The 56075-nt window shown below is 70.5% G+C and carries 56 protein-coding genes and 2 pseudogenes (1 of these 58 running past the window's edge); 26 read left to right on the forward strand and 32 right to left on the reverse strand.

Annotation, left to right across the window (positions count from 1 at the left end; genetic code table 11):
* Positions 1 to 306, forward strand: a 306-nt coding sequence (locus AB0B61_RS07715; RefSeq protein ID WP_358429371.1) for a TCP-1/cpn60 chaperonin family protein, incomplete at its 5' end; no start/stop codon positions are given.
* Positions 307 to 408: 102 nt separating this feature from the next.
* Here AB0B61_RS07715 and AB0B61_RS07720 read toward each other — a convergent pair.
* The 3 genes from AB0B61_RS07720 to AB0B61_RS07730 form a co-directional block, all read right to left on the reverse strand.
* A complete protein-coding gene (locus AB0B61_RS07720) occupies positions 409 to 822 on the reverse strand; it encodes a GNAT family N-acetyltransferase (RefSeq protein ID WP_358429373.1) in 414 nt (137 codons plus the stop codon).
* A 20-nt stretch (positions 823 to 842) separates the two neighbouring features.
* Entirely contained in the window at positions 843 to 1373 is a 531-nt protein-coding gene (locus tag AB0B61_RS07725; protein ID WP_358429375.1) for a YbhB/YbcL family Raf kinase inhibitor-like protein, read from the reverse strand.
* A gap of 95 nt (positions 1374 to 1468) precedes the next feature.
* Positions 1469 to 3469 carry an AAA family ATPase gene (locus AB0B61_RS07730; RefSeq protein WP_358429377.1) on the reverse strand — a complete coding sequence of 667 codons (2001 nt, stop codon included), beginning with the start codon at positions 3467 to 3469 and terminating at the stop codon, positions 1469 to 1471.
* 154 nt (positions 3470 to 3623) lie between these two features.
* Here AB0B61_RS07730 and AB0B61_RS07735 point away from each other — a divergent pair, with 154 nt between their 5' ends.
* The gene (locus tag AB0B61_RS07735; protein ID WP_358429379.1) at positions 3624 to 3917 is read left to right on the forward strand and encodes a hypothetical protein; all 294 of its coding nucleotides are present in this window, start codon (positions 3624 to 3626) and stop codon (positions 3915 to 3917) included.
* Positions 3918 to 4127: 210 nt separating this feature from the next.
* Here AB0B61_RS07735 and AB0B61_RS07740 read toward each other — a convergent pair whose 3' ends face one another.
* Both AB0B61_RS07740 and AB0B61_RS07745 read right to left on the reverse strand, forming a co-directional pair.
* Positions 4128 to 5780, reverse strand: a complete 1653-nt coding sequence (locus AB0B61_RS07740) for a DNA repair helicase XPB (RefSeq protein ID WP_358429381.1) — start codon at positions 5778 to 5780, stop codon at positions 4128 to 4130.
* Between the two features lie 62 nt (positions 5781 to 5842).
* The gene (locus AB0B61_RS07745) at positions 5843 to 6211 is read right to left on the reverse strand and encodes a hypothetical protein (RefSeq protein ID WP_358429383.1); all 369 of its coding nucleotides are present in this window, start codon (positions 6209 to 6211) and stop codon (positions 5843 to 5845) included.
* A 126-nt stretch (positions 6212 to 6337) separates the two neighbouring features.
* Here AB0B61_RS07745 and AB0B61_RS07750 point away from each other — a divergent pair, with 126 nt between their 5' ends.
* On the forward strand, positions 6338 to 6838 hold the full coding sequence (locus AB0B61_RS07750; RefSeq protein WP_358429385.1) for a SigE family RNA polymerase sigma factor: 501 nt from the start codon (positions 6338 to 6340) through the stop codon (positions 6836 to 6838).
* 1 nt (position 6839) lies between these two features.
* On the forward strand, positions 6840 to 7778 hold the full coding sequence (locus AB0B61_RS07755) for a hypothetical protein (RefSeq protein WP_358429387.1): 939 nt from the start codon (positions 6840 to 6842) through the stop codon (positions 7776 to 7778).
* Here AB0B61_RS07755 and AB0B61_RS07760 read toward each other — a convergent pair.
* Both AB0B61_RS07760 and AB0B61_RS07765 read right to left on the reverse strand, forming a co-directional pair.
* On the reverse strand, positions 7775 to 9253 hold the full coding sequence (locus AB0B61_RS07760; protein ID WP_358429389.1) for an AMP-binding protein: 1479 nt from the start codon (positions 9251 to 9253) through the stop codon (positions 7775 to 7777). The genes AB0B61_RS07755 and AB0B61_RS07760 overlap by 4 nt on opposite strands.
* Before the next feature lie 31 nt (positions 9254 to 9284).
* Positions 9285 to 11702 carry a helicase-associated domain-containing protein gene (locus AB0B61_RS07765; RefSeq protein WP_358429391.1) on the reverse strand — a complete coding sequence of 806 codons (2418 nt, stop codon included), beginning with the start codon at positions 11700 to 11702 and terminating at the stop codon, positions 9285 to 9287.
* A 44-nt stretch (positions 11703 to 11746) separates the two neighbouring features.
* On the opposite strand from AB0B61_RS07765, the gene AB0B61_RS07770 reads away from it, so the two are divergent.
* The gene (locus tag AB0B61_RS07770; RefSeq protein WP_358429393.1) at positions 11747 to 12661 is read left to right on the forward strand and encodes a hypothetical protein; all 915 of its coding nucleotides are present in this window, start codon (positions 11747 to 11749) and stop codon (positions 12659 to 12661) included.
* Here AB0B61_RS07770 and AB0B61_RS07775 read toward each other — a convergent pair.
* From AB0B61_RS07775 to AB0B61_RS07790, 4 genes are all read right to left on the reverse strand, one after another.
* Positions 12654 to 13271, reverse strand: a complete 618-nt coding sequence (locus tag AB0B61_RS07775) for a helix-turn-helix domain-containing protein (RefSeq protein ID WP_358429395.1) — start codon at positions 13269 to 13271, stop codon at positions 12654 to 12656. The genes AB0B61_RS07770 and AB0B61_RS07775 overlap by 8 nt on opposite strands.
* 87 nt (positions 13272 to 13358) lie before the next feature.
* A complete protein-coding gene (gene iscB, locus AB0B61_RS07780) occupies positions 13359 to 14660 on the reverse strand; it encodes an RNA-guided endonuclease IscB (RefSeq protein WP_358429397.1) in 1302 nt (433 codons plus the stop codon).
* A gap of 332 nt (positions 14661 to 14992) precedes the next feature.
* Positions 14993 to 15307, reverse strand: a complete 315-nt coding sequence (locus AB0B61_RS07785; RefSeq protein WP_358429399.1) for a hypothetical protein — start codon at positions 15305 to 15307, stop codon at positions 14993 to 14995.
* Positions 15308 to 15920: 613 nt separating this feature from the next.
* Complete coding sequence (locus tag AB0B61_RS07790) at positions 15921 to 16388, reverse strand: ATP-binding protein (protein ID WP_358429401.1); 468 nt, start codon at positions 16386 to 16388, stop codon at positions 15921 to 15923.
* A 553-nt stretch (positions 16389 to 16941) separates the two neighbouring features.
* Here AB0B61_RS07790 and AB0B61_RS07795 point away from each other — a divergent pair.
* From AB0B61_RS07795 to AB0B61_RS07810, 4 genes are all read left to right on the forward strand, one after another.
* Positions 16942 to 17769 carry a helix-turn-helix transcriptional regulator gene (locus tag AB0B61_RS07795; RefSeq protein WP_358429403.1) on the forward strand — a complete coding sequence of 276 codons (828 nt, stop codon included), beginning with the start codon at positions 16942 to 16944 and terminating at the stop codon, positions 17767 to 17769.
* Positions 17769 to 17999: a DUF397 domain-containing protein gene (locus AB0B61_RS07800; RefSeq protein WP_358429405.1), complete on the forward strand. Its 231-nt coding sequence runs from the start codon at positions 17769 to 17771 to the stop codon at positions 17997 to 17999. Before AB0B61_RS07795 ends, AB0B61_RS07800 begins: the two co-directional genes overlap by 1 nt.
* Before the next feature lie 152 nt (positions 18000 to 18151).
* A complete protein-coding gene (locus tag AB0B61_RS07805) occupies positions 18152 to 18457 on the forward strand; it encodes a hypothetical protein (protein WP_358429407.1) in 306 nt (101 codons plus the stop codon).
* A gap of 326 nt (positions 18458 to 18783) precedes the next feature.
* A complete protein-coding gene (locus AB0B61_RS07810) occupies positions 18784 to 18996 on the forward strand; it encodes a hypothetical protein (RefSeq protein WP_358429409.1) in 213 nt (70 codons plus the stop codon).
* On the opposite strand, the gene AB0B61_RS07815 is transcribed toward AB0B61_RS07810, so the two are convergent.
* Positions 18989 to 19354 (reverse strand): hypothetical protein, encoded by a 366-nt coding sequence (locus tag AB0B61_RS07815; RefSeq protein WP_358429411.1) that lies wholly within the window; start codon positions 19352 to 19354, stop codon positions 18989 to 18991. The two genes, AB0B61_RS07810 and AB0B61_RS07815, sit on opposite strands and share 8 nt — an antisense overlap.
* Before the next feature lie 265 nt (positions 19355 to 19619).
* On the opposite strand from AB0B61_RS07815, the gene AB0B61_RS07820 reads away from it, so the two are divergent.
* A complete protein-coding gene (locus tag AB0B61_RS07820; protein WP_358429413.1) occupies positions 19620 to 19955 on the forward strand; it encodes a hypothetical protein in 336 nt (111 codons plus the stop codon).
* Here the strand turns inward: AB0B61_RS07820 and AB0B61_RS07825 are convergent.
* The 5 genes and pseudogenes from AB0B61_RS07825 to AB0B61_RS07845 form a co-directional block, all read right to left on the reverse strand.
* Positions 19912 to 20115, reverse strand: a pseudogene (locus AB0B61_RS07825) (response regulator transcription factor); the annotation flags it as partial. The gene AB0B61_RS07820 and the pseudogene AB0B61_RS07825 overlap by 44 nt on opposite strands.
* A 414-nt stretch (positions 20116 to 20529) precedes the next feature.
* A pseudogene (locus AB0B61_RS07830) lies at positions 20530 to 20865 on the reverse strand (response regulator transcription factor); the annotation flags it as partial.
* 220 nt (positions 20866 to 21085) lie between these two features.
* A complete protein-coding gene (locus AB0B61_RS07835) occupies positions 21086 to 22168 on the reverse strand; it encodes a sensor histidine kinase (RefSeq protein WP_358429415.1) in 1083 nt (360 codons plus the stop codon).
* Positions 22169 to 22461: 293 nt separating this feature from the next.
* A complete protein-coding gene (locus AB0B61_RS07840) occupies positions 22462 to 22950 on the reverse strand; it encodes a hypothetical protein (protein ID WP_358429417.1) in 489 nt (162 codons plus the stop codon).
* A 258-nt stretch (positions 22951 to 23208) separates the two neighbouring features.
* Positions 23209 to 24456 carry a glycoside hydrolase family 18 protein gene (locus AB0B61_RS07845; protein ID WP_358429419.1) on the reverse strand — a complete coding sequence of 416 codons (1248 nt, stop codon included), beginning with the start codon at positions 24454 to 24456 and terminating at the stop codon, positions 23209 to 23211.
* A gap of 93 nt (positions 24457 to 24549) precedes the next feature.
* On the opposite strand from AB0B61_RS07845, the gene hemW reads away from it, so the two are divergent.
* Complete coding sequence (gene hemW, locus AB0B61_RS07850; protein WP_358429421.1) at positions 24550 to 25770, forward strand: radical SAM family heme chaperone HemW; 1221 nt, start codon at positions 24550 to 24552, stop codon at positions 25768 to 25770.
* An 18-nt stretch (positions 25771 to 25788) separates the two neighbouring features.
* Here hemW and AB0B61_RS07855 read toward each other — a convergent pair whose 3' ends face one another.
* From AB0B61_RS07855 to AB0B61_RS07865, 3 genes are read right to left on the reverse strand one after another with little or no spacing between them, the layout of a single operon-like run.
* Complete coding sequence (locus AB0B61_RS07855; RefSeq protein ID WP_358429423.1) at positions 25789 to 26592, reverse strand: DUF4870 domain-containing protein; 804 nt, start codon at positions 26590 to 26592, stop codon at positions 25789 to 25791.
* A complete protein-coding gene (locus AB0B61_RS07860; RefSeq protein ID WP_358429425.1) occupies positions 26589 to 27398 on the reverse strand; it encodes a DUF3097 domain-containing protein in 810 nt (269 codons plus the stop codon). Before AB0B61_RS07860 ends, AB0B61_RS07855 begins: the two co-directional genes overlap by 4 nt.
* Before the next feature lie 17 nt (positions 27399 to 27415).
* Positions 27416 to 28180, reverse strand: coding sequence for a hypothetical protein (locus AB0B61_RS07865; RefSeq protein ID WP_358429427.1), 765 nt, complete (start codon positions 28178 to 28180; stop codon positions 27416 to 27418).
* Positions 28181 to 28324: 144 nt separating this feature from the next.
* On the opposite strand from AB0B61_RS07865, the gene hrcA reads away from it, so the two are divergent.
* A complete protein-coding gene (gene hrcA, locus AB0B61_RS07870) occupies positions 28325 to 29338 on the forward strand; it encodes a heat-inducible transcriptional repressor HrcA (RefSeq protein ID WP_357641865.1) in 1014 nt (337 codons plus the stop codon).
* Positions 29339 to 29349: 11 nt separating this feature from the next.
* Complete coding sequence (gene dnaJ / locus AB0B61_RS07875) at positions 29350 to 30489, forward strand: molecular chaperone DnaJ (protein WP_358429429.1); 1140 nt, start codon at positions 29350 to 29352, stop codon at positions 30487 to 30489.
* 11 nt (positions 30490 to 30500) lie between these two features.
* Here the strand turns inward: dnaJ and AB0B61_RS07880 are convergent, their stop codons facing one another.
* A complete protein-coding gene (locus tag AB0B61_RS07880) occupies positions 30501 to 31163 on the reverse strand; it encodes an ATP-binding protein (protein ID WP_358429431.1) in 663 nt (220 codons plus the stop codon).
* 108 nt (positions 31164 to 31271) lie between these two features.
* Here AB0B61_RS07880 and AB0B61_RS07885 point away from each other — a divergent pair, with 108 nt between their 5' ends.
* Positions 31272 to 32006, forward strand: a complete 735-nt coding sequence (locus AB0B61_RS07885) for a 16S rRNA (uracil(1498)-N(3))-methyltransferase (RefSeq protein ID WP_358429433.1) — start codon at positions 31272 to 31274, stop codon at positions 32004 to 32006.
* 12 nt (positions 32007 to 32018) lie between these two features.
* On the opposite strand, the gene AB0B61_RS07890 is transcribed toward AB0B61_RS07885, so the two are convergent.
* Both AB0B61_RS07890 and AB0B61_RS07895 read right to left on the reverse strand, forming a co-directional pair.
* Positions 32019 to 32666 (reverse strand): hypothetical protein, encoded by a 648-nt coding sequence (locus AB0B61_RS07890; RefSeq protein ID WP_358429435.1) that lies wholly within the window; start codon positions 32664 to 32666, stop codon positions 32019 to 32021.
* Complete coding sequence (locus AB0B61_RS07895; protein WP_214638568.1) at positions 32663 to 33142, reverse strand: SigE family RNA polymerase sigma factor; 480 nt, start codon at positions 33140 to 33142, stop codon at positions 32663 to 32665. The genes AB0B61_RS07890 and AB0B61_RS07895 overlap by 4 nt, the downstream gene beginning before the upstream one ends.
* A 294-nt stretch (positions 33143 to 33436) precedes the next feature.
* On the opposite strand from AB0B61_RS07895, the gene AB0B61_RS07900 reads away from it, so the two are divergent.
* The 10 genes from AB0B61_RS07900 (at position 33437) to era (ending at position 42919) form a co-directional block, all read left to right on the forward strand.
* Positions 33437 to 35566, forward strand: a complete 2130-nt coding sequence (locus tag AB0B61_RS07900) for a VWA domain-containing protein (RefSeq protein WP_358429437.1) — start codon at positions 33437 to 33439, stop codon at positions 35564 to 35566.
* Positions 35563 to 36867 (forward strand): extracellular solute-binding protein, encoded by a 1305-nt coding sequence (locus AB0B61_RS07905; RefSeq protein WP_358429439.1) that lies wholly within the window; start codon positions 35563 to 35565, stop codon positions 36865 to 36867. Before AB0B61_RS07900 ends, AB0B61_RS07905 begins: the two co-directional genes overlap by 4 nt.
* A 4-nt stretch (positions 36868 to 36871) precedes the next feature.
* Complete coding sequence (locus tag AB0B61_RS07910) at positions 36872 to 37222, forward strand: histidine triad nucleotide-binding protein (protein ID WP_358430413.1); 351 nt, start codon at positions 36872 to 36874, stop codon at positions 37220 to 37222.
* Positions 37223 to 37326: 104 nt separating this feature from the next.
* A complete protein-coding gene (locus tag AB0B61_RS07915; RefSeq protein ID WP_358429441.1) occupies positions 37327 to 38355 on the forward strand; it encodes a PhoH family protein in 1029 nt (342 codons plus the stop codon).
* Positions 38352 to 38828: an rRNA maturation RNase YbeY gene (gene ybeY / locus AB0B61_RS07920; protein ID WP_225290749.1), complete on the forward strand. Its 477-nt coding sequence runs from the start codon at positions 38352 to 38354 to the stop codon at positions 38826 to 38828. The genes AB0B61_RS07915 and ybeY overlap by 4 nt, the downstream gene beginning before the upstream one ends.
* Positions 38825 to 40126 (forward strand): hemolysin family protein, encoded by a 1302-nt coding sequence (locus AB0B61_RS07925; protein ID WP_358429442.1) that lies wholly within the window; start codon positions 38825 to 38827, stop codon positions 40124 to 40126. Before ybeY ends, AB0B61_RS07925 begins: the two co-directional genes overlap by 4 nt.
* A 328-nt stretch (positions 40127 to 40454) precedes the next feature.
* The gene (locus AB0B61_RS07930; protein ID WP_358429444.1) at positions 40455 to 41081 is read left to right on the forward strand and encodes a hypothetical protein; all 627 of its coding nucleotides are present in this window, start codon (positions 40455 to 40457) and stop codon (positions 41079 to 41081) included.
* Between the two features lie 52 nt (positions 41082 to 41133).
* Positions 41134 to 41514 (forward strand): cytidine deaminase, encoded by a 381-nt coding sequence (locus AB0B61_RS07935; protein WP_358429446.1) that lies wholly within the window; start codon positions 41134 to 41136, stop codon positions 41512 to 41514.
* 1 nt (position 41515) lies between these two features.
* A complete protein-coding gene (locus AB0B61_RS07940) occupies positions 41516 to 41992 on the forward strand; it encodes an NUDIX domain-containing protein (RefSeq protein ID WP_358429448.1) in 477 nt (158 codons plus the stop codon).
* A gap of 18 nt (positions 41993 to 42010) precedes the next feature.
* Complete coding sequence (gene era / locus AB0B61_RS07945) at positions 42011 to 42919, forward strand: GTPase Era (RefSeq protein WP_225290753.1); 909 nt, start codon at positions 42011 to 42013, stop codon at positions 42917 to 42919.
* Positions 42920 to 43004: 85 nt separating this feature from the next.
* Here the strand turns inward: era and AB0B61_RS07950 are convergent, their stop codons facing one another.
* The 8 genes from AB0B61_RS07950 to AB0B61_RS07985 all read right to left on the reverse strand — a co-directional run bounded on the left by AB0B61_RS07950 (position 43005) and on the right by AB0B61_RS07985 (position 50990).
* Complete coding sequence (locus AB0B61_RS07950; protein ID WP_358429450.1) at positions 43005 to 43475, reverse strand: hypothetical protein; 471 nt, start codon at positions 43473 to 43475, stop codon at positions 43005 to 43007.
* A gap of 9 nt (positions 43476 to 43484) precedes the next feature.
* Complete coding sequence (locus tag AB0B61_RS07955) at positions 43485 to 44402, reverse strand: urease accessory protein UreD (RefSeq protein ID WP_358429452.1); 918 nt, start codon at positions 44400 to 44402, stop codon at positions 43485 to 43487.
* A gap of 13 nt (positions 44403 to 44415) precedes the next feature.
* Entirely contained in the window at positions 44416 to 45087 is a 672-nt protein-coding gene (gene ureG / locus AB0B61_RS07960; RefSeq protein WP_357947292.1) for an urease accessory protein UreG, read from the reverse strand.
* Between the two features lie 12 nt (positions 45088 to 45099).
* Positions 45100 to 45960: an urease accessory UreF family protein gene (locus AB0B61_RS07965; RefSeq protein WP_358429454.1), complete on the reverse strand. Its 861-nt coding sequence runs from the start codon at positions 45958 to 45960 to the stop codon at positions 45100 to 45102.
* 5 nt (positions 45961 to 45965) lie between these two features.
* A complete protein-coding gene (locus AB0B61_RS07970) occupies positions 45966 to 47672 on the reverse strand; it encodes an urease subunit alpha (RefSeq protein WP_358429456.1) in 1707 nt (568 codons plus the stop codon).
* Positions 47665 to 47976, reverse strand: a complete 312-nt coding sequence (locus AB0B61_RS07975) for an urease subunit beta (RefSeq protein WP_358430415.1) — start codon at positions 47974 to 47976, stop codon at positions 47665 to 47667. Before AB0B61_RS07975 ends, AB0B61_RS07970 begins: the two co-directional genes overlap by 8 nt.
* A gap of 62 nt (positions 47977 to 48038) precedes the next feature.
* On the reverse strand, positions 48039 to 48341 hold the full coding sequence (locus AB0B61_RS07980) for an urease subunit gamma (RefSeq protein WP_225290759.1): 303 nt from the start codon (positions 48339 to 48341) through the stop codon (positions 48039 to 48041).
* 78 nt (positions 48342 to 48419) lie between these two features.
* On the reverse strand, positions 48420 to 50990 hold the full coding sequence (locus AB0B61_RS07985) for a BTAD domain-containing putative transcriptional regulator (RefSeq protein WP_358429458.1): 2571 nt from the start codon (positions 50988 to 50990) through the stop codon (positions 48420 to 48422).
* 45 nt (positions 50991 to 51035) lie between these two features.
* Here AB0B61_RS07985 and AB0B61_RS07990 point away from each other — a divergent pair, with 45 nt between their 5' ends.
* On the forward strand, positions 51036 to 54473 hold the full coding sequence (locus AB0B61_RS07990) for a WD40 repeat domain-containing serine/threonine-protein kinase (RefSeq protein WP_358430417.1): 3438 nt from the start codon (positions 51036 to 51038) through the stop codon (positions 54471 to 54473).
* Here the strand turns inward: AB0B61_RS07990 and AB0B61_RS07995 are convergent.
* Entirely contained in the window at positions 54463 to 55194 is a 732-nt protein-coding gene (locus AB0B61_RS07995; RefSeq protein ID WP_358429460.1) for a Mut7-C RNAse domain-containing protein, read from the reverse strand. The two genes, AB0B61_RS07990 and AB0B61_RS07995, sit on opposite strands and share 11 nt — an antisense overlap.
* 32 nt (positions 55195 to 55226) lie before the next feature.
* On the opposite strand from AB0B61_RS07995, the gene AB0B61_RS08000 reads away from it, so the two are divergent.
* Positions 55227 to 56075, forward strand: partial view of a TAXI family TRAP transporter solute-binding subunit gene (locus AB0B61_RS08000; protein WP_358429462.1) — the 5' portion only. It continues 51 nt past the right edge of the window; the window shows 849 of its 900 coding nt (coding positions 1-849); the start codon lies at positions 55227 to 55229; its stop codon lies beyond the right edge, outside the window.

The raw sequence follows: 56075 nt of genomic DNA on the forward strand, positions 1-56075 counted from the left end.
GTCAAGAAGGCGCTCGAGGAGCCGCTGAAGCAGATCGCCGTCAACGCCGGCCTCGAGGGCGGCGTCGTGGTGGAGAAGGTCCGCAACCTGACCCCGGGTGAGGGCCTCAACGCCGCCACGGGCGAGTACGTCAACATGTTCGAGGCGGGCATCATCGACCCGGCCAAGGTGACGCGCTCGGCACTGCAGAACGCCGCTTCCATCGCGGCGCTCTTCCTCACCACCGAGGCGGTCATCGCCGAGAAGCCCGAGAAGACCCCTGCCGCCCCCGCTGGCATGCCCGGCGGCGGAGACATGGACTTCTAGGTCTCCTCACCAGAGACTTCCAGGTCTCTTCTCACCAGACCGGCTCGGACGCACGTTGTCCGGGCCGGTCTGTTGTTTTGTGGTGAAGAGCCGTACATATGATCATTTGAGGGGCTTGACCCAGCGCGACCACATGGGCTGGGGCGCGTAGCCGGCGGCGGCCCACACCCCATGGGCGGAGAGGTTGTCGTCCAGCACCATGGCGTCGGCGCGGAAGGCGCCGAAGGCGGCGAAGCGGGACTCGGCCGCGGCCAGGAGCGTGGTGGCGATGCCCTTACGGCGGTGGGACGGGTGGACGGCGAGGCGATAGAGGTGCGCGCGCCAACCGTCCCAGCCCGCGATGAGCGTGCCCACGAGTTCCCCGTCGAGCTCGGCGAGGAGCAGGGCCTCCGGGTCGCGCTCGATCAGCGCCACGACCTTGTCGGGCGAGTCGCGCCGGTCGGTGCCCTCGGCGGCCAGGAGCCAGAAGTCGAGCACGGCGGGCACGTCGCCGAGTCCGCCGTGCCGTATCTTCACCCCCGGAACGGCTTCCATCATCAGACGCCGAAGTGGGCGACGATGTGGCCGCGCGCGAGCGTGTTGGCGGTGATGTTGAAGCCGACCACCGCCGGGCTGGCGTCACTGTCGACGCCCAGCTCGGCCACGCCCAGCGCGTGCACCGTGAAGACGTAGCGGTGCGGGTCGCCGGGCGGGGGAGCGGCGCCGCCGTAGTCCTTGCTGTTGTAGTCGTTGCGCGCGTGCGTGGCCCCCGCGGGCAGGCCCTTGAACTCGGGGGCGGTGCCGGCGCCCGTGGGCAGCTCGGTGACGGAGGCCGGGAGGCCGAAGAGCACCCAGTGCCAGAACCCGCTGCCCGTGGGCGCGTCGGGGTCGTAGCAGGTCACGGCGTAGCTCCGCGTCTCGGCCGGGGCGCCGGACCACTGGAGGTGGGGTGACAGGTTCTGGCCGGTCATGCCCCAGTCGTTGAAGACGTGGAGGTCCCCCAGCCTCTCCCCGTCGGCGATGTCGTTGCTCTGGACCGTGAGTGCGGGGACCGACGGCAGGTGTTCGTGTGGCAGCGGTGCGGGCACGGCGTCCTCCTTGGTAGAGATCCTCCACTACCCCGCCATCCTAGGAGTGCGCCGGTCTCGGGAGGTGACGTGCCCGCTCGCGGGTCATACAGCGGTCATACGGCCAGCTGGGCCGGCAGTGCCTTTCCGTGCAGGACGGTGAGCGAGGTGACCGCACGGGTGAGCACCACGTACAGCCTGGCCAGGCCGCGGGGCTCGGCGGCCACGATGTCGGCCGGCTCGACGACGATCACGTGGTCGTACTCCAGGCCCTTGGCCAGCGTCGCCGGGACGATCAGCAGCCGGTGCTCTTCGGTCGTGTCGGGGTCGAGCACGGCGTGGGCCAGCCCGTCGAGCTGCCGCGACACCTCCGCCACCAGCGCGTCGGGCACGATCACGCCGATCGAGCCCTCCCGGGCCATGGCCTCGCGCGCGGCGTCGGCGACCGCGCCGCCGGGGCGTACGCTCAGCGAGCCCACGCCGGGACGCAGCGACCGCGGCGGGGCCAGCGCCGGGGCGATCGACGGCAGCAGGCGGGCGGCGTAGTCGAGCACCTCGCGCGGCACGCGGAAGCCCAGCGTCAGCTCGGTGACCTCGCCCTCGTCCTGGCCCAGGTGCTTGAGCACGGTCTCCCACGAGCTGGTGGACCACGGGGTGGTGCCCTGGGCGAGGTCGCCGAGGACGGTGGCCGAGCCGTTGCGGCAGCGCCGGCCGAGCGCGCGCAGCTGCATCTCCGACAGGTCCTGCGCCTCGTCGACGACCAGGTGGCCGAGCGAGGGCGTGCGTTCGATCAGGTCGCCGAGTTCGTCGAGCAGCGCGGCGTCGGCCGCCGACCACTTCGCGGACTTCCAGCCTCGGTACGGTTTCTGCCATAGCAACATTTGCTGCTCGTCAGGCGACAAATCGGTTTTGGCGGCCTTTGCCAGGAAATCGGGGTCCGAGAGGAGCTTGAAAAGGACCTGTTGCGGCACCAGTTTGGGCCAGACCGCGTCGACGAGCTGCTTGACCGGCTTGGACCTGGCCACGGCGTCCTGCACCCGGTCGTCGGGCGACTCCCCGCGCTGCTCCATGCGTACCAGGACCATGTGCGCGAGCCGCTGCGCCAGTGCCGCCCGGCCGGGCCCGTAGCGGGTGGTGCCGCGCAGCGAGGCGACGATCTCGCGTACCTCGTAGTCGGCCACCCGGAAGCGGTAGGCGCCCTTGCTGTAGACGACACCCTCCTCCGGCTTCACGATGTGCAGCCACAGTGCCCGCTCCAGTACGGCGGCCATGCGGGCGTCGCCCTTGAGCGCCGAGACCATCGGATCCTCCGGCGTGGCGTGCTCGCCGAGCAGGCCCGCCACCGTGGTCTGGTCGACCTTGACCTCGCCGAGCGCGGGGAGCACGGAGGAGATGTAGGACAGGAAGGCGCGGTTGGGGCCGACGATCATGACGCCCGACCTGGCCAGCCGCTCGCGGTGGGTGAACAGCAGGTACGCGGCCCGGTGCAGGCCGACGGCGGTCTTCCCGGTGCCCGGCGCGCCCTGTACGCAGACGGTCTGGGTGAGCGTGGCGCGGACGATCTCGTCCTGGTCCGGCTGGATCGTGGCGACGATGTCCCGCATCGGGCCGGTGCGCGGGCGCTCGATCTCGTCGGTCAGGATCTTCGACGGCCCGATGTCGCCGCCCTCGCCGAGCGGCTCGTCCTCGAACGCGGTCAGCGCGCCGCCGTGATAGCCGAACCGGCGCCGCCGCGCGATGCTCATCGGATCGGCGGGGCTGGCCTGGTAGAAGGCCCGGGACACCGGCGCGCGCCAGTCGATCACCAGCGGGCGGCTGTTGCCGTCGTGCACGTGGCGGCGGCCGACGTAGATCGTGGGGGGCAGGTCGTCGTCCGCCGAGCGGTCGAGGCGGCCGAAGAACAGCGGGGTGTCGGGGTGGTCGGCCAGCGCCGCCACCCGCTTGTCGAGCAGCGACTGCAGGATCTGCTGGGACACCCAGTCGCCGGCCGCGTCGGCCGACAGCGACTGGGCGTGCAGCCGCATGGCCTGGAGCGCGGCTCTCGACTCGGCCAGATGGGACTGCTCGGCCGCGAGTACGTCGGCGGGTATGTCGGGGGCCAGCTGGTGTGCGGGCATGCGAAAGTGCCTCCCTGGTCGAAGTAACGGAGGTGGTATAGGCAGCGAATCGACCAGCTTAGTGGTGTGTCCGGCAGGCTTCCAAAGCATTTAGCCGGGGTAGAGAGGGACCGTGGCACGCGTACGGTTTGGTTTCTCCCCGATCATCCCGACAGTGGCGAGTTTCCTGCTGGCGGCGTTGTGGGCATTGTCGGTGTTCGCGGGGTGGGGGCTGGAGGCGTTCTGCACGGGGGGCGAGTCCGCGGTGGGCTGCTCGCAGCGGCTCGACTCGGTCTCGGCGATGTCGGCGCTGTTCGCCGTGGCCGCCGCCTGCTGTACGGCCGGTGCCTGGCTGGTCCCTGCCGCCAGGAGCGATCCACGCGTGTTCAGCCGCTTCATGGGCGTGGGTGTGGCCGCCTGGATCGCCGCCGAAGGGGTGCTCTTCCTGGGCGGCCTGCTGGCCAGATAACGACAACCTGCCAATAACCGAGAATTCGGGCATATCAGGTGCATTTGCCGGATCATGGGGGTATGTCGCTGGCTGATTGAGGCGCGCAGTGGCGTAGCACGCTGGTGAGGGGGGTGGTTCGATTGTCGACAGCCCGCGGAGTCTCGTGGACGTAACGACGTCGATGCCTGGCCGCTCGGAGGGTGAGCGGCCGGGCCTCGCCTCCTGGTGTCACACCTCGCCGTGCACGTCGTCGGCGTCGATGATCTGATACGCGTAACCCTGCTCGGCCAGGAACCGCTGGCGGTGCGCCGCGAACTCCTGGTCGACCGTGTCCCTGCTGACCACCGTGTAGAAGCGGGCGCCCCCGCCGTCGGCCTTGGGCCGCAGCACCCGGCCGAGCCGCTGCGCCTCCTCCTGACGCGACCCGAACGTGCCGGACACCTGGATGGCCACGGCCGCCTCGGGCAGGTCGATGGAGAAGTTCGCCACCTTGGACACGACCAGGACCTGGATCTCTTTGTCGCGGAAGGCCTGGTAGAGCCGCTCGCGCTCCTTGACCCTGGTCTCGCCCTTGATCACCGGCGCGTTGAGGTGCTCGCCCAGCTCGTCCAGCTGGTCGATGTACTGGCCGATGACCAGCACCTGCTCGCCCAGGTGCCGGCGGACCAGCGCCTCGGTCACGTGGGTCTTGGACGGCGTGGTGGCGCAGAAGCGGTAGCGCTCCTCGGACTCGGCCATCGCGTACGCCAGCCGCTCCTCGTCCGTCAGCGTGACCCGGACCTCCACGCAGTCGGCGGGGGCGATCCAGCCCTGGTTCTCCATCTCCTTCCAGGGCGCGTCGTAGCGCTTGGGGCCGATGAGCGAGAACACGTCGCCCTCGCGGCCGTCCTCGCGCACCAGCGTCGCGGTCAGCCCGACACGCCTGCGGGCCTGCAGGTCGGCGGTCATCCGGAAGATCGGCGCGGGCAGCAGGTGCACCTCGTCGTAGACGACCAGGCCCCAGTCGCGCGCGTCGAACAGCTCCAGGTGGCTGTAGACGCCCTTCCGCCGGGTGGTCATCACCTGGTAGGTGGCGATGGTGACCGGGCGGATCTCCTTCTTGCTGCCGGAGTATTCGCCGATCTCGTCCTCGGTCAGCGTGGTGCGCTTGAGCAGCTCCTGCTTCCACTGGTGCGCGCTCACCGTGTTGGTGACCAGGATCAGCGTGGTGGCCTGGGCGTGCGCCATCGCGGCCGCGCCGACGATGGTCTTGCCCGCCCCACAGGGCAGCACGACCACGCCGGAGCCGCCGTGCCAGAAGGCGTCGGCCGCGTCCTGCTGGTAGGGCCGCAGGCTCCAGCCGTCCTGCAGCAGTTCGATCTTGTGGTGCTCGCCGTCGACATAGCCCGCGAGGTCCTCGGCGGGCCAGCCCAGCTTGAGCAGCGCCTGCTTGACGTTGCCGCGGTCGCTGGGGTGCACGGCCACGGAGTCGCCGCTGAGCCGTTCGCCCAGCATGGGCTGGATCTTCTTGGACCGCAGCACCTCTTCGAGCACGGCCCGGTCGGTGGAGGTCAGGATCAGCCCGTTGGCCGGGTCCTTCTCCAGTTTGAGCCGGCCGTATCGGGCCATGGTCTCGGCGATGTCCACGAGCAGCGCGTGGGGCACCGGATAGCGGCTGAAACTGATCAGCGCGTCGATGACCTGCTCGGCGTCGTGCCCGGCCGCGCGCGCGTTCCACAGCGCCAGCGGGGTGACGCGGTAGGTGTGCACGTGTTCGGGGGCGCGCTCGAGCTCGGCGAACGGCGCGATGGCCTTGCGGCACTCGCCTGCCTTCTCATGATCGACCTCGAGGAGCAGCGTCTTGTCCGACTGGACGATGAGCGGGCCGTCGTTCACGGACATCCCTTCTACGGTTGACGCCTATCCAACACATCCGACGGCAAGAACAGTCCCCGAACAGGTAATCAGTCGTCGAGGTAGCCGTTGAGGCCGAGGAAGAGGAAGATGCCGAGGTTCAGCGCGAGGCCCACCCCGAGCAGTGTCCAGCACCAGACGAGCAGGCCCTTGGCGCTGGCCGGCTGGGTGCTCGACCAGCCGAGCGCCATGCCCGCGAGGATGGCGCCGGGGATCGCGAAGATGTTGCAACAGCCGACGATCGAGAGCAGATTGAGCACCAGCGCGACGATGGCGGTGGCCCTCGTCCCCTCGGACGGCCGAGGCGGCGGGGGATAGCCGTAGCCATAGCCATAACCGTGCTGTGGCGGCGGCTGCTGGCCGTAGGGTGCGCCGTAGGGCTGGTACGGATATTCGCCCGATGGACCTTCTTGGCTCATGCCACCTCCTGACTGGTCAACATTTATCACGGAATGGCCACGCGCCCTGCCGGGTCTGCTGTCTCGCCATAGATCTGGACCCTCTCACACGTCTTTAGAGATCGAGACCCAGAGCAGGGAGGCGAGTTGCACCCGGACGACCTAGGAGTCTTCACGGCGTTCGTCACGACGCGATCGGACAGCCTCATGCGCCTGGCGTACGTGCTCACCGGCGACCAGCACGCCGCGGAGGATCTGCTCCAGAGCGCGCTGGCCAGAACCGCGGACCGATGGCGGAGCATCAGGGGCGATCCGGAGGCGTACGTCCGCCAGGTCATGTACCACGAGCAGGTCGGGCGATGGCGCAGCCCGCGCTGGGGGCGCGAGCGCGTGGTCGAGACGCTGCCCGAGCGGATCGCGGGCGACGGCACCGAGCGGGTCGACGACCGGCTCACGCTCGAACAGGCCCTGCGCCGGCTGCCCGCGAAGAAGCGGGCCGTGCTGGTCCTGCGCTACTTCGAGGATCTGCCGGAGTCGGACGTCGCCAGGATCATGGGGTGCTCGATCGGCACCGTACGCAGCCAGACCCACCAGGCCGTCAAGCGGCTGCGCGAGCTGGTGGGCGAGACCGTCAATCTGGAGGCCTGAGATGACAGTCGACGAACGCGCGGTCACTGAGGCCCTGACCAGGCTGGCCGACCGGGCACGGCCCGTGGATCCCGAGCTGCTTCTGTCGCGTGCCCTACGGAGGCGGGCACGGCTGAAGCGGCCGAGATGGGGGCTGGCCCTGGCGGCGGCGGCCTGTGTGGTGGCCATCGGGGTGGTGGCGCTACGGGCGCATGAGCAGCTGGCGGTCTCCCCCGCGAGCTCGCCGACGGCGAGTACGGAACCCACCGCGAGCACGAAATCCACGGCGCGGGCGACGAGGTCCGCGACGGCCCCGCCCGCCACCGTGTACGTCCGGGACATCCCCGGCCTGCCGCGGAACACGATCGCGCAGTTCGCGACCGTGGAGGACTGCATGCCCAAGGGCAGCCCGGTGCACAGCATGGACGGCGAGCGGCTGCTGCCCCAGTACGGGACCATCAAGGACTACCGCTGGCTCGTGGAGGCCAAGGACAAACTGGGCGTGACGCGGCTGGTCGGCAGTCGCAAGGGGTTCGTGCTGTGCACGCCGGCCATCCGGCTGGTCAGCTACCCGACGGACCCGATCTTCTCCTACTGGGGCGGGGACCCGCCCGGCAAGCTGGCCCTGCGCGGCGCGCTCAGCGTCGACGTCTACAGCGTCGAGATGCAGTCGGAGATCAACCCGGGCCGGGACGGCGACCCGTCCTTCCTGGTGGTGGCCGGCCGGGTCGCTCCCCAGGCGACTGGGGTGGAGGTCGAGTGGGCGGACGGGCGGAAGATGACGGCCAACGTGCGGAACGGCTTCTACATCGGCCGATCGCGGGTGTACGCCGACAAGAAGGGTTCCATCCGCCCGGTCCCGCTGAGCAAGGTGACCGCCTATGACTCCGGCGGCCAGGCGCTGGGCGAGCTCAAGAACGTCAAGTGGAGGTCCGAGGGAACCACAGACGCGGACGACTAGCCGAGCCTCGACCGCAGCGCCTTGCGGTCGAGCTTGAGCACGCTCGTGACCGGGATCGAGTCGACGAACCGCACTTCCCGGGGATACTTCACCCGGCCGACCCGGTCACGAGCCCAGGCCATCAGCTCCTCGGCGGTGGCCGTGCCACCCGGCTTGAGCTGGACGAAGGCCACGACCTCCTCGCCGACCCGCGGCTCCGGGCGGCCCACGACGCCGGACATCACCACGTCGGGGTGCTCGTTGAGCGCGTCCTCGACGTCGCGCGGGAAGACGTTGAACCCGCCGCGGATGATGAGGTCCTTCTTCCGGTCGACGATGTACAGGTAGCCGTCGTCGTCCACGCAACCGATGTCGCCGGTACGCAGCTCACCTTCGACCAGCGCGGTGCCCGTGGAGTCCGTGGGGAGCTCGCCCCAGTAGCCGAGCATCAGCGAGTCGCCGCTGACGCAGATCTCCCCGACGTCCCCCGGCTCGGCCCGCTCGCCGGAGGAGTCGCGGATCGTGATCGTGTAGCCGGGCAGCGGCAGGCCGACGCTGCCGATCCGGCGCCGGCCCGGCGGGTTGAACGTGGTCACGGCGCTGGTCTCGGTCATCCCGTAGCCCTCGAGGACCTGCACGCCGGGCATCCGGCGCTCGAACTCCGCCAGCGTCTCCCGGCCGAGCGGCGCCGCGCCGCAGGTGAGGAAGGCCAGGTCGGGCAGGGGATGAGACTCCAGCGGCTCGGCCAGGAGCATCTGCAGCATGGCGGGCACGACCGCTCCATACTGGGCGCGCTGCGCGGCGGCCAGCTCGAGGAAGGCCTTCGGGTCGAACCAGCGCATCAGCACCGCCTGCTGCGGCTCTGTGGCGTGCATTCCGGCGACCGTGATGATCAGCCCGTACGAGTGGGAGAGGGGCACCGGCACTATCGCGCGATTTTTCCCCTCTTGGTGGGACATTTCGTAGGCATCCTTGGCCACCTGCCAGAGCCCGCGATGGCTCAGCATGACTCCCTTGGCCATGCCGGTCGTGCCTCCGGTGTACATGAGCGCCGCCAGATCGGTGGCGTCCCGCTCGACGGGCCCCCGCTCGGCCGCCCGCTCCAGCTCCCCCGTGTCAACAAATATCGGTATCTGGGGATCGGTGGCCTGGACCGTCTCCAGCAGTTCGGGCGAGGTGACGAGCGCGGTGGCGCCGCTGTCGTCCAGAATGTGCCGCAGCTCCGCCGGTCCCACCAGGAACACCACGGGCGTCACCACCGCGCCGGCCGCCCAGATCGCCTCGTAGATCAGGCCGACCTCGGGTGAGTTCGCCATCATCACCACGACCCGGTCGCCGGGGCGTACCCCCGCCTCGACCAGCCCGCCGCAGACCTTGCGGGCCCGCTCGGCCAGCGCGTGGCTGCGGTGCCAGACCCCCTCGTAGTAGACCGCGTCGAAGTCGTCGAACCTGCCCCAAGACTCCTCGGCCAACCGGCCCAACGTCAGCTCGCTCACCGTCCCAACCTCGCCTGATCAACATCTGACGTCAAGACAAATCGGCCACCCCGGTGATGCGGTGGAGCGCGAAGCGGTGCACGGCGGCCCTGGTCTCGTCGTACGCCGTGAGGTAGCCGCCCTCCATCCGGGCCGGCTCCAGGATGCGCGAGGTGGCGTTGCCCTGGGAGTCGAGGTAGCCGATCCACACGCGTACGCCCTGCCTGATGGCCTCCTGCAGCGCGGAGATCGTGGCGGTCGCCGGGCCGCGCGGGATCTGCCCGCTGGGGGCGTCGGCGGGCTCGCGCCGGGTCAGGTGGGCCGCGTCGCCCGCCCGCAGCGCGCGTACGGCGGCTGCCGTGACCTCGGCGTCGAGCCCGTTGGGCGAGGGTACGGACCGGGCCGGCGGCAGGCCCTCGGTGCGCTTCCTGTCGAGCTCGGAGATGATCACGTCGCCGTCGAGCGACTCGGCCACCGGGGCGTACCCCATCGCGCGCAGGGCGTCGACCAGCGCGGCCCGCGAGGAGCGGGAGGCGATGACCGTGGGAGCCAGCCTGCGCAGGCGCAGCGCGGCCGAGCGCCGGTCGGCGGTGATCTGGTCGAGCAGGGCCGGGTCGTCGCAGCGGATGTAGGCACTGGCGGTGCCGACTCTGATGCGCCCGTGCCGGCGGGCCACGTCGGCGATCAGGTAGGACAGCGCCTGCGGGACCGGCGTCGCCGAGTGGCGCTCCAGCATGGCCAGTAGCTCCTCGGCCCCTTGGCCCGCGTCGAGCGCGCGGCGGACCGAGCCCTCGCCGAACCGGTAGACGGTCGCGCCCCCCTTGGACTCGACGTCGGCGGCCAGTGTCATCCAGCGGTTCAGCTCGCTGGTGAGCGGTCCTGGCGCGACGGCGGTCAGGTCGGCCTGGAGCAGCACATGATCGACCGGCTCGGGCAGCAGCGGGGCCAGCACCGAGGCGGTGTCCTCGCCGGACAGCAGCGCCCGGCCGTGTCCCGACAGCACGCCGAGCCCGGTGACGCCGACCTGCTCGGCCTCCCGCAGCGCGAACTCCGTCAGCTGCTCGCGCAGCGGCCCGCGGCGGCGCGGCTGCTCCCACGCCAGCCGGTCGAACACGGAGGCGCGCGTCGGCGCCAGGCCGGGCGCCGAGGCGAGCACGCCCAGCGCCGCCGACCGCACACCCGGCGCGGAGGAGCGGCGTAGCTCGGTGTGCAGCGCGTTGAGCGGCCGGTCCCGGTCGTCGCGCTCGCCGACCAGGCCGGGGACGCGGTCGGTGTGCAGCCAGGTGATCGCCAGCGCGGCCCACCGGTCGGCGGTCGGCCGGACCCGCCACAGGTCGTAGCCGGTGGTCGGCAGCCACTCGCCGTCGACGTTGCCGCCGGCCGCGATCAGCCCGGCCGCGTGCGCGATCTCCACGGTCAGCGCGGCGGCCCACTCGGGCACGTCCAGCTCGGTCGCGGTGCGCTTCAGATCCCGTACGCCCAGCCCGCCGGTACGCAGCACGCCCGGTGGTTCGGCGCTCCACCGCTCGCACAGGTCCTCGACCGTCCGCACGAACGTGAACGCCTGCCCCGCCGCCGTCCGGTCGGCCAGCTTCTGGTCCCGCGCGGCGCCTTCCAGCGCGGGAGGAACGGCGTACAGATCCCGGTGTACGAGGCCGTTACGCAGATAGAGGCCGACCTCCCGAGGCAGGGCCACGCTCTCCTCACCCGTCGCCGCCAGCAGCCCGCGGGCGAGCAGCTGATCGATGGGCGAGCGGGCGGAGGCGACCCGCACCTCACGTCTGGCGTTGGGCACCCGGCCCGTCGGCGGCCCCCAGGTGAGCTGGTCGAGCGCCGCCCTTGCCTCGGGGGAGACCTCCTCGATCAGCTTCCCGGGCCGGGCCAGGGCGGCGGCCAGGCGCTCCTTGCCCGAGCCCGTGGTGCCCGGCGCGATGTCGTCGGCCATCTCCGCCAGCTGCTCGGGCGCGTGGTGCCGGAACGCCTCCACCGCCGGGGGGCCGAGCCCCGCCGGGTCGTCGAGCACCTTCCGCACGCCGGGGGCCAGGGCGAGGGCGCTGTCAGGGCCGTAGACGAGGGCCAGGTCGCGCAGGTGGTCGATGGCCGCCGACAGCGCGGGCTCCGGCTTGCCCGCCGCGAGCGCCCCGCCGACGAGCGCGCGCAGAGCCGCCTTCGTGACGGACTTCGGCCGTACGTCCGGCTTGTCTGCCTGCGCTCTGGCGGCGGCGCGCGTTTCGACGGCGGTCGGCGTTTCGAGGACGGCCGACGTCTCGACGACGGCCAGCGTTTCGAGCACGGCGAGCGTGAAGCGGTCGAGCCGGTCGAGCGCGCGGCCGATCGCCGAAGGGCTGGCCGCGCGTACGGCGAGGCCCTCCAGATGTGCGGGCACCGGAGTGATCAGCTCGGGGCGCGCGGAGACGAGCGCCCGCAGCTGTTCGTCGGTGCGCCCCCTGATCCACTCCGTGAACTCCATCGTTGCCATGGTATGTCCACGCTGATTGGGGCAGCATGGCTCAGGTGATTGAGCGAGCGGACCAGCTCATACTCAACTACGTCAGCGCGGCCGCCGACGCGGCTCATGGCGTGCTCAGATCCGACCAGCGGCTCGACTTCGCCAAGCGGTTGCGGGCCAGGATCGAGGTCGAACGGCAGGGCAGCCAGAACCCACGCCAGGTGGTCAAGGTGCTCGCCCGGTTCGGCGACCCGGTGGCGCTGGTCGAACGCGAGGCCCGCAGGCTGGCCGAGGCGGGGCCGGGCGGCGCGCCCGGTGCCCCGGCCGGAACCCGGCCGGGAACGGCGCCCACGGCCGGGCCCGGGGCCGCACGGGGAACCGTGACGCCGGGTGCCGTGGCCAAGGCGGAACGGGTCGCGGGGGCTGGTGGGGCGACGCCGTTCTTCCCCAAGATCGTCGATGACGTGATGCCCCCTGCGGGAACCCAGGTGGGCCGGCGTCTCGCGGCGGACCATCTGGCCCCGCGGCCCGTACGCGGGCTGCCGTTCGCGCGGCTGCGGCGGGCGGCCATGTCCGGGGCGAACCCGATGGCCACCCGTGGACGGGACGCCACCACCATCGTCAAGGAATACCCGCGTGAGACGGCGGCGATGGTGGTCCTGGTGCTGGCCGCGCTGCTGGTGCCGTTCGGCCTGCCGGCCGTCGCGATCTTCCGGGTGCCGGTGCTGGTGTGGGGGCTGGGGGCGCTGCTGGTGGCGTTCTCGGAGGGCTGGGTGCTGCGCGATCGGCTGATCGGGATCGGTGCGCCCCTGGCCGGCTACACGCTCGGCGGCGCGCTCGTCGGTGGCCTGCGAGTGGGCGCGGAGCCGGGGGTGCAGGCGTTCGTGGTGCAGTTCTTCGACGTCAGCGGCGTGATGTTCATGATCGGCACGGCTCTGGGCGTGGGCTGGCTGGCTTACCGGCTGGTGGAGGTCAACTGACCGGGGCGGGGCTGGGGAGGAGGCCCACGGCCAGGCGTACCCAGGCGGTGACGAACTGGTCCTTCTCCGCGTGTCCCGGCACCTCGCCGACCGTCTCCTGGAACAGCCGGTAGTGCACCACGGAGCCGCCGAGCACCGCCGCGATGCCGTTCCAGTCGACCTTGGCGTCCTCGTATTCGGGCTGGGCGCGGAACCAGGTCGTGATGGCGTCGAACATGGGCTGCAGCAGCCCTTCGCGCACCACCGCCACCAGTTCGGGGAACTGGCTCAGGTCCCGGAAGAACACCCGGGTCAGCTCCGACTCCTCACGCACCTTGGCCAGCCCGGCGCGGCACAGGTGCGACAGCCGCATCTCCAGGTCGGCCGAGGTCTCCATGTCGCCCAGCTGGGCCAGGCTCTCGGCCACCTGCGTGCGGGTACGGGCGGCATGCTCGTTGATCGCCGCGGCGAGCACCTCGTACTTCGACTTGAAGTGCCGGTAGAGCCCTCCGGCGCCTGGGGAGAGCCCTGAGGCGGCCTCGATCTCGGCCACCGAGGTGGCGGAGTAGCCCCGCTCCGCGAAGAGCCGCAGGGCCTCGTCGATGATCCGCTCACGCGTCGATCTGGTCATCAGAACCACCCGTGGATACCCCGGCGTTCACGCCGGAGAGGAAACGGGAACGAGAAGGCCCTCGAGGGCCTGAGCGTGCGTTGACGTTCACCGTTCAATGGTGCTCTCCTGACTCGTGGTGTAGCCGTAGCCGTCGGCTCTTTGGAGCAGGCGGATGTGTTTGTGGGTGATGCCTTGGCGGGTGCCGGTCGCGGTGGTGATGTTGAAGGAACCTGTGGTGCGGACGGCGACACGTCCGGTGTGGACTCCGGTGTTCTTGCCTGTGGCGAGGGTGGCGCGAACGAGGTCGCCGGTGGCGAACCCGTGGACGTGCTTGATGCGGGGAAGTCGCAGGCGGGGGAACCCGTACCGATCAGTGCGGGTTCGGCTGTAGCGGCCGCGTCCGGTGGCTTTGATGACTAGGACGCGGCCCGGCCACCTGGTCACCTGCCCGAGTTCGCCGACGTGCAGGGCGTCCAGGGTGTGGGACTTCGGCGCGTTCGTGCGGGAGCGGTTCCACTGGGTACGCCCGCCCGAACCGGTGGCCACGGGCAGAGTTGTCGCGGTCAGCGCCCGCCACAGTGCCCAGCGGGTGGCGTTGACCGCCGCGGCGTCTCGGAGCGGGGCCTTGGTCTGTTTGAGGATGCGCGCCAGCAGTGTGGGCTTGTTTTTCAGGAACTGTTCGACGGGTGTGGTGTTCTTGGCGTGGTTGCAGGGCCGGCACGCCAAGGTCAGGTTGGCGATTCGGTCGGAGCCGCCGCGCGCTTTGGGGTGGATGTGCTCGACCTGCAACGGCGTACCCGCCGCGCCGCAGTACGCGCAGGTGCGGCCCCATTTCTCCAGGAGGTATTGGCGGGCCTCGTATCCGGCCAGTGTCCCTTGCTGGTAGTCGATGCCTTCCAGCGGTTTGCCCGCTGAGATGGCGTGGGTGTCGAAGGCGACGCGTTCGACGTGGATGGCGCGCACGGGTGCCCACCGCCGCAGCCGGGCCACCCACGACATGGTGGTGTCCACGCGGTGCCGCAGGGACGGCGCGAGCCAGCCCTTGGGCCTGGTGCGGTTGCGGAATCGAGGAGCGCGGTAGCGCAGCTTGCGCGACCTCCTGCCGCGCCGGTAGTTGGAGCGGGCGGTGAGTTTGTCACCGATCGCCGCGCCCCGGTGATCGAGTTGAATGCTGTATTTCCCGGCGCGGCTTGCGTCGCGTGCGGTGAAGATGGCGATGCCGGTGTGCCTGGAACCGGGGTCAAGGCCGACCTCAACACCGGCAACCGTGGAGTCGGCCACCGTGCGGTCGGTCAGGCGGATGACGAACGGGGTGTGCCGGACCACCACCGCCCGGCCCGCCTTGAGGAATTGCCGGGCCCGGCCGGGCCGGCAGGGCTGCAACGGTTTTCCGTCGCGATCGAGCACGAAGACGTGTGGGTCTGTAAGGACCCTTCCGCCCTTCCCGGACTGCTCCGGGCCGGGGTGACGCCCGCCGCCCGGTGCGGTGCGGCGGATCTCCCCTCGCCCAGCTTCCACGCCGGGTGCGCGGCCTGCCGCGCGTCCGTGAGCCGTTTCGTGCCCACCCTCGGGCGTGTCTGCTCCCACGGATTCCAGAGCAGCGAACTGAGGAAGCATTCGCTGGTGGGTCTGCGGTCCTGCGTGAAAGGTAGCCATCTGGATCACACCTCCAACGGTGATGACTAGGGCTGGTCAACGCGGGGCTTCAAAGCACCTGACGGCACCTCAAGCCCCCTCCTTCAGGAGGGGGTCGTTGACGCCCGATCCTCCAGCCAGGTGTGCGATTTCGCGGTGAGGTAACGCAGTCCGTCGTCGCCGATCTCGATCCAGTCGCCCCTGGCCCACCCGCCGGTCGTCTGCGGGGCGAACCCGTGCCGCTGGAACAGCACCGACGCCTCCTTCTGCGTCAGCCCCCGCCGCCCCCACTCCTCGATGACCCGGGCCGTCCGCTCGTCCTCCCCGGCCTCCTCCTCCGCCTCACCGAGGGCGGCGGCGAGCTCCTCGAACCCGCGGGCGATCAGCCGGAGCGCGGCCTGCGTACGTGCGACATCCATCCCACATCGCCTACCAATCGATTGCGATTGCTAGCCGATCCTACCCGCCAGCTCTGCCGAGCACTCCCCGCAAAGGCCCTCCGCTTCGCTCCGGACGTCCTCCCAGGCGGGCTGACGCCCGCCCCCTGAAGGGCCTCGCTGCGCTCGGACCGCCTTCCCAAGAACGCTTCGCCGGGTCGGCTGATTGGACTGACCTTGGCGGCAACATGATCGAGACCGGGACCGACCCCGGCCGGGTCGGCAAGGCGAACACGCGCCGGATCTCATTGGCGGAGATCCTGGAGATCTATAGTTGATATTTCATCTGACATGACCGAAAAGCAGGTCCCTCCACATGTCATTTGCCGCGTGGACGGACCAGCGATCACTCTCGTAAATGACGGTTTGCCCGTTCCGGAGAGTTGTCCGCCGAATGAACCGCAACCCGCCCAACGCGATCAGTTCGTAAACGACGCCATTGCACTCGCAGGTCCACTGCACAACTCGGCCGCCCGGCTCGCCCCGGCTTGGAGGGCGCCACCACAGTTGGTCGTAGTGCGACCGCACGGCTGACACGTGGGGCGCCGAGCAATGAGGGGGAAACCGCCAGTGACCGAGCACCCAGCTCACCTCTTCACCTCACACCCTCTGATGCGACCCCGGCCGCCACGCCTTCCCCGGCGCATCCAGGTATCGACTGACCCGTGAACGTCTCCGCCCAGACCGCGCGCAGCCCCGCACCCAGCAAGCGCACGCCCCACTTGAGCGAGATCTGCTCGACCAGCCACAGGCCGCGCCCGTGACAGCCGTCATCGCCGGACTCGCGCGATCGGGGAACCGTGTCCGCCCCGTCATCGGTCACCTCAACGCGAACGATCTCGGCATCAACGGCAATGACCTCCACCGTGATCACCCCGCCATACAGCCCAGAAGCGGTATGGATCAGCGCATTGGTGGCCAACTCGCTGACGATCAATCGCGCATTCTCCACGTCCCGGTGCCCAGCTGACGCAAGCATCCCCTCGACGCAGTGGCGAGCCACCGCCACCGAATGCGCCACTCCTGGCAACACGACTTCGCCCAGAAACCGCTCGTTCACCATGCCTCCTTGCAGGCCCGTGTAACCGCGTCCTCGTCGTAGGCGGCCACCCACTGACCACGACCCCATGTGAAGACCCAGCCGTGGCCTCTCGGCGAGGCCCGCCCCTGCAAGGCTCTCCGCGCCCGAAGAATAGAAATGAACGGCTTGTCGCTTCGGGGCCGCTGCACTGTCGGCGCTACCCCGAGCTGAGACAGGCTCCATGCCAATCGCATTAAGCGCACGAATAGCTCCTCATTATTATAGAAATATGGTATGTCTGAAGCTTCTTCGCATATCGGGCAAGAGGCTCTTCTTGGAGTCTCATCCGACTGCCTGTTTCTGCTGCCTCAATCAGAAATGAGCGAGAAGCGGTCTGTGCTCACCTGAAGAGGTATCTTAAACAAGCTACAGCCATGATGCATCCAGCCGTATGCAAGTGGCAATATCCAAGATGGATACAACGATTTGCTTGTTCATCGCGGGTGCGCAACCCTCATAGGACTCGCGACCTTGAGGCCGGCATCTCTACAGCTTGAGGTGGAAAATGGCAGGTGAGAGTGGAAGTAGTCCCACTGTGAAGCGGCGCCGATTGGCGGCCGAACTGAGGCGGCTACGCAAGGAATCCGGCTTCACTACCGAGCAGGTTGCTCAACGACTCGAAGTCGCACAATCATCGGTAAGTCGCATCGAAAGTGGTCGCCGAGGCATCAAAGCGTCCGATCTCCGGCTACTTCTGGAGATCTATGGTGTTGACGGTGAAAAGGTAGAGGAACTGCTCGCTCTCGCACGCCAGTCCCGCCAGCGGGGATGGTGGCACACCTACGGAGACGTTGTTCCAGAGTGGTTTCAAGTCTTGATCGGCTTGGAAGCCGAGGCGGAAGAGCGGCGATCCTACGACGTGGAGCTAATTCCCGGGCTACTTCAGACGGCCGACTACTTTCGCGCATACCTCGCGACCCTGCCAACCAGTTTCGGCAGTGACGATATTGACCGAAAAATCGCCTTCCGGATGGCCCGGCAAGAGCGGATGCTGCAAGACGATGCCCGCAAGCTCTCCTTCGTCCTCAACGAGGCAAGTCTGCGGCGGGTCGTTGCTGCCAACATGGGTCCGCAGGCCCAGTTCGCGCGTCTGACTGAGCTATCGCAGCTTCCCCACGTGACCTTGCAGGTTCTCCCGTTCAGCGCCGCCATGCATGCAGGAATGGGTGGCGGATTCGTCCTCCTGAGCTTCACGTCCCCTGATCCTGATGTGGTCTACCTCGAGAACGAAATCAGTGGTCTCTACCTTGAAGAACGGGCCGATGTAGACAGGTATAACCTGGTCTATGACCATTTGAGGGCAAAGGCTCTCAATCCGGGACAGAGCCGGAGCTTCATCGCGAAGCTAGGTAAGGAAGCCTAATGAGCGACACCCCCGGCACCAGCAGTGACGACGCAGCCCTCGTCTGGCGCAAGTCGAGGTTTAGCAACGCCAGCGGCGATTGCGTAGAAGTCGCCACTTTACCCAGAGGCGGAGCTGCTGTGCGTGACAGCAAGGACCCTCACGGACTACAGCTCCGGTTCAGCGCGTCCGAGTGGGTCGCGTTCATCGATGGGGCCAAGGCAGGTGAATTCGACTTGCCGTCTGCCTGAACAAAGGCGAAGAACGCCTGGTTGCCTGTGTGGCGATCGGGCGCTCTTCATCTGCGTGTAGAGGACTCCGCAGAGATTTGATCATGCCTCCGGCGGGGGACGCCGCTCCAGAATGATGGCCTCCCGCCCCGGGCAGTGCCGCAACCGGTGCTGTGGCGGCCCGCCCTGAGGAGTTCTACGGCAATGAGCTGTCAGAGCCCGTGGTGACGATCGACGACGGGTCCGTGCCGGAGGAGTGCGTGGCGCTCGTCGACTCGGCCGGGCTCGCGCTCCTCGTCGTCCTAGGCTCGCTCAGGCTGAGGAGGTGGCTGGCCTGCGTCCTGGACGACGCGTTCGCGGTGTCGGGCCACGACGTCGGCCAGATCCTCGCAAGTCCGCCGGCGCACAGATGTTCGCCGACTCGGTCGCGCGTCATCAAGCCGCCCACCTCGGAGCGCGAACTCGCATGCGGACAGTGAACTATCGCGTACACAGCGTGTCTGGCGCGACTACCGTTTCAGACGACGGATCACCCGCCACCGATGGAGCCCCCGCTGTGTGGACCAAACACGCTGCGGTCATCGCCGCAGCCTTCACTCTGGCCACCACCCCAGCAGACTGCGGCAACCACAGCACCACTCACCCTGAAGGTAGCCATGGCTGCGAAAACTCCTGGGGGCCACTCGCCGCCGTCCAATTTGCATCAGCCGCGCCACGAGTCAGAGTTAGCCTGCGCGTCACATGTGACCAGGAAGTCCTCACCACGTTCCACGCCCGGATCGCCATCGACCACAAGGACGGCCTATTGGCCGACTGGTACGAGGTGGACCACGACTACTACGAACAGCTACCTGGCCTGGCCAAGTCTTACACCCTTTTGTCCCCATGCCGGGATGGCGGCAGCTACCGGGCGCGTACCTCCATCGTCGGCACGTTCACCAACGGCGAGCCCTACAAGGTGCAGGACGAGAGTTCCAGCAGCCACGTCGACTGCGACCACCCCGAACCGATCACCTGAGGGCCTGCCGGCTGCCGCTCACCACTCCCCACGGCGGGCACTCGATCACCGTACGGCCGAGCGGCGGCACCACCTCAAACGCCCAATGGGCCGCAACCTCAGGTTTGGTGTGGGGGATGTCCTCAGTGCTGTAGGCGGGCATTGTCGTGACGTCCGGCTTCCGGCCGGGCCACACGCCCCAGCCCTCACTCCACCAGGCAACCCGCCACACGTGCCGCCCCTCATCCAGCTCGGCTACGTTCGCGTGGTCCGCGGGCGTGACTTGGCGGCGAGACCACCAGCGCCGCCGCACGAACGTGTGACCGTGCTGCGGGGCGCCCTTGCGGCCGGGGAGGTGCATGCGTTCAGCGTCGCACATGGTGTCACGCTTGTCGTCGCTACCAGCACGTTCGCCCCGTCCGCTGTCACCCTTAAGCGGCAGTCAGCAGTTTGTGGAACCCGCGCGCCTGCGGTTGGCCGGGCCGGCGTGACATCAGCAGTGCGTCCAATCGCGCCAATCCGGAGTGGACGGACTGTGATCCGGCCTCCGTGGCCCGCAGTCCTGGATCCCCGTGCACGCCGAGGTTTCTGTCGGTGGCGCCCGCTACCTTCATGTCCGAACACCTGTGCGATAGGAGGGTGACATGATTGCCGCTGAGCAATTCGAGCGTGCCGCTGTGCTGGGGGTCGCCGTGGCGGAAGAGATGCGGCGGTTGCTGAGACTCCACGCGGTTCCGGCCGAGGAGGCGGGTGACGGCACCGTCCTGGTCGACGTGCCCTACCCTGACGCGGCCGTGGTGGTGGCCGTGCTCGACGTGGCCGCCGACTGTTTCGGCGAACGTGGCGATTCGGTCGAGGAGACCCGCCAGGCCGCCCTGGAGACGGTCTTACAGTTGGCGGGCTTCGATGACGATTCCCAGCTCAACCACGTGGAGGTCACGGGTTCGGGCGGACGAGACCGTGGCGGTACGCGTACGTAACGGCTTGCGCGCGGTCTCTCAGGCGGGCCTTGGCGAAGAGGTTGTTGATGTGGGTCTTGACGGTGGCCTCACTGATGAAGAGCCGGGCGGCGATCTCGGTGTTCGACAGGCCGTCGGCGATGAGCCGCAGCACCTCGACCTCGCGCCGCGTCAGGCCGTCGCGCGGCTCATCACTCCCTGCTGTGCTGTCTCCGTTGCCGGGAGCGGGCCGTTCGGCAGTCGCGTCCGGTCTGGCGGTTGGCCGTTCGGCGGTCCTGTCCGGTGCGGCGGAAATTGCCCGATCGGCAGTCATGTCCGGTCTGCTGGAAGCTCGTCGTTCGGCTATCGCGTCCGGCCTGCTGGGGGCCGGTGCGGGCGGCTGCTCGCGCGGGTCGGGGTTGGACTGTTCGCGTGGGTCGGGGGCAGGATGTTCGTCCCAAGCTCGGCCGCCGCCAGGGGCCGCGGGATCGGACTGCCCCGGTTGCTCACTCCGGGGTCGGCCGTCGTCGGGAGCCGTCATGGTGTCGAGGAGGCGGCGCTGGACGGAGGGGTCGAGCTGGGCGTTGCCGCGTACAACGGTGGCGATGGCTTTGGCGATCTCGTCCGAGTCCGCGCTCTTGGTCAGGAAGCCGCGTGCTCCTGCCCTGAGCGCGGCGAACACCGACTCGTCGTCCGAATACGTCGTGAGCACTACCACCTGGGTGTCCGGGTGCTCGGCGCGGATGCGGCGAGTGGCCTCGACGCCGTCCATGCGCGGCATCCGGAGATCCATCAGCGCCACGTCGGGCCGCTGCTCAGCGACCAGGCGGAGTGCGGCCTCGCCGTCCCCGGCCGAACCGACCACTTCGATCCCCGGCAGTAGCCCGAGCAGCAGGACCAGCCCTTCCCGGACTACCGCCTGGTCATCGACGACCACGACTGTGACGCTCATGATCCGGACGCCGTGGCCCGCCGGGCGAGGCTGGCGGGGCTGCCGGACGTAAGGGGGATCATGCGGGGACTCCTCGACTCCGCGCTGGAGCTGGCCGCCCGGATCCCGATGGGGTTGTCGGACGTGAGGGAGGTCATGAGGGGACTCCCCAGATGGACGCGGAAGCCCAGGAGACTGGCAGGTTGGTGGAAGCCGCCGTTCGTCTCATCCGTGCACTGGTTCACGCCGGGACCCACAAATGGACGCGGAAACCGTCCGTCGTCTCGCCTGCTGACAGGGTGCCGCCGAGAAGTTCGGCTCGTTCGCGCATGCCCACGAGGCCATATCCTCCCCCAGGTGTGCCTCGCTCGGTTGCGGCGGGGTTGGTGATGCGGAGGTCGCATGAGCCGGGCTCGTACACCAGTCTGATCGTGGCCGGAGAGCCGGGAGCGTGACGCCGTACGTTCGTCAGCGCCTCCTGGGCGGTACGCAGCAGGGCGAGCTCCGTCTCCGGGGGCAGGCGGTGCTCCGTGCCCGAGACGTGCAGTGTGCACGCCCGGTCGGTGGTCGCCTGGAACTCCTCCGCCAGCGTCCGAAGCGCCTGTGGAAGGGCGGGCGCGTCTTCGCGCAGGGCCGATACCGCGCGCCGGGCTTCTTCGAGTCCGGATTTGGCCAGGTCGCGTGCGCGGACGACGCGGTCGAGCGCTTCGTCGGTCTTGTCCGCGCGGAGCAGGAGCTTGGCGCCCTCCAGGTGTACGAGCTGCGCCGACAGCGAGTGGGCGAGGATGTCGTGGATCTCTCTGGCGATCCGTGCTCTCTCGGCGAGTACGGCCTCGCGGGCCTCGGCGGCTCTGGCCGCCCGGCGTTCCTTGACCGAGTACGCCACCAAGAACACCAGGCAGGCGCTGAGGATGAGGCTGAGATCGCGACCCAGCCGCCCGTAGATCGCCCCCTCCACGAGCAGCCCGCCGACGGCCAGAACGCCGATGGGCACCGAGTGGCGCAGCGGCAGCCGGACCGCCGCTATGCCAAGGCAGTACAGCAGTACGGCGAGGGCCGGACCGCCGTTAGCCACCGCGTCGAGGATGATCGCGAGCACGACCGACAAGCCGAGCGCGATTGCCATGACCGGCGCCCGGGACGTGATCGCCGCGATGGGAGGTCGGGCCGCGATCGCTCTGAGGGACTGGCGGGCCGCGATCGTGATGCGGGACACGCGGGAGGTGATCGCTCTGACCAGTACGCCGAAGGCGACTCCCTTTCGCGACACACCGGCGGGCTCGGACGGGCGTGACGCCACGTGGTCCAGCGGTGGTCGAGGCATCACTTGGTCCTGAGGTGGTCGGGACGGTGCTCGGTCTGGCTGCGGTCCAGGCGGCGGTGGGGGTGGTGGTGAGGGATGCGGGGCCTTGGGGCCCTGCCGGAGCGTGGACGTCTTGCGGGTCAAAGGGAGTTGGACGACGAGCAGCATGATCACTATGGCCGAGGTCAGTGTGGCGATCGTCAGGCTGGTGCCGGTCAAACCAAGCGTGGGCATGGCCCGTATCTGCGCCCATACGAACACCACGATCGCCCCCAACCGCAAGACGAAGGGGACGATCTTTGACGGGCCAGGCATCACTCCACGAAATTATCCGCCCGCAGGGTCGTACCGGAAAGGGCGCGGCCGCGTCGGGCGACGAGCAGGGCCTGGGCGCCGATGGTCAGGCCGACGAAGAACAGGATGCCGGAGGTCGAGACGCCCAGGCCGAGGGCGGTGCCGGCGAAGTACAGGCCCACGCGGCTCGCGACCGAGGCCAGCCAGGCCAGAAGGGTCAAGGGGGTGGCTTTCGACCAGGTCACCCCGGCCTCGTCCATCCAGACGCGTACGGTCGCGGCGCGGACGGCGCCGAAGACCACGGCGGCGATGGCCTCCACGGCCACGAGGGCCAGGCTGAGGGCGAGCTGGGCGGTGTCGATGAGGCCACCGGTCAGCAGGCCCAGCGCGACCAGGGCGGCCGAGACGTAGACGATGCCGTTTCTGGCCGTGGGGCGGGTCATCATCTGCCGGTAGACGACGAAGATGATGACGGCGGGGATGAGCAGCGCGCTCAGCAGGGGATCCATGGGTCTGACGGTAGGGAGGAGCGGTGTGGCGGCGGATCGGACTGGGGGTTGAGTCCTGGATCTCCACCCTGGGGTGGAGAGCGCGGGCAGGCCGGTGCGCGGGGGTGAGAGTGCGGAGAGCTGCGGGGCCCGACAAGGCTGGTGCGCGGGTGAGGTCAGAGGGCCGGTGTGTGGGTCAGACGTGAAGGCCGTGTGCGGGCGCGGCAGGAAGCACGCCCGCACACCACGATCAACCGCACCTTACGAACAGCGTGGTGATCACCGCAGTACCGAGTACAGGGCCGATGTCAGCGAGGCGCGGGAGTCGTCCTGGTCGATCGACCACATCATCGAGCCGCCCAGCCCCTTGAGCCGGATGTAGGCCGCCTTCTGCAGCATGACCGCCGGATCGTCGTACGACCAGAACTCGTTCCCGTCGTACAGCCACAACGTCCCCGTCCGCACGTCCCGGTACCGCTTGCCGGGCTTGGTCGCCAGGTCCTTGTAGTCCTCCGTCCCCGGCCCCCACTTGCCCGGTGCCGGGCCGGTGGCGGGCTTGTACAGGCCGTCGCCGCCGGTGGTCACCCCGGTCCAGCCCTGGCCGTACGCGGGGACCCCGACCACGATCTTGCTCGCGGGCGCGCCGCGTGACAGGTAGTCGCGTACGGTCTGGTCGACGCTGTACCGGATCGGGTTCGGGTCGCGGCGGTCCGTCAGCAGGTTGCCGTTGTGGCCGGTCTGGGGCTCCCAGTTGCCCCGCAGGTCGTATCCCTGGACCGTGGCGAAGTCGAGTTGCCTGAACACCTGCCGTACCTCGAACCCGGCGTCGATCTTGGCGGCGGCGGCCGGGAGGAAGGCCGTCAGCTGCGACGACCCTGAGAACGCCCGCAGTCGCGACCGCAGCTCCGCCGTGAAGAGGGTGAAGTTGCGCTTGTCCTCGGGTCTGATGACATTCCCGTCGGCGCCGGACGAACCCGGCCACTCCCAGTCGAGGTCGATGCCGTCGAACACTCCAGCCCCGGCGCCCGCCGCCAGTCCCGGCAGGTCGCCGCGCAGCCACAGGTCGACGCACGACTGTGCCAGTTTGGCCCGGGACTCGGGGGTGAGGACGGCGTCGGAGAAGTAGCGGGACCCGGTCCAGCCGCCCAGCGAGATCAGCACCTTCAGCCCCGGGTGCTTGGCTTTGAGCTTGCGCAGCTGGTTGAGGTTGCCGTTCAGGGCCTGCCCTGGCGCGTCGGCCACGCCGTCCACGCTCTGCTCGGCGGGCACCGGGCGCTGCCAGTCCGCCCAGGGGTCGGCCGAGTAGCAGGTCCCCTCCGCGTTGACGAAGCCGAAGGCGTAGTTGAGGTGGGTCAGCTTGGCGGCGGCGCCGCTGGCCTCGACGTCCTTGACGTGGTAGTTGCGGCCATAAATGCCCCACTGGATGAAGTAGGCGACGCGCTTGAAGCCGGTATGGGCCTCGGCGGGCAGCGCGACCGCCGAGAGGCCCAGGAGGAGCGAGAGTGCGACCAGGATCTTCGTCTTCACCAGGCGATCCCCAATTAGGAAACTTTCCTATAAGTTTCACGGATCGTAGAGCCGCTGGATCGGGCAGTCAATGGCAGCGGGCAGACTGGAGGCGTGCCATCCACCCTGCCCGACGGCGACGCCGCGCCCTCCTCCGGCGACCTGCCCGAGAGCGCGCTACGCGGCCTCGGCGAGCGTCCGTTCGGCTTCTACGTGCACGTCCCGTTCTGCGTGACGCGCTGCGGCTACTGCGACTTCAACACCTACACCGCCGCCGAGCTGGGCCCCGGTGCCTCGCACCGCGATTACGCCGACACGGCCATCGAGGAGGTACGGCTGGCACGACGTGTCCTCGGTGACGTGGAGCTGCCGGTCGAGACCGTGTTCTTCGGTGGCGGCACGCCCACCCTGCTGCCCGCCGAAGACCTGGGCCGGATCCTCGGCGCGATCGACGCGGAGTTCGGGCTCAAGGCGGGCGCCGAGGTGACCACGGAGGCCAATCCCGAGTCGGTCGACCCGGCCTACCTCGGCAGGTTGCTGGACGGCGGCTTCAACCGGGTCAGCTTCGGCATGCAGAGCGCCAGGGAGCACGTGCTCAAGGTGCTCGACCGGCAGCACACGCCCGGCCGCGCGGCGCAGGCCGTACACGAAGCCAAGAAGGCGGGTTTCGAGCACGTCAACCTGGACCTGATCTACAGCACGCCCGGCGAGTCCGACGACGACTGGCGGGCGTCGCTGGAGGCGGCGATCGCCGCCGAGCCCGACCACGTCTCCGCCTACTCGCTGATCGTGGAGGACGGCACGCGGCTGGCCGCCAGGATCAGGCGCGGCGAGCTGCCGATGCCCGACGACGACGTGGCCGCCGACCGCTACCAGATCGCCGACACGCTGCTGGCGGAGGCGGGCCTGCGCTGGTACGAGGTGTCCAACTGGGCCACGGACGACGACGCGCGGTGCCGGCACAACCTGCTCTACTGGACCGGCGGCGACTGGTGGGCCGCCGGCCCCGGCGCGCACAGCCACGTGGGCGGCACCCGCTGGTGGAACGTCAAGCATCCGGCCGCCTACGCGCAGCGCCTGGCCGCGGGCACCTCGCCCGCGCACGCGCGCGAAGTGCTCGCCGACGACGACCGCGAGGCCGAGCGCCTGATGCTGGAGCTCCGGCTGGCCTCCGGCTATCCGCTCGCCGACGTCGCTCCGGGCGCGCGTACGGCCGTCGCGGTGGCGCTGGGCGACGGCCTGCTGGAGCCGGAGCCGTTCAAGGCGGGGCGGCTGGTCCTCACCCTGCGCGGCCGGCTCCTGGCCGATGCGCTGGTACGGGATCTGCTCAGCTGACTCTGGTACGCGATCGGCTCAGCTGACCATGCGGATGGCGATCGGATAGCGGTAGTTCTCGCCCTTGTTGGCGGCGATGGCGGCCTGGATGTGGAAGATCAGCGACACGATCCAGATGATGGGGAACAGGATGATCCCGATCAGGACGACCGTCAGCAGGCCCGCGACGACGTAGCCGATGAACATCGTGATCTGGAAGTTCAGCGCCTCGGCCGACTGGTCACGGACATACGGTGACTCGTCCCGCTTCATCAGGTAGATGATCAACGGGCCGATCCAGGAGACGAGCAGGCCGAGCAGGTGGGCCAGCATGGCCATCGTGGTGTCGTCGCTGCCCGGCCGCGGACCGTAGACGCCGGGAACGTGCGGCGGACGCTGCTGCGGGGCCGCGTAGCCGTAGCCGGGCTGCTCGTATCCGGGCGGCGGCGTGGGCGGCTGCCCGTAACCGTAACCGGGCGTCTGCCCGTAGCCACCGGAACCGGGCTGCCCGTAGCCATAACCGGGCTGCGGCCCCGACCCCGGACCGCCCTGAGGCCCGGAACCATATCCGGGCGTCGGACCGGGACCAGGCTGGCCGCCGTACCCAGGCCCGGAACCATGGCCGGGCTGGCCGTCGTATCCGGGCGCGGGACCCGATCCAGGCTGGCCGCCATACTCGGGCGCGGGACCAGATCCAGGCTGAGCTCCGTAGCCGGGCGTCGGACCGGAGCCGGGCTGGCCGCCGTACTCCGGTTGCCGAGGGGGTTCGGGGTTGATGTCCGACTGCGAGATGCGCCGCGTCGCATCATCGTCCGGCGGCGGCTGCGGGGGATCCTGGCTCATGGTGCCTCCGTAACGAAGTCGATCAGTTCCTCGACCCGGCCGAGCAGTTCGGGCTCCAGGTCTGTGAATGCCGAGACGGCGCCGAGGATCCGCCGCCACGCGTCGGCCGGTTCCATCCGCCAGCCCAGGGCGGCGATCACGCCTTCCTTCCACGGCACCCCGCGCGGCACGTCCGGCCAGGCCGGGATCCGCAGCACGGAGGGCTTGACCGCCTGCCAGATGTCCACGTACGGATGGCCCACGACGAGCACGTGGCGCGAGGTCACCTGAGCGGCGATCCGGCTCTCCTTGGAGCCCGGCACGAGATGGTCGACCAGCACGCCCAGCCTACGCTCCGGCGACGGGCCGAACTCGGCGACGATCGCGGGCAGGTCGTCCACGCCCTCCAGGTACTCGACCACGACGCCCTCCACCCGGAGGTCGTGGCCCCAGATCTTCTCCACGAGGGCGGCGTCGTGCACGCCTTCCACGTAGATACGGCTCTCTTTGGCCACCCTGGCCCGCAGGCCCTCCACGGCTATCGAGCCGGACGCGCTCCGCCTGGGCGCGGCAGAGGACGGGGCGGCCGGCCGTACGAGCGTCACGACCTTGCCGTCCAGCAGGAACGCGGCGGGCGCGAACGGGAACAGGCGGCGCTTGCCGAAGCGGTCCTCCAGCGTGACGGCCTCCTTGTCGCAGGCCACCACGGCGCCGCAGAAGCCGCTCTCGGCGTCCTCCACGACCAGATCGAGTTCGGCGGGCACCTGTGGGATCTTGCCCTTGCCCGGCCGCCGCCAATTCCCCGCTAGAACATCACCCTCGTACACACGGGGACCGTAGCAAATCACCCGCCCGCCGCAAGGCGCTTGCGATGAGAGCTGCGCCGGGTCACCACCATGATGGTCACGATGACGGCGGCCAGCACGCCCAGACCGGGGATCACCAGCAGCGCCGCCACGCCGCCCACCAGGCCTCCCGCAGCGGAGGCGAAGTCGCGGCCGACGCCGAAGCGCACGCTCGTCGGCTCCTGGGTCGTGCAGGTGAACTGGTAGTCGCCCTTGGCCGGCGCGTTGACCACGAGGATGAGCTGCCACTGCGTGCCGTTGACGGTGACCCGCTCGGTGCCGGACGTCTTGGCCAGCTTGGCCTGACCGGGACCGCCGTCGATCCGGCACATGTAGTGGACCTGGCTCTCGCTGGCGAGGTACACCACCGGCTTGTCCGCCGGGTCCAGCGGCACGGTGACGCTCTGGCCCGCCGTGAACGTCTTGGACGGGGCCACCGCGCCCACCGTGTTCAGGATGCCGCTCACGAACACTCCCACCCCGACCAGGCCGGCGAGCAGGGCCAGCCCCCAGGCGACCGCGATCCACCGCAATCGCGGTCTGATCAACTTCGGGTCAACCTGAGGGCCGAACCGCTGCGGCGTGCCGTAAGGTCCGGGCTGGTACGGCTGCTGCTGCCCGTAGGGGCCGGGCTGGGGGTACTGCTGGCCGTATTGCGGCGGACCATATTGGGGCGGCGGCGGGCCGAACTGGGGAGGTTGCCCCTGGTACGGACCCTGTCCCGGCGGTGGACCGTAGGAGGGGGGCTGGGAGTCATCGGTCATATCGGCCAGTGTGCGCCCAATGGGCAGCCACTCGCTAGCTCCGGTGTTATCGCACCTTGTGGGCGGGAGCCGTACACTTGGCACTCGGGAACACAGAGTGCTAGACCTGTCGTTTCCTGAAAGGCAGAGGTAGGAGGTGAGCGCGTGCTCGACGATAGGAAGCTGGCGGTGCTCCGCGCCATTGTCGAAGACTACGTGTCCACCAACGAGCCGGTGGGCTCCAGGGCGCTCGCCGAACGCCACAACCTGAAGGTCTCCCCGGCGACGGTCAGGAACGACATGGCCGCTCTGGAGGAGGAGGGCTACATCACCCAGCCGCACACCAGCGCGGGCCGTGTGCCGACGGACAAGGGCTATCGCCTGTTCGTCGATCGGCTCTCGCAGGTCAAGCCGCTCTCCGGGGCGGAGCGGCGGGCGATCGAGACGTTCCTCGCCGGCGCGGTCGACCTCGACGACGTGGTCACCCGTACGGTGCGGCTGCTCGCGCAGCTCACCCGTCAGGTCGCGGTCGTGCAATACCCGACGCTGACCCGCTCGACGGTCAGGCACGTCGAGCTCGTGCCGCTGCATGACCGGCGGGTGATGCTCGTGCTGATCACCAACACGGGCCGCGTCGAACAGCGGGTGGTCGAGCTGCCCGAAGTGGTGGAGGACACCCGCATCGCGCACCTGCGCGCGGTGCTCAACGCCTCCCTCGACGGCTGCGGCCTGCTCAATGTCCCCGATCAGGTCGCCGACCTGCCGGAACGGCTGCCCGTCGAAGACCGTCCCGTGGTGGCCACTATCCTGTCGGTGCTCCTCGAGACGCTGGTCGAGCGCCACGATGAGAAGATCGTGTTCGCCGGTGCGGCCAACCTCGCCGGGGCCGACTTCTCGACCGGGCTGCGCGACGTGCTCGAAGCACTGGAAGAGCAGGTCGTGCTCATGCGGCTGCTCGGCGAGACTTCCACAGACACCCCGTCCACGCTCACCGTGCGCATCGGCTCGGAGAACCCGTTCCTCCGTGGCACGTCGATCGTCGCAACCGGGTACGGTTCTGGCGACAACGAACTGGCCCGGCTAGGCGTGCTAGGCCCCACGCGGATGGACTATCCCGTGACGATGGGCGCCGTGCGCGCGGTGGCACGCTACGTCAGCCAGATCCTGGCTGCATCATAAGAGGTCGATAAGTGGCAAACAGCGACTACTACGCCACCCTCGGGGTGCGCCGTGACGCCAGTCAGGAAGAGATCAAGAAGGCCTACCGCAGGCTTGCCCGCGAACTCCATCCCGACGTCAATCCGGACCCCGCGACCCAGGAGCGGTTCAAGGAGATCACGCAGGCCTACGAGGTGCTGTCCGACGCCAACAAGCGTCAGATGTACGACCTGGGCGGCGATCCCTTCGGCGGCGCGGGCGCGGGCCAGGGAGCGGCCGGCTTCGGCGCGGGCTTCCCGTTCAGCGACATCATGGACGCCTTCTTCGGTACGGCCGGCGGCGCGCGCGGCCCCCGCTCGCGGGCCAGGAGAGGGCGCAACGCGACCATCCGCGTCGAGCTCGACCTGAGCGAGACCGCTTTCGGCACGACCCGCGAGCTGGTCGTCGATACGGCCGTGCTCTGCGAGGTCTGCCAGGGCGCGGGCGCCGCGTCCGGCACCCACCCCGACACCTGTGACATGTGCAACGGGCGCGGCGAGATCTCCCAGGTCACCCGGTCGTTCCTGGGTCAGGTCATGACCTCCAGGCCGTGCCCCCAGTGCGGCGGCTTCGGGACGATCATCCGCCACCCGTGCCAGGAGTGCTCGGGTGACGGCCGCGTGCGCACCCGCCGTACGATCAAGGTCCGCATCCCCGCGGGCGTCGAGGACGGCACGCACATCCAGCTCGCCGGCGAGGGCGAGATCGGCCCCGGCGGCGGCCCGCCCGGAGACCTGTTCCTGGAGATCGTCGAGCGCCCGCACGAGATCTTCGAGCGGCGCGGCGACGACCTGCACTGCACGGTCCAGATCCCGATGACGGCCGCCGCGCTCGGCACCAACCTCGCCGTGGAGACGCTCGACGGCTCCGAGGAGGTCGACGTGCGGCCGGGCACGCAGTCGGGCCAGGTCATCACGATGTACGGCAGGGGCGTGCAGCGGCTCAACGAGACGGGCCGCGGCGACCTGCTCATCCACGTCAACGTGGAGACCCCGCTGCGGCTCGACCCGGCGCAGGAGGACCTGCTGCGCGAGCTGGCCAAGCAGCGTGGTGAGGAGCGGCCGCCCGGGAAGTTCGCCCCCGGGCAGCAGGGGTTCTTCTCACGGCTGCGGGACGCCTTCAACGGCCGCTGAGCGGGAGGCGGTCAACGGCCGTTGACCCGTGAGGGCACCAGGAGTTCGCCCGGGAGGGCCACCCGGGCCGTGATGCCGTGTGGCGGCGACTCGTCCAGCCACACGCGCACGCCGAGCCGCTCGGCCAGCCGGCCCACCACGTAGTGGCCGAGGTAGCGGGTGGGGGCGGCGAAGAAGCGCCGTTCGCCACGGAGCCGGGCGTTCGCCGCGGCGCGCTCTCCCTCTGTCATGCCCACGCCCTGGTCGACGATCGCGATGTGGCACTCGCCCTCGCGGGTGCTGGCCCGGATCTCCACCTCGGTGTCGGGCGGCGAGCAGGTCAGCGCGTTGTCGACCAGTTCGGTCACCAGGTGCGCGATCTCGGCCACGGCCGTACCCCTGAGCAGGGCGTCGTCCACTTCGCCCAGCACCGCGCGGCCCGACCCGGCCGCGCTCAGGGCCGAGCGGAGCACGTCGCGTACGGCGACGGGATCGGGCGGCCGGCGCGGCCGGCCGGTGGCGAGACGGTGGGGCTCCTCGGCCGCGGGCTCCGTCGTGTCCGGGGCCTTTCCGGCGAGCCGGCGCGGCGCCGCGCGGGCGATCGTGGCAGGGACGGTGAGCAGGACGGTCAGCCGGGTCTTCAGCGCGCACGGCCAGCGCCGCGCGCGACGGGTGTTCCTGGACGGAACGGTCATCGCTCTAACCCCTCGTAGAGTGACCTCAGGAAGGTGCGATCTCGGCCAACCTTAATCGTTTCGTGATCCTATGGCTACTGAACGTGAAAATCTTTGGGGTGATCGCCGGTGACCGTGCCGGTATTCCTGGCCGACGGCCTCGCCGACCACACCGGGCCGGAGCTGGTCCTCGACGGTCCTGAAGGGCGCCACGCGGCCTCGGTCCGGCGCCTGCGCGCCGGAGAGCGGATCGACCTGACGGACGGAGTCGGCACGGTCGCCGAGTGCGTGGTACGCGAGGCGCTGAAGGACGCGCTCAGACTCGACGTGCTGGGCCGCTACGAGGTGCCGCCGCCCGAGCCCAGGCTGGTCGTCGTCCAGGGGCTGCCCAAGGGCGACAGAGGCGAGCTGGCCGTCGAGATGATGACCGAGGCGGGCGTCGACGTGATCGTGCCCTGGGCGGCGGCCCGCAGCGTCACCCAGTGGAAGGGCGACAGGGCGGCCAAGTCGCTGGCCAAATGGCGTTCGACGGCCCGGGAGGCGGGCAAGCAGGCCCGCAGGTTCCACCTGCCGGAGGTGGCCGCGCCGGTGTCCACGGCCGGGGTCGAGGCGCTGCTCGGCGGCGCGGCGCTCGGTCTGGTGCTGCACGAGGAGGCCGCCGAGCCGCTGTCGGGCGTGGTGCTGCCCGCCGGGGGCGACATCGTCGTCGTGGTGGGGCCCGAGGGGGGTGTCTCGGGCGTGGAGCTGGCCGGGTTCAGGGCGGCGAAGGCGGTGCCGGTGCTGCTCGGCCCGACGGTGCTGCGTACCTCGACGGCGGGGGTGGCGGCGGCGGCCGTACTCATGGCGCGAACCGGGCGCTGGTGAGCTCTCAGCCGCTCACGGTGTGGCGAGGGGGGTGCCGCCGAGCGGGCTGGCGAAGGTGTTGGCTGTTGTGTCGATGTCGGTCGGCGGGCACTCCTCGATCGGGCAAAGCCCGCCGGGGGTGCTCGTGTCCGACGGCGTCGGGGTGGGCGTAGGCGTCGGAGTGGGTGTCTCCTCGCCCGTGGGGCAGTCCTTCGGCGGCTGCTCCTCGGCGGGGGTCGGGCACTTGGGGGTCGGTGTCGCCTTGGGCGTCGGCTTGCTGGTGGACCTGGCGGTCTCCGAGGCGGGCAACGGCGCGGAGGTGATCGGCGCGGGCACCACGGCGGGCGGATCGTCCGGCGGCGGGGTCGGCCTGGGCGAGGCGGGCCGGTTGGTCGAGGAGTTGGATGGCGGCTTGGACCTGGTGTCTCTCACCTGCTCCACGGTCTCCTGCTGGATGACCTTGTGGCGCAGCTCGGGAACGACCATCACGATCGTGCCCGCCACCAGCAGCGCGCTGGCGGCGGCGGCGCCCGCTCGCCACCAGAACAGGTTGCGCACCCCGCGCCGCTCGATGCGGGCGCGGATGATCTCCAGTCCTTCCGGCGAGGGCACGACCGTGTCCGCCTCCGCACGGAGCACACGGCGCAGGACGTCGCCATACTCGTCGGGGGACTGGGTCATGACATTTTCTCCAGGACGGATCGCAAGGCGGCCATGCCACGAGCTGTGTGGCTCTTGACCGCACCCTTGCTGATGCCCATGGCGTGGGCGATCTCAGCCTCGGACAGATCACCGTAGTAGCGAAGGACGAGTGCCTCTCTCTGACGTGTTGGCAGGGACCTTAGCGCTTCGATGACGGCGGTGCGTTCGAGCTCGCCGATCGCGCCGTTCTCGGCGCTCGGAGCATCGGGCAGGCCCTTGGGCGCGTACTTCTCGACGACCGCGCGGTGACGCAGCACGGAACGGGACCGGTTGACGACGGATTGCCGCAGGTAGGCAAGTGCTTTGTCGGGATCGCGCAGTCTACGCCAGGCGCCATGGATGGCGACGAACGTGTCCTGCACGACTTCTTCCGCGGTTGCCATGTCTCGCACCAGCAACACAGCGAGACGCACTAATGACCGAAAGTGCGCACTGTAAAGCGCGGTCACGGCCATGTCGGCGTCCCACCCGACCGGCACCGCCCCCAGCGACCTGTCGGCCAAGAGGGTTTCGGTGGTCACATCATTGGGACGCGCGGCCTTCCCGGAGGGTTTACGCTCTTGCGGTTCCTTAGAGGGCATTAGCCAGTCGTGTCCTCGCCAGGTGGCTTCGCCCGACCCTGAATCGTCTTATTTTTCGGCAGTCTCGCACACTAACCCTAACCGCGAGGATCTTCGGACGCACGATACGGCGGATTACCGATTCGCAACGGAGACAGGGGATTCCGTCCGATCTAGGATCAAGGGAGAATGCCGGACCCCGACCCATCCCCCAACGCCACCCCGGCCACTCAGAGCGAGCCGCAGGGGGGCAACGCCGCCTCGGCCACTCAGAGCAAGCCGCAGGAGGGCGACGACCCCTCGGCCTCTCCAAGCGACCCGCTGAAGGATGTGGCTGTCATCGTGACGCCACTTTGGGCCTTCCTGGGGGCTGTGGCGGCGCCACTGCTGGACGGCGGCGAGGTCGGGCGCGTGGTGTTCATCGTGGCCGCCGTGGTGATGCTGGTCCTGACCGTTGTCGTGGTGGCGGTCCTGATCCGCGTCCCGGAGGGCGCCGTCGGGAGGGTCGTCGAGGGGCTCGGCAAGCCGCTGAGAGCGTTCTTCGGCAGGGTGTGGGACGTGGTCGTGTCCGTCGCCAAGGCGGTCAAGACCGCCATCAAGTGGGTGAGCCGGCCGACCAGGCCCCTGACGGCCGGGGCGCTCGGGTTCGTCGCCGGGGTGCTCGCGGTGGTGCTCGTCCTACAGGGCGGGCCGCTCGTACGGATCGGACTGGGCTGGGCGCTCTCCACCCCCTGCGACCAGCCGCTGGAGCTGCGAATGCTCACCTCCGCCGAGAACGTGGCCGCCCTCCAGGCGGCCGGCCACCGCTACGCCGACGAGAGCGCCGACCTGCGCGGCTGCCCACGCGTGCGGTTCTCCGTGACCCCCCAGCCGCCGCTCGCCACCATGTCCCAGGCCGCCAACAAGGAGTGGAACGACCCCGCCTCCTGGAACAGCAGCACCTACCGCGCGCTGATCGCGGTCCACCCCGACATCTGGATCCCCTCCAGCGCGGCCACCGAGGAATATGTCCGCCAGGCGTTCGCCAACCTGGGCCAGGTCACGTTCGAACGGATGACGCCGGTGGCCACCTCCGCGCTGCTGGTCGCGTTCACGCCCGCGCTGGAGGCGCGGCTGGGCACGCGGTCCCCGCCCACGGACCTGCCCGGGATGCGGGCCTGGCTGAAGAGCGTCGAGACGCCCCTGGCCAGGCCGCGCGCCGACCTGTCGGAGATCGGGCTCATCGCCAGCGCCGGACTCTACGGCGCCGCCGAGAACATCTCCGAGGACATCGACGACGAGATCGCCTACACCCCGCCGGACCTCCCGCTCTCCGACGCCGCCAGCCTTCTCTGCCACGCCCGCGATGGCTTCGACACCGGCAAGGAATCGCTCGCCATGATCGTGCCGGAGCACCTCATCTACGCGGTCAACAAGCACCAGGACCTGGGTGCGTGCCCCCAGGGACGGCAGACGGCGGGCCTGTCCTGGCACCGGCTCGACGGCCTGCCCACCCTCAGCTACCGCTATGTGCGGCTGAAGTGGGCCGACCAGTGGAACGACGCGCGAGAGCGGGCGGTGATCGACTTCCACGACTGGCTCGCCCAGGACAAGCTCGCCCCGTACGGCTATCGCGACTCGGCGGGCGTGTCCGACCGCAAGGAGCCCATGCCCCTCGGCAGGGAGCTCGGCTCGGGGCAGGCCGACAGCGCCGAACCGGCCACCGTCGAACCGGCCCGGCTGATCGACCGTCTCGGCAAGGCGCATCCCGAGACGTCGTTCCTGCTGCTGGTCGACACGTCGGGCTCGATGGGCAATCCGATCACGGGCGGCACCGCGCTGCAGAGGGCCGGCTCAGGAGCCGGCACCCTGCTCAGGCGCCTGCGCGACGGCCGCGACAGGGTCTGGCTGGCCACCTTCTCCGACTCCGGCGGGCTCGGCAAGACTCTGGCGACGGGCACCGATCAGGTGTCCGCATGGCTGGAGACGCTGGCCGCGGCCGGGCGCGACGCTCCGCTCGGAGACGTGCTGGCGCAGGCGGCGCCCCGGCTGGCGGACACCCCCAATCCGGTCGTGGTCATGCTGACCGACGGCGCCCACCAGGCAGGTGACCGCGACCGGATGGTGGCCGCCCTGCGGAAGGTGAAAGGACTCAGGGTACGGCTGCTGCTCACCGGGGAGCAGCGGTGCGACGCGGACCACATCAAGCTGTTGGTCAAGGCCGCCGGCAAGGTCGTCAAGTGCGCGCCCATCAGCCGGGCCGAGGCCTCGACGCCGTACCGACCCCCGGCCGACGAGGTCGACAAGGAACTGACGGAGTTGTGGCGGGAGAGCCCGTGACCGGAAGCTGGCGGGCCGCGGCCGTGGGCGCGGCGGCGGGGGTGCTGCTCACGCTCGTCGTGGTCGGCGTCAAGGAGCGGCCGGCGCCCGCGGAGCAGTGCGTGGACGACGACGTGATCAGGGTCGCCACCGGCGATGACGTGAGCGTCGGCGGCGCGCGCAGGGAGCTGATCCGCCGCTGGAAGGGCCCGCTCGTCCAGATGATCGAGATCTCCAGGGTGGCCGACCTCAAGCACGACGAGATGCTGGCCGCCGCCCAGGCCGACCCGTGCCAGGCCTACGACCTGCTGATCATCGACATGGCCTCGACGGCCGAGTTCGCCGCCGCCGGCCTGCTCCGCGAGATCCGGCCCGAGGACGTCCCCTCTGGCCTGGTACCCCAGGCGCGCGAGAGCGGTCAGTGGGACGGCAAGCAGTACGCGCTGCCGTTCGAGGTGGACGTGGGGCTGCTGTATCGCAGGGCCGACCTGCCGAAGCCGACGAGCTGGGACCAGCTCTGGCCCGCCGCCCGCCAGGCCGGGGCCACCAACCGCCGCGGCGGGTACCTGGCGCAGCTCGACGAATACGAGGGCAGGACCGTGGGGCTGCTCGAACTGCTCCGCGCCTATGGCGCCACCGTGGTCGACGGCGACGGCGAGATCGTGCTCGACCAGGCGCCCAACGACCAGCGGGCGCTCGCCGCGCTGCGGTGGATGCGGCAGTGGCAGAGCGACCAGACGCTGGGGGACTCCTGGAAGGACAAGGAGGCCGAAAGCCTGGCCGCCTTCGCCGAGGGGGGTGCCGGGTACCTTCGGCACTGGCCGTACGCGGATCTGCAGCTGATCAACGACGGCAGGACGCCGTTCGCGCTGTCGAAGCTGCCCGGCCCGGCGACACTCGGCGGCTCGAACCTCGCCATCACTGCCAGATCCACCAAGTACGACAACGTCCTCAAGTTCGTGAAATATCTCCTCCAGCCGGACAACCAGCGGCAGCTGTTCGCGTGCGGTGGCTACGGCCCGGTCGTCGAGGCGGCGTACGAGGACGTGGGCGTCTGCCCCGGGGCCGACGCGCGTGAGACGGGCACTCCGCCGACGAGCGTCGACCTCCAGCGACTGGCCTCCGCGATCAAGGACTCACTGCCGACGGCCACGCGGCCCAAGCTGGAGCATTACACCCGGTTCAGCGAGGTGTTCAGGGCCTGTGTGACGAAGTACGTCTTCGCCGCGGAGGAGCCGACCCTTGACGACATCGGGATCATCGCCGACGAGCTGGGGGCGGCCAAGCTGGGCAGGACCGAGGAGGGCGAGCCCTGTGGGTAGGGTGCTGCCTGTGACCGACTGCCTCTTCTGCAAGATCGTGGCCAAGGAGATCCCGGCCGAGATCGTCCTCGAGAACGACCGGGCGCTGGCCTTCCGCGACATCAACCCGCAGGCGCCCACGCACGTGCTGGTCATCCCCAAGGAGCACCACGCCGACGCGGCCGCCCTGGCTCAGGCCGACGACGGCCTGGCCGACGACGTGCTGAAGACCGCGCACGCCGTGGCCGTGCGGGAAGGCGTGGCCGAGCGTGGCTACCGGGTGGTCTTCAACACCGGGCCGGGCGCCGGGCAGACGGTCTTCCACGTGCACGCCCACGTGCTCGGCGGGCGCGATCTGCGGTGGCCGCCCGGCTGATCTGGCGCGGTGATATTGGCGCGAGTAATCAGCCTGGTCCCGGCTACGATGGGCGGAGAAGTACATCCGAACAGACCGGGAGGCATCAGGCCGCTGGCCTGCCCATGTCCGAACTACATGAATCCCGAAGAACGGCACCTCCCTCGCGCACTCAAGCCAAGGTGCTGATACCGGACGAATACCCAATGGTCAGCCTCCTGGGCTCCCGTGACGAGCTGCTGCGCGTCATCGAGGGTGCGTTCAGGGCCGACATCCACGTGCGTGGCAACGAGATCACCGTCACCGGCAGCCCCGACGAGAGCGGTGCCGTGGTGCGCCTGTTCGAGGAGCTGGTCGAGGTGCTGCGCAATGGCGGCGAGCTGACCGCCGACGCGGTCGAGCGGAGCATCGCCATGCTGCGCATGACGTCCGACCGCCCGGCCGAGGTGCTGTCGCTCGACATCCTGTCCTCACGTGGCCGGACGATCCGGCCCAAGACCGTCAACCAGAAGCGCTATGTCGACGCCATCGACCAGTACACGGTCGTGTTCGGCATCGGTCCCGCGGGCACCGGCAAGACCTACCTCGCGATGGCCAAGGCCGTACGCGCGCTGCAGGAGAAGCGGGTCAACCGCATCATCCTGACGCGGCCCGCCGTCGAGGCGGGGGAGCGGCTCGGCTTCCTGCCGGGCACGCTCTACGAGAAGATCGACCCCTACCTGCGCCCCCTGTACGACGCGCTGCACGACATGCTGGACCCCGACTCGATCCCCAAGCTGATGGCGGCGGGCACGATCGAGGTGGCCCCGCTGGCGTACATGCGCGGCCGTACCCTCAACGACGCCTTCATCATCCTCGACGAGGCACAGAACTCCTCGGCCGAGCAGATGAAGATGTTCCTGACCAGGCTCGGCTTCAATTCCAAGATCGTGGTGACCGGTGACGTCACGCAGGTCGACCTGCCCTCGGGCACGGTCAGCGGCCTGCGGGTGGTCCAGGAGATCCTCGACGGCATCAACGACATCCACTTCTCGCGGCTGACCAGCGCCGACGTGGTCCGCCACAAGCTGGTCAGCGAGATCGTCGACGCCTACGGCCGCTACGACGCGCTTCAGGAGCCGAAGCAGATCCAGCATCGGGGGAAGAGACGTTGAGCATCGAGATCAATAACGAGTCGGGCGCCGAGGTCGGCGAGCAGGGCCTGGTCGAGCTGGCCACGCACGTGCTCGGCGAGATGGGCATCAACCCGCTCGCCGAGCTGTCGATCGTGGTGGTCGACGAGCGCACGATGGCCGAGCTGCACGAGAAGTGGATGGGCGAGCCGGGTCCGACCGACGTGCTCGCCTTCCCCATGGACGAGCTGCGACCGGGCGGCGGGGCGCGCGGCGACGCCGACACCGCCGCCGACCCGGCGCTGCTCGGCGACGTGGTGCTCTGCCCGCCGGTGGCCGCCCGGCAGGCGGAGGAGGCCGGTCACAGCGCGCAGGAGGAGCTGGAGCTGCTGTGCACGCACGGCATCCTCCACCTGCTCGGCTACGACCACGCCGAGCCTGAGGAGCACAAGGAGATGTTCGGCCTGCAGGCCCGGCTCCTCGAGTCGTGGCGGGAGGTGCGCAGCCCGCGGTGAACGCCTGGTTGCCTCTGGCCATCGCCCTCGTGGTGATCGGTGGCCTGATCGCCAGTGCGGAAACGGCACTGACGCGCATCTCCCGGGTGCGCGCGGAGGAGTTCGTGCGCGAGGGGCGGCGTGGCGCCCCGCGGCTGCGGGCCATCGTCAACGACCCGCCGCGCTATCTCAACCTGCTGCTGTTGCTCCGGCTGAGCTGCGAGCTGATCGCCACGGTGATCGCGACGCTGCTGTTCATCGACCTGATGCACGACCAGGGCTGGGCGTACGTGTGCGCGGCCGCCGTCATGATCGTGGTCAGCTACGTGATCGTCGGCGTCTCGCCCCGCACCCTGGGCCGCCAGCACGCCGAGCCGATCGCGCTGGCCAGCGCCCCCATCGTCTACGGCCTGACCCGGATCTTCGGCCCGCTGCCCAAGCTGCTCATCCTGCTCGGCAACGCGCTGACTCCCGGCAAGGGATTCCGCGACGGCCCGTTCACCTCCGAGGCGGAGCTGCGCGACCTGGTCGACCTGGCCGAGGAACGGCGGATGATCGAGCCCGACGAGCGGGAGATGATCCACTCGGTCTTCGAGCTGGGTGACACGCTCGTGCGCGAGGTCATGGTGCCGCGTACCGACATGGTCTTCATCGAGCGGGGCAAGACGCTCAGCCAGGCGCTCTCGCTGGCGCTGCGCAGCGGCTTCTCCCGCATCCCCGTCGTGGGCGAGAACGAGGACGACGTCATCGGCATCGCCTACCTCAAGGACGTCACCCGCAGGGTGCACGAGTCGGACTCGGGGGAGGACGGCGGCGAGGAGAAGGTCGAGTCGATCATGCGGCCGGCCACCTACGTCCCCGAGAGCAAGCCGATCGACCAGCTCCTGCGCGAGATGCAGGCCAGGCAGATCCACCTGGCCATCGTCATCGACGAGTACGGCGGGACGGCCGGCCTGGTCACGATCGAGGACGTGCTCGAGGAGATCGTGGGCGAGATCGCCGACGAGTACGACCGGGAGGCGCCCCGCGTCGAGACCATGCCCGACGGCGGGCTCCGGGTGACGGCCCGGATGCCGGTCGACGAGCTCGCCGAGCTGTTCCACACCGAGATCGAGGTCGACGACGTCGAGACCGTCGGCGGGCTGCTCGCCCACGCGCTGGGCCGGGTGCCGATCGCCGGTTCCGAGGCGGAGATGGCCGGGCTCCGGCTGACGGCCGAGAGCCTCGCCGGGCGCCGTAACCGGATCAGCACCGTGGTCGTCCGCAGGGTGGTTCCGCATGAGGATGATGTCGTGCCCGCCGCCGCTGAGCACGACTGACAGCGCGCTGACCGTTTTGCGATGGATGTGGCAAGTGTTCTACAAGTCGGTTGCAAGCGGGGTACGACAGCCTTAATCCCGACACCCCAGTGCGGTGGGTGTCACTGGGGAAGCATCCGAACGCCGGGTGGGGTTCGCGGCGGGAGGATGCCCCTGGGGGGGACGACAACGTCTCGGTCTGCTAGCCGATCGCGACGTTGCTCGGCGTAAAGGGGGTTCTCGTCCGGTAAGCCGGACGAGAACCCCCTTTTAGCGTTTGGGGCTTTGTTGGTGACTCCGGTGGATTGCCGTATTCGTCGCCTGGGGACGTTGCGAACCGGGGGGAATCATGGAACGCGGGATCATCGTCCTGGCCATCATGGGCGGGCTGCTCGCCGGATGCGGCGGCGGGCCGGTCGAGAGTTACGTCGACGTTCAAGCCATGGCCCGGCTGCGCGAGGCGCTGAACAAGGATCCGCAGTTGCCCGACGGCTTCTCCGTCCGGTCTGAGGAGCCGTGGCGGGTGCCGTTCGCCCCGGCGGACCACAACTGCCGGGCCGCGCTGGATCCGGCGGCGGGACGGGCGCCCGCGCGAGCGTTGACGGCGCAGGCGGCGGCCACCTTCGAGGGGGACGAGCTGGGCGAGGTGGCCGGGGTGGGCCTGGCGCGTTACGCGGGCTCGGAGGCGGAAGGGCGCATCGAGGAGCTGACCGAGGCGCTGGAGGCGTGCCGGGCGGTGCGGGCGAGCGACGGCACCCGGTTGCGGCTGACGATGCTGCCGGTCGAGGACGTGGGCGACGAGGCGGTGGGCGCGGAGTTGCGCGGGCGGCTGAACGGCTACCCGTACGCGCTGGACGTGATGCTCGCCCGCTCGGGTGACACGCTGGTGTCGGTCGTGCACACGGGCATCGCCAAGGTGGACCCGGAGCGTACCCGGCAGGTGCTCAGCGCCGCCGTCGGGATGGTCAGTGCCTGACCGGTCGGGGTGGTCGGCGCCTAACCTGTCGGGATGGCCAGCGCCTAACCTAGTGCTCGTGACTCTCGATCCAGAAGACAGCAAGATCATTACGCTCGCGCGGGCGGCCAGGGCGCGCAACGGCTCGGCCGAAGGCGCCGCCGTACGCGATGAGACCGGGCGCACCTACTCCGCCACGAACGTCGCGCTCTCCGCCCTCACGCTCTCCGCCGTGCAGGTGGCGGTCGCCACGGCCGTCTCCAGCGGCGCGCAGGCGCTCGAGGCGGCGGCGCTGGTCACGGCGGGCGACGGGCCGAGCGCCGAGGACGAGGCGGTGGCGGCCGAGCTGGGCGTCAAGGCGCTGCTGGTGGCGGGGCCCGACGGCACGCTGAAGGGCTCCGGCCCCGACGGCACGCCGAGGGGCTCCGGCGCCGACGGCACGTTGAGGGGCTGACGTGGCGATTTCGCCTCATTTGGCCGGGGTGCGGGCCAAGGTGGGCTCCGATCTGCTGATGCTTCCGTCGGTCTGCGGCTTCGTGTTCGACGCCGCGGGCCGGGCGCTCATGGCGCGTCACGGCGACGTGGGCCTCTGGGCGGCGCCCGGCGGCGGCGTCGACCCCGATGAACGCCCCGAGGACGCCCTGGTCAGAGAGCTCCAGGAAGAACTCCGCATAGACGTCGTGCCGCGCGGCCTGATCGGTGTGTACGGCGGGCCCGAATTCCGCACCGTCTACCCCAACGGGCACCAGTGCGCGTACGTCATCGCCGTGTACGGCTGCGTCATCGAGTCGGGCACGCCCACCCCCGACGGCGACGAGATCACCGACGCCCGATGGACGACCGAGCCGGAGATCGCCGGCCTGACCACGACCACCTGGATGCCGTTGGTGCTGCCCGACGCGTTTGCCTGGTGGCGTCAACAGGGCGTTTGATAGGCCACAATGCACTATGTGACTTCGCCAGACAGCCATCGCGCCGGATTCGCCTGCTTCGTTGGGAGGCCGAACGTCGGCAAGTCCACGCTGATGAACGCCCTGGTCGGCACGAAAGTGGCGATCACCTCATCCAAGCCGCAGACGACCCGGCGCGTCATCCGGGGCATCGTGCACCGGCCCGAGGCCCAGATCGTCATCGTCGACACACCCGGCCTGCACCGCCCCCGCACCCTGCTGGGCGAGCGGCTCGACAGCCTCGTGCTGTCCACGCTGACCGAGGTGGACGTGATCGGCTTCTGCGTCCCCGCCAACGAGCCCATCGGCAAGGGTGACCGCTTCATCGCCGACAAGCTCTCGGCCGTGAAGAAGACGCCGGTCGTCGCCGTACTCACCAAGTGCGACCTGGCCTCCAAGGAGCAGATCGCGCAGCAGCTCCTGGCGCTGTCGCAGGTGGCGGAGTTCGCGGCGATCGTCCCGGTGTCGGCGCAGTCGGGTGACCAGCTCGACGTGCTGGCCGAGGTGCTGATCGAGCACCTGCCGGAGTCGCCGCCGCTCTACCCGGGCGGGCAGCTCACCGACGAGCCCGAGCAGGTGCTGGTGGGAGAGCTGATCAGGGAGGCGGCGCTGGAAGGGGTCCGCGACGAGCTGCCGCACTCGATCGCCGTGGTGGTCGACGAGATGATGCCGCGCGAAGGCCGGGACGATCTGCTCGACATCTACGCGCACATGTTCGTCGAACGGCCGTCGCAGAAGGCGATCGTGATCGGGCACAAGGGCGAACGCCTGCGCGACGTCGGGACGCGGGCACGCGGGCAGATCGAGGCGCTGCTGGGCACTCGGGTCTATCTCGACCTGCGGATCAGCGTGGCCAAGGACTGGCAGCGCGACCCCAAGCAGCTGCGCCGCCTGGGCTTCTACGACTGACAGCGCCTTTCACAGCGGGCGCCACGGCCCCTTTCGCGACCACGGCCCCTTTCGCGACCTACAGGTCTTTTACGACCTACGGCCTTTACGGCTGGCGGCTGCGGCGCAGCGACAGGACGGCGAGGGCGACTGCGGCGAGGGCGCAGGCCAGTGCGGCGAACCAGCCGTAACGGATGCCCGGCTCGATCGACAGGAACCCGAGGTCGACGGAGACCCCGTTGCCCACACCGGGCGGATCGACCACGAACCTCACCAGCACGATCGTCGCCAGCGCCCCCGGGATGACGGCCAGTGCGGCCACCCTGGGCCGCCCGAACAGGCCCGCGACCCCGAGCGCCAGCGTGGCGAGCCCGGCGATGAGCGCGTAGACGCCGAGGCTGTCGTCGATGCCCCGGATGTCGTTGGACACGCCGCCGATGGCACCGATCCTGGCCTCGATCCCCGTCCACGGCAGGAACGCGCAGAACACCAGCAGCGCCCCGGCCACCGCGATGACGAACGCGTAGCCGCGCCGCGCCTTGGGCTTGGCGGGGCTCGGTGAGAGAGAGTCGGCCACTCGATCACCTTAGGTCGGGCGCGCGGCTCCTGCCAGGCTACCGATGGCTACACCCTCACCCCACTCCAGACGCCGGCGCAACGCGACGGCGTCGGCGGCCAGCGCGGACACCAGCACACCCGGTCCGGCCAGCGGCAACACAGCCACTCCTTCCGCGACCACGGCCCCTGAGGCGGCCTCCGACGAGGTGGCGCGGGGCGGGGCGGATGCCAGGGGCGGGGTGGCCGGGGACCGGGTGGAGACCAGGGACGGGGTGGAGGCCAGGGATGGTGTGATCAGGGTGGTGCCGATGCAGCAGGCGTCGCCGTAGACGGCAGGGGAGGCGTCGATGGCGGGGTCGCCGACCGTGTACTCCTGCCTGAGCAAGGGGCGGCCGTCGTACGTGGCGTCGAAGCGGGCGTGGCAGCGGCCCGGCGCCTCGCCGTACCGGCCGAAGACGATCTCCTCGCGCCAGAACACCCGCGCGCCCGCCGCCAGCGTCAGTCGTACTACGAGGCGGTGGGCGCATCCGGCGGCGAGCACCGTCGGCTGCGGAGCGAAGCGGAGTTCGGCGCCCGCCCCGACGTGCGCGGAGATCACCATGACGGATTCGCCGTCGCCGGGCAGCACCAGCGTGGCGGCCACCGAGCCGACCTCGAGGCTGGTGCCGGATGCCACGTCGAGGTCGAGGTCGAGCCGGTCGCCGCCGAGTGGGCCGGCCGCCGTGGAGACCAGGTGCACGGTCCGCGGACCCGTCTGCCGCAAGGTCAGGGGCGGCATCGAGCTCAGCCTGCTGATGACCGTCCGGCCACCGGCCAGGGAGGTGGCGACGGCCGCCCGAGCCCGCATCGCCCGCCGCCCGACGGCGCTGATGGCGCTCGCCGACGTGTCCTCCTGGGCGTCTGACGAGGTCTCTGCCGCTGTCCGCGGCAAGTCCGTGTCAGTCATAGGGCGACGCCCGTCAAGCCGCTGAGACGGGCTCGTGGGGCCAGGAAAGGGCCTGTTCGGAGACCCAGGCCGCCACATCCGCCGCCGAGGGGTCCTGGCGGATCGAGGTGAACAGTACCGGTTTGTCGCCGCGTACCGCCGCTGCGTCGCGGGCCATCACGGTCAGGTCGGCGTCCACCAGCGGCGCCAGGTCGGTTTTGTTGATCACCAGCAGGTCGGCGGAGGTCACTCCCGGGCCGCCCTTGCGGGGCACCTTGTCGCCGCCGGACACGTCGAGGACGAAGATCTGCCGGTCGGCCAGGCCTCGGCTGAACGTCGCCGTCAGGTTGTCCCCGCCGCTCTCCACGATCACCAGGTCCAGCGGGCCGAAGCGGTCCTCCAGGGTCTCCACGGCGTCGAGGTTCGCGGCGATGTCGTCGCGGATGGCGGTGTGGGGGCAGCAGCCGGTCTCGACGGCGAGGATGCGTTCCTGGTCGAGCACCCCGGCCCGGCGCAGGAAGTCGGCGTCCTCGGTGGTGTAGATGTCGTTGGTCACCACGCCCAGCCGCAGGGAGCCGCCGAGCGCGCGGCACAGGGCGGCGACCAGGGCCGTCTTGCCGCTGCCCACCGGCCCGCCCACCCCGAGGCGGAGCGCTCTGCCGTGGTGGGCGGGCGCGTGGTGATGGTCGTCGTGGTTGGCGCCCATGGCGTGTCCTTCCTAGGAGACGAACAGTCTGACCTTGGCCCCCGCATGCCGCTCGGCCAGCAGGTCCAGTGCGGGGGCGGACCGGGCGGGCAGTTCGGCCCAGAGCCGGCTGTACGGCGGGGGGTCAGAAGCGGTGGCGGTGAGGTCGGATGGGGTGGTGTCAGAAGCGGTGGTGGCGAGGTCCGGGGCCAGGTCGGATGGTGTGGCGGCGGAAGCCGTGGTGGCGAGGTCCGGGGCCAGGTCGGATGGTGTGGCGGCGGAAGCCGTGGTGGCGAGGTCCGGGGCCAGGTCGGCGAGCAGGCCGTGGACCGCTACCGGGTCCAGGCCGAGCAGGCGGACCGCCGCCGTGGCCGGGCCGGTGATCGCGTGGTAGGCCGCCGCCAGAGCGGCGTCCTCGGGTGACGCTCCCGCCGCGTGCGCCGCCGCGCCGAGCGCGATGGGGTGATGGGGGTTCGGTACGGCCAGCGCCAGGTCGTCGAGCGCGACGGAGTGACGAAGATTCGGTCCGGCCGCCAGGTCGTCGAGTGTGGGCGACGGCCACAGGCGGCGGGCCACCCGCAGGAGCAGCCTGCCCTGGGTCCTGGAGGCGGCCCGCTGGGCGGGGGAGGCGGTTCGGGCGTCGGCCTCCGCGTCCAGAAGGACCCACGACGCGCCGAGCGCCTCCGGCCGGCTCTCCCCGCCCAAGGCGCAGGTGGCGGCGGCGAGGGCGGCCGCGACGTGTCCGGAGGTGTGCAGGCGGCCCCTCAGGAAGGCGGCCAGGGACGCCAGGTCGTGGACCGCGCCCGTGGCGATCGCCTGTTCGGTGCCGCCCGAATGGGCGTGGCCTCCGGCCGGGAGGCGGGAGTCGGTGAGGAGCAGGAGTGCGGGGTTCATGGTTATCAGAACAGGAAGTAGCGCTGGGTCATCGGGAGCGTCTCGGCGGGCGCGGGTTCGATCAGGTCGCCGTCCACCCGTACCTCGAACGTGTCCGGAGCCACCTCGATCCGGGGCAGCGCGTCGTTGAGCGGCATCGCGTCCTTGCCCCGCCCCCGTACGTCCGCCACGGCGACCAGGCGGCGGCGGACCGCGAGGCGGTCGGCGAGGCCCGCGTCGAGGGCGAGGGGTGAGACGAAGTGCAGTGAGGTGGCGGCGGCCGTGGCCGGGGCGGCGCCGAACATCGGGCGGGGCAGCACCGGCTGCGGCGTGGGGATGGAGGCGTTCGCGTCGCCCATCTGGGCCCAGGCCACCACGCCGCCCTTGAGCACCAGCGTGGGCTTGACGCCGAAGAACGCCGGGTCCCAGAGGACGAGGTCGGCGAGCTTGCCGCGTTCGACGGAGCCGAGTTCGGCGTCGAGGCCGTGGGCGATGGCCGGGCAGATCGTATATTTCGCGATGTAGCGGCGGGCGCGGAGGTTGTCCGCCGGGCCAGTGAGAGCGCCGCGGCGGCGCTTCATGACGTGCGCCGTCTGCCAGGTACGGATGATCGTCTCGCCGACGCGGCCCATCGCCTGCGAGTCGGAGCCGATCATCGAGATCGCCCCCAGGTCGTGCAGGACGTCCTCGGCGGCCATCGTGGTGGGCCGGATGCGGGACTCGGCGAAGGCCAGGTCCTCGGGGATCGACGGGTTGAGGTGGTGGCAGACCATCAGCATGTCGAGGTGTTCGTCGAGCGTGTTGACGGTGTGGGGCCTGGTGGGGTTGGTGGAGGAGGGCAGGACGTTGGCGAACGACGCCATCCTGATGATGTCGGGCGCGTGCCCGCCCCCCGCCCCTTCTGTGTGGTAGGCGTGGATCGTCCGGTCGCCGATGGCGGCCAGCGTCGACTCGACGAACCCGGCCTCGTTGAGCGTGTCGGTGTGGATCGTCACCTGTACGCCGTTCGCGTCGGCCACGGTCAGGCAGGCGTCGATCGCGGCCGGCGTGGAGCCCCAGTCCTCGTGCAGCTTGAACCCGGAGGCGCCCGCTTCGAGCTGTTCGAGCAGGCCCTCGGAGCTCACCGTGTTGCCCTTGCCGAGCAGCGCGAAGTTGAGCGGGTAGGAGTCGAGCGACTCCAGCATCCTGGAGAGGTACCAGGTGCCGGTGACCGTGGTGGCCTTGGTGCCTTCGACCGGTCCGGTGCCGCCGCCGACGATCGTGGTGACGCCCGCGCCGATCGCCTCCTCGAGGATCTGCGGGCAGATGAGGTGTACGTGGGAGTCGACGGCGCCCGCCGTGAGGATCTTGCCGTTGCCGCTGAGGATCTCGGTGGATGGGCCGATGACGATGTCGACCCCGTCCATGGTGTCCGGATTGCCGGCCTTGCCGATGGCGGAGATCCGGCCGTCGGTGACGCCGACGTCGGCCTTGACCACGCCCCAGTGGTCGAGGATCACCGCGCCCGTGATGACCAGGTCGGGCGCGCCCTCGGCCCGGGTCGTCCTGGCCTGGCCCATCGACTCGCGGATCACCTTGCCGCCGCCGAACACCGCCTCGTCCCCGGCTCCCGCAGGCCCCACGGACAGGTCCTCGGTGACCTCGACGAACAGGTCGGTGTCGGCCAGCCTGATGCGGTCGCCCGTGGTGGGGCCGTACAGGGCGGCGTATCGAGCGCGGGAGATGTCAGCCATCGAGGGGGCCCGCCCATTCCGGTCGCAGGCCGGGCACCACGCGGCGCCCGGCGATCGGCACCAGGGTCACGTCGCGCTCGACGCCCGGCTCGAACCTGATCGCGGTGCCCGCGGGCACGTCGAGCCGCATCCCCCAGGCGGCGTCGCGGTCGAAGGCCAGCCCGGGGTTGGCGGCGGCGAAGTGGTAGTGCGACCCGACCTGGACCGGCCGGTCGGCGGTGTTGACGACCCGGACCGTCACCCTCGGCCGTCCCGGATTGAGCGGGATGGCGTCGGCGGGGTGCCGATATTCGCCCGGGATCATCGGCTCGTCCCGCACACGGAGATCAGCCTCGTCAGTGGCTACGGGATCGGCCTCGTCGGTGGTCATGGGATCGGCCGATGCACGGTGACCAGCTTGGTACCGTCGGGGAAGGTCGCCTCGATCTGGACCGAGTCCAGCATCTCAGGCACCCCCTCCATGACGTCGTCCCGCCCGAGCACCGAGCGTCCGGCGTCCATCAGATCGGCCACGGTCCGCCCGTCCCTGGCCCCCTCCATCAGGAACGACGCGATGACCGCGGTGGCCTCTGGGTGGTTGAGGCGCAGGCCCCTGGCCTGACGCTGCCGCGCCACCCCGGCGGCGACGTGGATGAGCAGGCGCTCCTGCTCGTGTGGGGTAAGCCGCATGGCCCGGACCTTAAGAACCGGCCGTTTCCGCGATGTTGCCGGGGGATGTCGAGTCGGTTTCCGCTCGGCCCACGCGTCTCATCCCACCATGGGCAGCGCCTGGGAGCGGCCCAGATCGTCCTCCAGCGCCTCGAACACCGCCAGCGCCGACCCGGCCAGCTCCCTGGCCCGCTCCGCCGCGCCCTCCGCCTGGTTCACCCGGGCCAGGGCCAGCAGGGCGTACGCGTCGAGCAGCTGGTCGCCGAGCCGTACCGCGATCCCTCTGGCCGTCTCGGCGGCCGTCCTGGCGTCGGGGACCGCGTGCTGCGCCAGCCGTACCGAGGACAGATCCAGGAGCGTGTCGGCCTGCCGGTAGCGGTCGCCGAGCGCGGCGAGGTGGCCGGCGGCGGTCTGGAGGCGGTCCGCGGCCTCGTCGAGGCGGCCCGCGCGGTGCAGGACCACGCCCAGCAGGCGCAGCGCTTCCGCGGCGTCGCGATCGTTCTCCGCCGCCTTCAGGCAGCCGAGCAGGGCGCGCTCGGCCTCGGGCAGCCGGTCGCGTTCGAGGTGGACACGGCCGAGGCGCCGCCTGGTCTGGTTGACGTCGCGGGTGCGTCCCTCGCGCAGGAACATGCCGAGCGCCAGCCTGAGCCGGTCGTGCGCCAGGTCCCACTCCCGCTCGGCCAGGTGCAGGTCGCCCAGGTCGCGCAGGATCAGCGCCTCGCCCATGGCGTCGCCCGCGCGCCGCGCCGACTCCAGCGCCGCCGCCGTGACGTTGCGCCAGTCGTCGAGGAAGCGGTGGCGTTCGAGGTACGGCCCGAGCAGGTGGGCGAGCCGCTGGCAGCCGTCGTCGAGGCCGGCCTGATGGAGGTCGGCGACCAGGCTGACCAGGAAGGCCCGCTCGGCGGCGAGCCACTCGACCGACTCCCTGATGTCCCGGGTGGCCACGAGGGTGCCCGGATCGCCGGAGACCAGCGAGAAGCGCGAGAACCGTACTCTGGCCAGGACCACGTCCATCATCCGTACGAGGGCGCCGGGCGCGGCCTGACTCGCCTGCTCGCGGGCGAACAGGCGGGTCAGGTCGTGCAGCCGGTAGCGCACCTGCCCGGCCACGTCGACCACGTGCGTCTGCAGCAGCCCGGCGTCGACCAGCGCCTCGGCCTGCCCGCCGAACAGCTCCGCCACCCAGTCCGCGAAGTCGGGCGCCGACAGCTCGCCGAGCCCGCGCAGCGTGGCCCTGGCGGGCTCGGGCAGGCCGTCGTAGCCGATGGCGAGCACGCTGCGCACGGCCTGGTCGCCGGAGCGCAGCCCGTCGAGCCGCTCGTGCTCGTCCTCCAGCAGGCCGACCAGGTAGTCGACGGTCCAGCCCGGCCGGGCGGCCAGCCGGGACCCGGCGATGCGCAGCGCGATCGGCAGCCCGCCGCAGAACCTGGCCAGCCTGCCCAGCGCCTCGTCGGCCACCCGGCCGGAGGTGCGCACGAGCAGGTCGAGCGCGTCGGCCTCGCCGAGCACGCCCACGGACACGCGGGTCGCGCCGGACAGCCCGCCCAGAGAAGAACGGCTGGTGACGACCGTGGGGCAGGACGTCAGCAGCGGCCGCACCTGGCTCTCGGCCGACGCGTTGTCCAGCAGCACCAGCAGCCGGCGGTTGGCCGCGTACGTACGGAAAAGTCGCTCCCGTCCGTCGAGCGAGGCGGGGACGGCCTGGGCCGGGCAGCCCAGCCAGCGCAGGAAGTCCTCGAGCACCGCCGCGGGCGCCGTCGTCTCGCGCAGGTCGGCGTAGAGGATCCCGTCGGGGAAGCGCTCGCGCTCGCGCCAGGCGGCGTGTACGGCCAGCGCCGACTTGCCCGCGCCCGCCTGCCCGTGGACGACTACCTGCCCGCCCACCACCAGATCCAGGAGGTCGGCGCGCCCGGTGAACCCGGCCACGTCGTGCGGCAGCAGCACCGGCGGCCCCGCCGAGACGTGCAGTGACACATCGTCGTGCAGCATGCGGTGATAGAGCAGCTGCAGATCGGAGTCGGGCTCGATCGCGTGGCCGTCGTCGAGCGCCTCACGTAACGCCGCGTACGCGTCGAGGGCCTCAGCCCGCCGCCCGCTCCGGTAGAGCGCGAGCATGTACTGGCCGCGGAAGCGCTGCCAGAGCGGATGCTGCCCGGCCAGCCGCCGCAGCTCCGACAGCAGCTCCCGGTGGCGGCCGGCGTCGAGGTCGAGCTGCACGCGGCGTTCCAGGGCGAACAGCCGCAGCTCCTCCAGTTCCTCGCGCAGCCGCCGCGTCTCCACCCAGCGCTCCCCGTCGGGGTCGAGGTCCTCGAGCGCCGGTCCGCGCCACAGGGCCAGCGCCTCCTGGTAGGAGCCCCGCTCCACCAGCGACCTGAAGCGGTCGACGTCGAGCTGCTCCTCGCCGATGGCCAGCGTGTACGTGCCCGACACCGTGGTGATCACGTCCTTGCCGATGAGCTGGCGCAGCTGCCCGACATAGCCCCGGACCAGGGAGTCGGACCGGTCGCCGCCCTCGCGCGGCCACAGCAGCCCGCGCAGCCGTCCGACGGTGAGCGGGCGGCGCGCGTTGAGCACGAACATCGCCAGCAGGTCGCGGTGCTTGGGCGCGGTCGGCGTACGGTCGTCGTCGCCGTCGCGCACGTCCAGCGGACCCATGATGCGAAATTCCACGCGGCCTTCCTCAGCAGAGGGACATCGACCACAATTACACACTTGATGATCCCTCTGACTCCCTCCGACCCGCACCGGTTGGGCCGCTACTGGCTCGCCGGGCGGCTGGGCGCCGGTGGCCAGGGCGTCGTCTATGAGGCGTACGGCGAGGAGGGGGAGCGCGTCGCCGTCAAGGTGCCCAGGGTCGACGATCCCGAGTCGCGGGCCAGGCTGGCCAGGGAGGCGGCGGCGGCCGCGCGGGTGGCCTCGTTCTGCACGGCCAGAATCATCGAGGTGGCCGAGCCGTACATCGTCAGCGAGTTCGTACCCGGCCCCAACCTGCGGCAGGTGATCGCCGAGCAGGGCCCCTACGAGGGCGACTCGCTGCGGCGCCTGGCGATCGGCGTGGCCACCGCGCTGACGGCCATCCACCAGGCCGGCGTCGTACACCGCGACCTCAAGCCCGACAACATCATCCTCGGACCCGACGGCCCCCGAGTGATCGACTTCGGCGTGGCACGCGAGGCCGGGCCGACGACCACCGGCCCGGCCATGGGCACGCCCAACTACATGGCGCCGGAGGTCCTGGCCGGGCGGGGCGCGACGGCCGCGGCGGACCTGTGGGCGTGGGGGCTGGTGGTGCTGTTCGCCGCCCGGGGCGAGGACGCGATCGAGGTACGCGAGCCGGTCGCGGTCATCGCTGAGGTCATGGACTTCCGCCCCGACACGGCCGACCTGGCCGACCCGCTCGGGCGGCTCGTGGCCGGCGCGCTCACGAAGGACCCGGCCGCCCGTCCCTCGGCGCACGCGGCCCTGCTGGACCTGATCGGCGCCGGCGGCGACCCGCTCTCTCGCGGCGGGGCGCTGGCCGGCCCGCTCAGGAGCCCGGCCGAGCCCGACCTGGGCGCGATCGCCGAGGAGCTGTACGACGAGCTGTCCGAGGCCGAGCGGGCGGCCGTCCCCGAGGTGCTGCTGCGCATGCTCGACGGCGACGGCTCGCTCCGGCCGGTGACCCGCGAGGAACTGCCCGAGACCGAGGCAGTGTCCGCCCTGCTCGCCTTCTTCGAGGCGGCGGGCCTGGTCACGAGCACCGGCGAAGCCTACGAGCTGGCCAAGCCCGCGCTGATCCAGGCATGGCCCCGGCTGCGGACCTGGGTGGCCGACAACCGCGAGGGGTTGCCGGTGCACCGGCGCCTGGTCGAGGCGGCCGGTCTCTGGGACGAGCACGGCCGCAAACCCGCCGACCTGCTGCACGGCTCCAGCCTCGACCGGACACTCCAGTGGGCCGCCGCCGAACGCAAGGACCTCACACTGGCCAGGAGGGAGCGCGAGTTCCTCGACGCGGCGGCCAAGCAGACCAGGAGCCAGTCCAGGAGGCGCGGCCTGCTCGCGGCGGCGCTGGCCGTGCTCCTGGTGGCGGCCCTGGGCGGCCTGGGGACGGCCGAGTACCTGCGCAGGGAGTCCAGCAGGCAGCGTGACGACGCGCTGGCCAAGTCGCTCGCGTTGCAGGCCGCTGACCTGTGGGAGAGCGACCCGCGACTGGCGAGGCTGCTGACCGTCGCGGGCCGGCGGCTGAGCCCTGACCTGGCCGAGACGCGGGGCGCGCTGTACGAGTCGCTGTCCAGGCCGGCGAGCGACGTCTTCACCGACCCGTACGCCAGTCCGAGCAGTGTCTACGGGCTGAACGACACCGGACGCACGCTGGCGGCCGTCCAGGAAGGCCGGGTGCGGCTCTGGGACGTCCGCACGCACGGCCTGCTCCGCGAGTTCTCCGGCGTGGGCACGGCCGTGCGCCAGGTCGCGCTCAGTCCCGACGGGCGGACGCTCGCCGTGCTGGAGGACAAGGATGTGCGCCTCTGGGACGTGATGGCGGGCACGGCGATCGGCGCCGCGTTCGGCGGCGGGTTCGTGACGCCCAGGGCACAGGGTCGACTCGCCTTCGACCGCGCCGGTCGCGCCCTGCTGGTACCCGAGGGCACCGGCGGCGCCGAGCGCGCCTGGGACGTGGCCACCCGGAAGCGGCTGACCGCCGGATCGGGGGCGGGGCTCGACGCGGTGGACCCGGCGCGCCGCGTCGGCGTGGTGTCCACGGGCGGGCAAGGCAAGGTCGAGCTCTGGAACCTGCGCACCGGCAAGCGGCTGCCCGCGCCCTGGCTGCCCGCCAAGACCGAGGTCACGTACGTGAGTCTCAGTGACGACGGGCGGGCGCTCATGGTCAGCGAGAATGCGCCACGGCCGGCCGAACGACGGATGCGCGTCTGGACCGTCCCGGGCGGAGGCGTGATCGGGGCACGTTACGGCGGCGAAGCGGACCGGGATGCCGCCTTCGGCTTCGGTGACCGCTACCTCGCCGGCTGGACCTATCAGGGGGAGCTCATCATGTGGCGGCGCGCCGGATGGCCGGTCGTTCTGGAGCGCGACCTGCCTGGGCCCATCAAAGGTGTCCACTTCGACGAGGCCGACCGTGTGCTGCGCTATCAGTCCGACGCCGGTGAGATCGACACCGTGGACGTGTCCATGCTGTTCGACCAGCCGCTGACCACGGGAACCCCTGACGGGCAGGCGTTGCTGGGGCCGGGCGGACACACAGCGGTCATCACGAGGCCGGGGGAGGCCCGGCTGTGGGACGTGGCGACCAAGCGATCGCTCGGGCCGCCGATCGACGTCATCGGCCGTGGGCCCGCGCTGGCCTTCAGCCGGGACGGCGAGCGGTTGGCCGTCGGCGACAAGTCGAGCACCCGGATCGTGGACGCGCACACGGCCCGTGTGCTCGACACGATAAAGGTCGCGGACGTGGACGACGTCGCCTTCAGCCCCGACGGCCGAACGCTGGCCGTCTCCCCCAACAGGCCCGACCACACCGGTGCTCCCCTCGAGCTGTGGAACCTGGCGAAGGGCACCGCCACCCGCGCCGCCGTGCCCGCCCCCGGCACGCTCGCCTTCCGCCCTGACGGCAGGCTGCTGGTGGCCGGAGCGGAGCCCCAGCCCATCGACCCGGCGACCGGCACCCGGTTACCGATCGCCGAAGGGCTCGGCCGGTTGAACGGCACTCACGCCTTCAGCCCCGACGGCCGGCTCATCGCCTTCTCGGGGCCCGACCAGATGACGTTGTGGGACGCGGACCTGAAGGCGCCCGTTGGCGCGTTCCCCGCCGTGCCGGGCAGCGCGATCCAGGAGATCGCCTGGTCGCCTGACGCCCGCACCATCGCCACGTACGAGGACGGGGACCGGGTCAGGTTGTGGGACGTGCCCAGCAGGCTGCCTCTCGGCCTGGTCTTCGACGGCCAGAAGAAGATCCCGCTGGGCGACGGGTCACTGGCCTTCAGCGCCGACGGCGGCATCCTCTACAGCGCCATGCCCGACGGCGTGGTGCGGACGTTCCCGCTCGAGGGCGGCAAGGTGGCGGACGCCGTCTGCCGCCGCGCCGGCCGGTCGCTGACCGAGCGGGAGTGGCAGCGCTACCTGCCCGAGGCCGACAGGTTCGACCCCTGCCTCACCCCGTAGCCGCCCACTGCCGGGCCGTCGCCACGATCTCCTCCAGGTGGCCGCTGTGGGCGCCGTGCCAGTACACGTGGCCGCACTCCTGGCATCGCCCGTACGCGTCGTAGGCGTGGCGGGTGCCCGCCTCCAGGACCGGCAGCACCTCGCGCTTCTCCACCGGGACCAGTTCGCCGTTGCAGGCCGTGCACCTCGTCCACGGGCGCAGCGGCGGGGTGAAGCGTTCGAGGAGGTCGCGGAGTTGGTCGTGGGGGCGGGAGCCGCGCACGTACGCGCCGAGCCACAGCGCGCGGCGGCGCAGCAGACCGCGGTCCTGGGTGAGCAGCACCCGGCGCTCCTCGTTGGCCTGCACCACCAGCGCCGGGTCGTCCATGTCGTTGTGGTAGGCCGTGTCGAGGCCGAGCAGGCGCAGCCGTCGCGCGAGCGTGCCCAGGTGGACGTCCAGCAGGAAGCGGGGTTCGCGGGGCAGCGGCTGGGGTCTGGGCACCGGCCGTACCTCGATGAGGTCGCCGGCCGCGGGCTGGTAGGAGGGGCCGACGCCGCGGCCGTCGACGGTCATCGGCCCGACCTCCGTCAGCGGGATGCCGGCCGACTCCACGTGGTGGCCCAGGGTCGAGCTGCCGCCGATGGCGATCCGGTGGCGCTCGCGGCGCCGGCTCACGGGCAGGAACATCATCAGCTCGGCGGAGATTCGAAGGTGCGCGTCCCGTTCGGTCACATTGTCCATTCTGCTTGATTCGATAACGTGAACCTGTGCCGATGTCCCGCCGTGTCTTTCTCGCGCTCGCCGCGCTGAACGCTGCGGGCTGTTCGGTCACCGCTTCGGAGCAGCGCTCACTGCGGCTGGCGACCGGGTTGGCCGGTGGGCCGTACGGGGCGCTCGGCGACCGGTTCGCTGCCGAGTTACGGCGCGACGGGTTCACCGTTGAGGTGATCGAGACCGCGGCCAGCGTCCAGAATCTCACCATGCTCACCGACGGCCGGGCGGACCTCGGGTTCTCGCTGGCCGACAGCGCCGACGACGCCGTACGCGTGCGCCACCAGCCCGTCGCCGCGCTGGCCAGGATGTACATGAACTACGTCCATCTGGTGGTACGCGCCGACTCGGACATCTTCGCCCCCAAGGACCTGGCCTGGCGGCAGGTCTCCATCGGCGCCGACGGATCGGGCACCGCCGTGACCGCCGAACGGGTGCTCGACGCCGCCGGGGTACATAATCACATCACCGCCAGGCTTGGCCTCGACGGGTCGATCAAGGCGCTCGTCGACGGTGTGATCGACGCGTTCTTCTGGTCGGGCGGTGTGCCCACCCCCGCGCTCGCCTCACTCGGCGGCATCAGGATCGTCTCGTTGGAGCCGTTCGTGCCGATGCTGCGCCGCATCTATGGCCCGGTCTACGAGCACGCCACCATCCCCGCGGGCGTGTACGGCAGCTCGAAACCGGTCCCCACCGTCGGCACACCCAGCTACCTGGTCTGCCGTCAGGCCCTGTCCGACGACGTGGCCTACACCGTCACCGAGACGCTCTTCAGCGCCCGCGACCGCCTGCAGGCCCCCTCGGCGCCGGGCGGCCTCCTCGACAAGCGCTACGCCATCGGCACCGGCATC

The organism is Nonomuraea sp. NPDC049158 (assembly GCF_040648335.1).
GTDB lineage: Bacteria > Actinomycetota > Actinomycetes > Streptosporangiales > Streptosporangiaceae > Nonomuraea.

Coding starts and splice junctions, on each gene's coding strand:
- AB0B61_RS07730 (WP_358429377.1), bottom strand. CDS start 3,469: ATGCCCGCACACCAGCTGGCCCCCGACATACCCGCCGACGTACTCGCG.
- AB0B61_RS07740 (WP_358429381.1), bottom strand. CDS start 5,780: ATGTCCGTGAACGACGGCCCGCTCATCGTCCAGTCGGACAAGACGCTG.
- AB0B61_RS07745 (WP_358429383.1), bottom strand. CDS start 6,211: ATGAGCCAAGAAGGTCCATCGGGCGAATATCCGTACCAGCCCTACGGC.
- AB0B61_RS07755 (WP_358429387.1), top strand. CDS start 6,840: ATGACAGTCGACGAACGCGCGGTCACTGAGGCCCTGACCAGGCTGGCC.
- AB0B61_RS07765 (WP_358429391.1), bottom strand. CDS start 11,702: ATGGAGTTCACGGAGTGGATCAGGGGGCGCACCGACGAACAGCTGCGG.
- AB0B61_RS07775 (WP_358429395.1), bottom strand. CDS start 13,271: ATGACCAGATCGACGCGTGAGCGGATCATCGACGAGGCCCTGCGGCTC.
- AB0B61_RS07785 (WP_358429399.1), bottom strand. CDS start 15,307: ATGGATGTCGCACGTACGCAGGCCGCGCTCCGGCTGATCGCCCGCGGG.
- AB0B61_RS07790 (WP_358429401.1), bottom strand. CDS start 16,388: ATGGTGAACGAGCGGTTTCTGGGCGAAGTCGTGTTGCCAGGAGTGGCG.
- AB0B61_RS07800 (WP_358429405.1), top strand. CDS start 17,769: ATGAGCGACACCCCCGGCACCAGCAGTGACGACGCAGCCCTCGTCTGG.
- AB0B61_RS07815 (WP_358429411.1), bottom strand. CDS start 19,354: ATGTGCGACGCTGAACGCATGCACCTCCCCGGCCGCAAGGGCGCCCCG.
- AB0B61_RS07820 (WP_358429413.1), top strand. CDS start 19,620: ATGATTGCCGCTGAGCAATTCGAGCGTGCCGCTGTGCTGGGGGTCGCC.
- AB0B61_RS07835 (WP_358429415.1), bottom strand. CDS start 22,168: ATGCCTCGACCACCGCTGGACCACGTGGCGTCACGCCCGTCCGAGCCC.
- AB0B61_RS07840 (WP_358429417.1), bottom strand. CDS start 22,950: ATGGATCCCCTGCTGAGCGCGCTGCTCATCCCCGCCGTCATCATCTTC.
- AB0B61_RS07855 (WP_358429423.1), bottom strand. CDS start 26,592: ATGAGCCAGGATCCCCCGCAGCCGCCGCCGGACGATGATGCGACGCGG.
- AB0B61_RS07865 (WP_358429427.1), bottom strand. CDS start 28,180: ATGACCGATGACTCCCAGCCCCCCTCCTACGGTCCACCGCCGGGACAG.
- AB0B61_RS07880 (WP_358429431.1), bottom strand. CDS start 31,163: ATGACCGTTCCGTCCAGGAACACCCGTCGCGCGCGGCGCTGGCCGTGC.
- AB0B61_RS07890 (WP_358429435.1), bottom strand. CDS start 32,666: ATGACCCAGTCCCCCGACGAGTATGGCGACGTCCTGCGCCGTGTGCTC.
- AB0B61_RS07895 (WP_214638568.1), bottom strand. CDS start 33,142: ATGGCCGTGACCGCGCTTTACAGTGCGCACTTTCGGTCATTAGTGCGT.
- AB0B61_RS07900 (WP_358429437.1), top strand. CDS start 33,437: ATGCCGGACCCCGACCCATCCCCCAACGCCACCCCGGCCACTCAGAGC.
- AB0B61_RS07915 (WP_358429441.1), top strand. CDS start 37,327: ATGTCCGAACTACATGAATCCCGAAGAACGGCACCTCCCTCGCGCACT.
- AB0B61_RS07930 (WP_358429444.1), top strand. CDS start 40,455: ATGGAACGCGGGATCATCGTCCTGGCCATCATGGGCGGGCTGCTCGCC.
- AB0B61_RS07955 (WP_358429452.1), bottom strand. CDS start 44,402: ATGACTGACACGGACTTGCCGCGGACAGCGGCAGAGACCTCGTCAGAC.
- ureG (WP_357947292.1), bottom strand. CDS start 45,087: ATGGGCGCCAACCACGACGACCATCACCACGCGCCCGCCCACCACGGC.
- AB0B61_RS07965 (WP_358429454.1), bottom strand. CDS start 45,960: ATGAACCCCGCACTCCTGCTCCTCACCGACTCCCGCCTCCCGGCCGGA.
- AB0B61_RS07970 (WP_358429456.1), bottom strand. CDS start 47,672: ATGGCTGACATCTCCCGCGCTCGATACGCCGCCCTGTACGGCCCCACC.
- AB0B61_RS07975 (WP_358430415.1), bottom strand. CDS start 47,976: ATGATCCCGGGCGAATATCGGCACCCCGCCGACGCCATCCCGCTCAAT.
- AB0B61_RS07980 (WP_225290759.1), bottom strand. CDS start 48,341: ATGCGGCTTACCCCACACGAGCAGGAGCGCCTGCTCATCCACGTCGCC.
- AB0B61_RS07990 (WP_358430417.1), top strand. CDS start 51,036: ATGATCCCTCTGACTCCCTCCGACCCGCACCGGTTGGGCCGCTACTGG.
- AB0B61_RS07995 (WP_358429460.1), bottom strand. CDS start 55,194: ATGGACAATGTGACCGAACGGGACGCGCACCTTCGAATCTCCGCCGAG.